General features: G+C 65.5%; 40 protein-coding genes (2 of these 40 cut by a window edge). 16 read left to right on the top strand and 24 right to left on the bottom strand.

Going from position 1 to position 57,671, the window contains the following annotated elements:
* The 12 genes from MRBLST15_RS09080 to prmB all read right to left on the bottom strand — a co-directional run.
* Positions 1-103, bottom strand: partial view of a hypothetical protein gene (locus MRBLST15_RS09080; protein ID WP_265953181.1) — the 5' portion only. It extends 605 nt beyond the left edge of the window; 103 of the gene's 708 nt are visible here — the first part of the coding sequence; its start codon is at positions 101-103; its stop codon lies beyond the left edge, outside the window.
* Entirely contained in the window at positions 100-5,472 is a 5,373-nt protein-coding gene (locus MRBLST15_RS09085) for a DNA repair ATPase (protein ID WP_367785744.1), read from the bottom strand. The genes MRBLST15_RS09080 and MRBLST15_RS09085 overlap by 4 nt, the downstream gene beginning before the upstream one ends.
* Before the next feature lie 82 nt (positions 5,473-5,554).
* On the bottom strand, positions 5,555-7,573 hold the full coding sequence (locus MRBLST15_RS09090; RefSeq protein ID WP_265953183.1) for a hypothetical protein: 2,019 nt from the start codon (positions 7,571-7,573) through the stop codon (positions 5,555-5,557).
* Positions 7,570-8,244: a hypothetical protein gene (locus tag MRBLST15_RS09095; RefSeq protein ID WP_367785745.1), complete on the bottom strand. Its 675-nt coding sequence runs from the start codon at positions 8,242-8,244 to the stop codon at positions 7,570-7,572. The genes MRBLST15_RS09090 and MRBLST15_RS09095 overlap by 4 nt, the downstream gene beginning before the upstream one ends.
* A gap of 168 nt (positions 8,245-8,412) precedes the next feature.
* Positions 8,413-9,069 (bottom strand): phosphoribosylanthranilate isomerase, encoded by a 657-nt coding sequence (locus MRBLST15_RS09100; protein WP_025876155.1) that lies wholly within the window; start codon positions 9,067-9,069, stop codon positions 8,413-8,415.
* Positions 9,066-9,836: a tRNA pseudouridine(38-40) synthase TruA gene (gene truA, locus MRBLST15_RS09105; protein ID WP_312705831.1), complete on the bottom strand. Its 771-nt coding sequence runs from the start codon at positions 9,834-9,836 to the stop codon at positions 9,066-9,068. The genes MRBLST15_RS09100 and truA overlap by 4 nt, the downstream gene beginning before the upstream one ends.
* A 32-nt stretch (positions 9,837-9,868) precedes the next feature.
* Positions 9,869-10,228 carry a VOC family protein gene (locus MRBLST15_RS09110; protein WP_265953186.1) on the bottom strand — a complete coding sequence of 120 codons (360 nt, stop codon included), beginning with the start codon at positions 10,226-10,228 and terminating at the stop codon, positions 9,869-9,871.
* Positions 10,225-12,231 (bottom strand): FimV/HubP family polar landmark protein, encoded by a 2,007-nt coding sequence (locus MRBLST15_RS09115; RefSeq protein WP_367785746.1) that lies wholly within the window; start codon positions 12,229-12,231, stop codon positions 10,225-10,227. Before MRBLST15_RS09115 ends, MRBLST15_RS09110 begins: the two co-directional genes overlap by 4 nt.
* A gap of 82 nt (positions 12,232-12,313) precedes the next feature.
* Positions 12,314-13,342 (bottom strand): aspartate-semialdehyde dehydrogenase, encoded by a 1,029-nt coding sequence (locus tag MRBLST15_RS09120; protein ID WP_265953188.1) that lies wholly within the window; start codon positions 13,340-13,342, stop codon positions 12,314-12,316.
* 92 nt (positions 13,343-13,434) lie between these two features.
* Positions 13,435-14,472: a 2-hydroxyacid dehydrogenase gene (locus tag MRBLST15_RS09125; RefSeq protein ID WP_367785747.1), complete on the bottom strand. Its 1,038-nt coding sequence runs from the start codon at positions 14,470-14,472 to the stop codon at positions 13,435-13,437.
* Positions 14,465-15,568: a chorismate synthase gene (gene aroC / locus MRBLST15_RS09130; protein WP_312705961.1), complete on the bottom strand. Its 1,104-nt coding sequence runs from the start codon at positions 15,566-15,568 to the stop codon at positions 14,465-14,467. The genes MRBLST15_RS09125 and aroC overlap by 8 nt, the downstream gene beginning before the upstream one ends.
* Positions 15,565-16,494, bottom strand: coding sequence for a 50S ribosomal protein L3 N(5)-glutamine methyltransferase (prmB, locus tag MRBLST15_RS09135; RefSeq protein ID WP_025876143.1), 930 nt, complete (start codon positions 16,492-16,494; stop codon positions 15,565-15,567). The genes aroC and prmB overlap by 4 nt, the downstream gene beginning before the upstream one ends.
* Before the next feature lie 123 nt (positions 16,495-16,617).
* Here prmB and MRBLST15_RS09140 point away from each other — a divergent pair, with 123 nt between their 5' ends.
* Positions 16,618-17,268: an SCO family protein gene (locus tag MRBLST15_RS09140; RefSeq protein WP_025876141.1), complete on the top strand. Its 651-nt coding sequence runs from the start codon at positions 16,618-16,620 to the stop codon at positions 17,266-17,268.
* The gene (asd, locus tag MRBLST15_RS09145) at positions 17,265-18,107 is read left to right on the top strand and encodes an archaetidylserine decarboxylase (protein WP_100461078.1); all 843 of its coding nucleotides are present in this window, start codon (positions 17,265-17,267) and stop codon (positions 18,105-18,107) included. Before MRBLST15_RS09140 ends, asd begins: the two co-directional genes overlap by 4 nt.
* A gap of 113 nt (positions 18,108-18,220) precedes the next feature.
* Here asd and MRBLST15_RS09150 read toward each other — a convergent pair whose 3' ends face one another.
* Positions 18,221-18,568, bottom strand: a complete 348-nt coding sequence (locus tag MRBLST15_RS09150) for a ribonuclease E inhibitor RraB (RefSeq protein WP_180166314.1) — start codon at positions 18,566-18,568, stop codon at positions 18,221-18,223.
* A 23-nt stretch (positions 18,569-18,591) separates the two neighbouring features.
* Positions 18,592-20,202, bottom strand: a complete 1,611-nt coding sequence (locus MRBLST15_RS09155) for a transglycosylase SLT domain-containing protein (RefSeq protein ID WP_265955775.1) — start codon at positions 20,200-20,202, stop codon at positions 18,592-18,594.
* Positions 20,203-20,324: 122 nt separating this feature from the next.
* On the opposite strand from MRBLST15_RS09155, the gene MRBLST15_RS09160 reads away from it, so the two are divergent.
* Positions 20,325-21,830: a helicase HerA-like domain-containing protein gene (locus MRBLST15_RS09160; protein ID WP_367785748.1), complete on the top strand. Its 1,506-nt coding sequence runs from the start codon at positions 20,325-20,327 to the stop codon at positions 21,828-21,830.
* A gap of 128 nt (positions 21,831-21,958) precedes the next feature.
* Complete coding sequence (greB, locus tag MRBLST15_RS09165; RefSeq protein ID WP_100553118.1) at positions 21,959-22,474, top strand: transcription elongation factor GreB; 516 nt, start codon at positions 21,959-21,961, stop codon at positions 22,472-22,474.
* A gap of 43 nt (positions 22,475-22,517) precedes the next feature.
* Here the strand turns inward: greB and MRBLST15_RS09170 are convergent, their stop codons facing one another.
* Both MRBLST15_RS09170 and rimO read right to left on the bottom strand, forming a co-directional pair.
* Positions 22,518-23,342 (bottom strand): DUF3025 domain-containing protein, encoded by an 825-nt coding sequence (locus MRBLST15_RS09170; RefSeq protein WP_367785749.1) that lies wholly within the window; start codon positions 23,340-23,342, stop codon positions 22,518-22,520.
* Positions 23,339-24,700 (bottom strand): 30S ribosomal protein S12 methylthiotransferase RimO, encoded by a 1,362-nt coding sequence (gene rimO, locus MRBLST15_RS09175; protein WP_025876127.1) that lies wholly within the window; start codon positions 24,698-24,700, stop codon positions 23,339-23,341. Before rimO ends, MRBLST15_RS09170 begins: the two co-directional genes overlap by 4 nt.
* 205 nt (positions 24,701-24,905) lie before the next feature.
* On the opposite strand from rimO, the gene MRBLST15_RS09180 reads away from it, so the two are divergent.
* From MRBLST15_RS09180 to MRBLST15_RS09190, 3 genes are read left to right on the top strand one after another with little or no spacing between them, the layout of a single operon-like run.
* Positions 24,906-25,577 carry a dienelactone hydrolase family protein gene (locus MRBLST15_RS09180; RefSeq protein WP_367785750.1) on the top strand — a complete coding sequence of 224 codons (672 nt, stop codon included), beginning with the start codon at positions 24,906-24,908 and terminating at the stop codon, positions 25,575-25,577.
* A complete protein-coding gene (locus tag MRBLST15_RS09185) occupies positions 25,574-25,996 on the top strand; it encodes an HIT domain-containing protein (protein ID WP_032975033.1) in 423 nt (140 codons plus the stop codon). The genes MRBLST15_RS09180 and MRBLST15_RS09185 overlap by 4 nt, the downstream gene beginning before the upstream one ends.
* A 15-nt stretch (positions 25,997-26,011) precedes the next feature.
* Positions 26,012-26,179 carry a LiaI-LiaF-like domain-containing protein gene (locus MRBLST15_RS09190; RefSeq protein ID WP_025876120.1) on the top strand — a complete coding sequence of 56 codons (168 nt, stop codon included), beginning with the start codon at positions 26,012-26,014 and terminating at the stop codon, positions 26,177-26,179.
* Positions 26,180-26,244: 65 nt separating this feature from the next.
* On the opposite strand, the gene dcd is transcribed toward MRBLST15_RS09190, so the two are convergent.
* Complete coding sequence (gene dcd, locus MRBLST15_RS09195) at positions 26,245-26,811, bottom strand: dCTP deaminase (RefSeq protein ID WP_367785751.1); 567 nt, start codon at positions 26,809-26,811, stop codon at positions 26,245-26,247.
* Positions 26,812-26,890: 79 nt separating this feature from the next.
* On the bottom strand, positions 26,891-27,745 hold the full coding sequence (gene apbC / locus MRBLST15_RS09200; protein ID WP_089236336.1) for an iron-sulfur cluster carrier protein ApbC: 855 nt from the start codon (positions 27,743-27,745) through the stop codon (positions 26,891-26,893).
* 216 nt (positions 27,746-27,961) lie between these two features.
* Here apbC and MRBLST15_RS09205 point away from each other — a divergent pair, with 216 nt between their 5' ends.
* The 7 genes from MRBLST15_RS09205 to MRBLST15_RS09235 all read left to right on the top strand — a co-directional run bounded on the left by MRBLST15_RS09205 (position 27,962) and on the right by MRBLST15_RS09235 (position 47,113).
* Positions 27,962-30,757: a TonB-dependent receptor plug domain-containing protein gene (locus MRBLST15_RS09205; RefSeq protein WP_312705506.1), complete on the top strand. Its 2,796-nt coding sequence runs from the start codon at positions 27,962-27,964 to the stop codon at positions 30,755-30,757.
* Between the two features lie 358 nt (positions 30,758-31,115).
* Positions 31,116-33,923 (top strand): TonB-dependent receptor domain-containing protein, encoded by a 2,808-nt coding sequence (locus tag MRBLST15_RS09210; protein WP_367785752.1) that lies wholly within the window; start codon positions 31,116-31,118, stop codon positions 33,921-33,923.
* Between the two features lie 157 nt (positions 33,924-34,080).
* Complete coding sequence (locus MRBLST15_RS09215; RefSeq protein WP_367785842.1) at positions 34,081-36,114, top strand: alpha/beta hydrolase family protein; 2,034 nt, start codon at positions 34,081-34,083, stop codon at positions 36,112-36,114.
* Between the two features lie 184 nt (positions 36,115-36,298).
* Positions 36,299-39,166, top strand: coding sequence for a TonB-dependent receptor domain-containing protein (locus MRBLST15_RS09220; protein WP_312705505.1), 2,868 nt, complete (start codon positions 36,299-36,301; stop codon positions 39,164-39,166).
* Between the two features lie 483 nt (positions 39,167-39,649).
* Positions 39,650-42,640, top strand: a complete 2,991-nt coding sequence (locus MRBLST15_RS09225) for a TonB-dependent receptor domain-containing protein (RefSeq protein ID WP_312705504.1) — start codon at positions 39,650-39,652, stop codon at positions 42,638-42,640.
* 188 nt (positions 42,641-42,828) lie between these two features.
* Positions 42,829-44,934: a M13 family metallopeptidase gene (locus MRBLST15_RS09230; protein WP_265952416.1), complete on the top strand. Its 2,106-nt coding sequence runs from the start codon at positions 42,829-42,831 to the stop codon at positions 44,932-44,934.
* A 172-nt stretch (positions 44,935-45,106) separates the two neighbouring features.
* Entirely contained in the window at positions 45,107-47,113 is a 2,007-nt protein-coding gene (locus tag MRBLST15_RS09235) for a M13 family metallopeptidase (protein WP_265952417.1), read from the top strand.
* A gap of 131 nt (positions 47,114-47,244) precedes the next feature.
* On the opposite strand, the gene MRBLST15_RS09240 is transcribed toward MRBLST15_RS09235, so the two are convergent.
* Together MRBLST15_RS09240 and MRBLST15_RS09245 are read right to left on the bottom strand one after the other, a co-directional pair.
* Positions 47,245-50,274: a TonB-dependent receptor domain-containing protein gene (locus MRBLST15_RS09240; RefSeq protein WP_367785753.1), complete on the bottom strand. Its 3,030-nt coding sequence runs from the start codon at positions 50,272-50,274 to the stop codon at positions 47,245-47,247.
* 320 nt (positions 50,275-50,594) lie between these two features.
* Entirely contained in the window at positions 50,595-52,250 is a 1,656-nt protein-coding gene (locus tag MRBLST15_RS09245; RefSeq protein ID WP_367785754.1) for a DUF4166 domain-containing protein, read from the bottom strand.
* A gap of 125 nt (positions 52,251-52,375) precedes the next feature.
* Between MRBLST15_RS09245 and MRBLST15_RS09250 the strand changes: the two genes are divergently transcribed.
* Both MRBLST15_RS09250 and MRBLST15_RS09255 read left to right on the top strand, forming a co-directional pair.
* A complete protein-coding gene (locus MRBLST15_RS09250; protein WP_265952419.1) occupies positions 52,376-52,858 on the top strand; it encodes a VOC family protein in 483 nt (160 codons plus the stop codon).
* Positions 52,855-54,441: a phytoene desaturase family protein gene (locus MRBLST15_RS09255; RefSeq protein WP_367785755.1), complete on the top strand. Its 1,587-nt coding sequence runs from the start codon at positions 52,855-52,857 to the stop codon at positions 54,439-54,441. The genes MRBLST15_RS09250 and MRBLST15_RS09255 overlap by 4 nt, the downstream gene beginning before the upstream one ends.
* A 142-nt stretch (positions 54,442-54,583) precedes the next feature.
* Here MRBLST15_RS09255 and MRBLST15_RS09260 read toward each other — a convergent pair whose 3' ends face one another.
* The 4 genes from MRBLST15_RS09260 to gorA all read right to left on the bottom strand — a co-directional run.
* A complete protein-coding gene (locus MRBLST15_RS09260; RefSeq protein ID WP_312705501.1) occupies positions 54,584-55,258 on the bottom strand; it encodes a rhomboid family intramembrane serine protease in 675 nt (224 codons plus the stop codon).
* 93 nt (positions 55,259-55,351) lie between these two features.
* Positions 55,352-55,780, bottom strand: coding sequence for an MGMT family protein (locus tag MRBLST15_RS09265; RefSeq protein WP_312705500.1), 429 nt, complete (start codon positions 55,778-55,780; stop codon positions 55,352-55,354).
* Positions 55,687-56,607 (bottom strand): DMT family transporter, encoded by a 921-nt coding sequence (locus tag MRBLST15_RS09270; RefSeq protein ID WP_265952423.1) that lies wholly within the window; start codon positions 56,605-56,607, stop codon positions 55,687-55,689. The genes MRBLST15_RS09265 and MRBLST15_RS09270 overlap by 94 nt, the downstream gene beginning before the upstream one ends.
* 160 nt (positions 56,608-56,767) lie before the next feature.
* Positions 56,768-57,671, bottom strand: partial view of a glutathione-disulfide reductase gene (gorA, locus tag MRBLST15_RS09275; RefSeq protein ID WP_265952424.1) — the 3' portion only. It continues 455 nt past the right edge of the window; the window shows 904 of its 1,359 coding nt (coding positions 456-1,359); its start codon lies beyond the right edge, outside the window — the gene reads right to left on this strand; the stop codon is at positions 56,768-56,770.

Below are 57,671 nucleotides of genomic sequence, written 5' to 3' on the forward strand. Positions count from 1 at the left end.
GCTCGCCCAGCACCTGCAACAAGGGACTGCCGTACGCAGCCAGCGCGGCCACATCGGCGCACGCCGGAAGCGTAGGTCCGGGCAGGGAGCGCGCGCGGGTCACGGCAGTGGCGGCGGCCGTGGGCCGTCATCAGCCATCGTTTCCGGCGGCAATGATTCGCCGTAGAAGTGGCGCATCAGTGCTTCGTCCAGCGCACGTTCTTCCGGTGTCGCTGCACGACGCACGCGCGGGCGACGACGCGTGTCGGCCGTGGCCACATCGGCAGTCACCTGCTGCCGTGCCCATCCGGCGAACGCCGCCAACGTCTGCGACAGCTGCACCTGCTGCTCCTGCGAAGCGACCAGCACCTGCAGCAGCGGTGCCAGCCCGGCCTGCAGGTCTTCAGCCAATGGCGTAGCTGCCGGCTGTGGTGCGGCGGCCGTGGGCGCACTGGCCGGACGCGCATCCGCCAGGCGCTGGAGGGCCGCCAGCAGGGCCGGCCATGGCGCAGGCTCGGGTGCGGCGGCCACCTCCGCCGGCGGTGGCGGCAGCTGCAACGCACTGGCGATGTCGGCCAGCTGCGCGACCACGCGGCCGCCAACATCACTGTCACCGGCGCCCATCGCCTTGTTGCGCAGGAAATCGCGCTTGATCTGCGCCCAACGTTGCGCGCGCTCGTCATCGAGCACGCCACGCAGCTCGGCCAGCTTCAGCAGATTCTCTTCGGCACCGGTGGTCAGCAGCTGCGCTTCGCCCAGATAGTGGTCGGAGATCAGCTGCTGCAGCTCGTCGTCATTCATCACTGGCGAAATCTTCTCCGCCAGTTTGTTCATGTTGCGGTAGCTGCCCTGCAGGCGGAACGGCGGTTCGGTACGATAGCGGTCGTCCTGCGCGGCGCTGGCGATGTACTGCTGGTTGACCCGGTAGACCACGTCGCGCACGCGCAGCATGCGCTGCAGGGTGGCGGTGATTTCGTTGACCTCGGCGCCACTGTAGGCATGGCTCAGACCATTGGTGGAGACATCCTTGCCCAGCGCGCGGTCGACCAACAGGTACAGGTCGGCCATCTCACGCGTGGCCAGCGGTGCCAGCACCGGGTTGGAGGTCAGGCTGTTCTCGATGTAGCTGAGGGTGAAGGCTGCTTCCATGCCACCGAGCACATCGCCCAGGTTGTAGATGTCGGCACGGTTGGCCAGCATGTCCGGGATCTTGAACACTTCGCCGGACTCGGTATACGGGTTGCCGGCCATGACCACGCAGAACTTCTTGCCACGCATGTCGTAGGTCCGGGTGCGCCCGCGCCAGACGCCTTCGATGCGCCGCGTGCCATCGCACAGCGAGATGAACTTCTGCAGGAACTCCGGGTGGGTGTGCTGGATGTCATCGACATACAGCATGGTGTTGTTGCCCATCTCCAGCGCCAGGTTGAGCTTCTCCAGCTCCTGCCGCGAGGTCGCGTCCGGCGCCTGCTGCGGATCCAGCGATCGCACTTCGTGGCCCAGCGCCGGGCCGTTGATCTTCATGAAGACCAGGCCGAGGCGATGCGCAACGTACTCCATCAACGTGGTTTTGCCATAGCCCGGCGGCGAGATCATCATCAGCAGGCCCATCAGGTCGCTGCGCTTGTTCTCGCCAACGGTGCCCATCTGCTTGGCCAGGTTGTCGCCGATCACGCCGAGATACACGTCGTTGATCAGCTTGTTGCGCACGAAGGACGACAGCGGCCGCGCCTTGAACTCCGACAGCCGCAGGGTTTCGCGCTCGCGGCCGATGATGCCCTGGCGCACGGCCTGATAGGCATGGAATGCCGGCACGAAGGACTGCAGGTGGTGCTGCAGGCGTGCCAGGAAATCATCCAGCGACACGGTCAGGCTGCCATTGTGGATGCGGGCATGTTCGCCCAGCAGACCGCTGACCTCCGCCTGCAGCGGTGCATCGCTGGCACGCGTGCGCAGTTGTCGCTGCACCAGCAGCAACGCAGCCGCTTCTTCGACATAGCCGGCATGCGCCGACTGTGCCGGCAGCCCGGCCAGCGCCCGCAGCCATTGCCCGGCCAACGCCCAGCGCGTTGTCAGCGGATCCTGCGTGCGCTGCAGCGCACGTTCAAGCGCATCCCGTTGGCCGGCCTGTTCCAGCTGCTGCGACAGCGCGTCCAGCAACGCCTGCGCGTGCCGGCTGGTGCTGAACACCGGCTCGCCGGCGACCAGTTCTTCGCCCAGATAGGCCGCTGCAGCATCGGCGGCGGCGGCGTCGAACGGCAGTGCCTGCGCGAGTGCATGCTCATGCAGCGCCGTCGCCATTTCCGCGCGCAGGGCCTGACGCCCCTCATCGGAACCGAACAGGCGTGCGATGGCCTCCGCACCGGCCTGCCGCCCAGGCCACTGCGCCACGGCTTCATCGCGTTGCCGCGCAGCCCAGAACAGCAGTGCCAACGCACGCACATGCGGCGAATGCCGCAGCGGTCCGGCGGCCTGCTGCAGCGGCAACAGCGCGCGCAGGATCAGGGCTGCGTCATGGTCATGGATACCGCGCTCGTAGCCCTCGCGGTAACGGGGCGCGGCAAAGGCGCGGACCCGCTGGTCCAGCGCTTCGGGTTCGGCCGCATCATGCTGCAGCTGGGCCAGGTCCAGGCCATCGAGGCCCTCCTCCGCCGCCAGCAACAGGCACCCGGCCAGGTATTCGCCGCGGTAGATCGCGTCCGATTCCGAATCCAGGGTCACCTGCCAGAACGGCTTCAGCGCATCCAGCTCCGGATCGTGCAGGGTCTCCAGGAAATCGGTGCCCGTGAGATGGATGGCCAGGGTTTCACCGCGCGGCAGCAGGGTCAGGTCCAGCGCCTGGGTGTTCACGCTGAAACGATGGCGCGGGCCAAGGCGGACGACGTTGCCTCCCGCCTCGTACAGGTCGCTGCGGTCGCGCAGCTGGCGCACGGCCTGGTCGCGCACGCCCTTCAGGCGCGCCTCGACATCGTCCGCCTTGACGTTGTCGCGCAGCGCACGCAGGCGCTCGGCCAGTTCACGCAGCTTGAGGATCAGCGGATCGCCGGCGAAGAACGCGTTCAACTCGTCGGCCGTGCCGAACCGCTCGGTACGCTTGCCCAGGCCGTCGAGGATGCGGTTGGCGGCATCGAGCACCGAGCGCGCCTTGCGCTGGCGATCATCCAGCAGGGCCTGCTTGTGCGTGTCGAAGGCCTCGACCAGCTCCTCGCGTTTGCTCAGGATGTCGCCGAGGAACTGCTCGTGCTCGCCGAACTGGCTCTCCAGTTCTTCCAGCTGTACCAGCAGGCGCGACAGCTGTTCGTCGGCACGCTCCGGGTCGCTGGCCATCGCCAGCGCGCTGGTGATCGATTGCGAGAACAGCGCGAACTGGGCGGCAAACTGGGCCACGGCTTCGGCCGAGCCCAGCGACCTGCGGCGCTGTTCGGCACGTGCGCGCGCCTGGTTCAGGCGCCCGTACAGCAGCGAGATCGATTCGACCACGCGGGTGCGTGCAGTCGCATCGTCCACCTTCAGCCCGGCCATCAGCTCGGACAGCATGTCCAGATCACCGGCCATGCCGCGCAGGCCGTCCAGCTGCTCATCCAGCTGGCGTGCACTGGCGGCCTGCTGTGCGGCGTCGTCCAGCGCCTGCATGCGAGCGGTCAAGGGCGCCAGTGCCGCATCGCCGGCGAGGAAGGTACCGGTGGCGGCGCCGACACGGTCGTGCGCCTGCACCAGCTCCGCTGCCATCGCCTCGATGCGCACGGTATCGATGTAGCGCAGTTCGCGGATGGTCAGCAGTCGACCGCGCAGCGCGGTGATCGCGTTGAGCGCTTCGACGAAGGCCTGCACCTCGTTCCAGTTTTCCGGCTGCAGCCGGCCCAGCAGCGCCTTGTGCGTGCTCTCGGCCTCGGCCATCGCCTGCGCCGACTGCTGGCGGATCGACTGCACTTTCTCGTATTCGTCCAGCACCGACTCGCCGGTGGCGCTGATCTGCCGCAGCAACGCTTCGGCACCATCACACGCCTCGTCGCCCAGCCAATGATGCGCATCGAAAAGCCGCCGGGTGTCGGCCACCAGGCGCTGGTAACGCTGCACCGATACATCCTGGCCGTCGATTTCGCGCGCCAGGTTGAACAGGTTGGAGATGCCACGCACCAGCTCGGCGTTGCCGATGCGCCCCATGAAGGTATTGCCGGGCGGACGGCTGGCGGCGAACTCATCGCTGCTGAAAGGCGTCTGCCAGACCTGCATCGGATGGATGCGGGTCGGCTCGGTGCCTTCGGCATGGAACAGCACCATGCGCCCATCCTGCATGAAGGCATAGCCGTGGCCGAACACCGGGTTCTGCAGCACGCGCTGGATGGTGTTGTAGACGAACAACGCCGAGCGCCCGCCTTCGCGCTCGTAGAAGATGTACAGCACGTCCTCGCCGTTGGGCGAACGGATGCTGCGCTTGAACTGCATGCCATCCATCGAGGCGTCGAACGCCTTGTGCTCGCCACCCTGCAGGTAATAGCCGCCGGGGAAGATGATGCCGTGGTCCTCGGGCAGCTGCACACAGGCCTGGACGATGGCATCGTTGCGCACGATGTCGCCGGTAAGCGTGTTGTAGATCAGTCCGCGCCATTCGGTTTCGCGGTAGGGCAGCACTTTCAGCAGCACCAGCGAGCCGACCCGGGCAAACTCGAACTGGGCGTCGTCGAGCGACTGCGTGCTGTCCTCCACCGGCTCGCTGTAGATGCCCTGCCCGGTTTCGGTATTGTTCTCCACCTTGATGGTCAGGTCGCCACCGGTGGTTTCCACGAACAGGGTGTCGAGGATGTTCAGATGCGAGTGGCGGCCGTTGACGGCAAGGTCGCGCGTGGCGCGGGTCCATTCGAAATCGAACGGCGGCGGCAAGGCGATGTCACGCTCGCCACGTGCATCGAGATAGGTCAGTTCACCTTCGCGTGACAGCGCCCAGCGGAACACGCGCACGTCGCTGCTGCGCTCGCCGATCTGGAACGAGGCCAGCAGCTTGTCGCCCACCACGATCAGCTGCAGCAGGCGCGCATGCTTGTAGTAGGCGTACAGCTCGTTGAAGTCATGCACGAAGCCGGGCTGGTCGAGGAAACTGCCCTTCAGCTCCAGCGCGGCGACGTCGTAGCCCTCAGTGCCCTGTACCAGCCGGTACAGACCGAACACATCTTCGATGCGGGTCTGGGTCTTGAGCCCGATGAACACGTTGTAGCCGAACAGCAGCCGGTCCGGGCCGACCTGCACGATGTCGCGGCCTACGCAGTTGTTCTCGCTGCGGATGCGGAAGCGGCCGACCACCTCCAGGCGGCTGTCGCCGAACTCGGCCAGGCGCTGTCGGTTCAGCTGCTCGGCAACGGCCTGCAGTCGCTGGCCCTGTTCGCCGAGACGGCGCCGCAGGACTTCATAGGCGCCGCCCTGGGCTACGGCCTGGTCGACGGTATCGCCGGCACCCTCTGGTGCGGCGGACTCGGTGGACGGTTTGGTTTCGGACATCAGCAGGTTTCCGGCTCACGGACGGCCGGCCGTCAATGCGACCGGCACGGGTGGGCGATGGCGGTGGCCATCGCCGGGTGGATCAGCGCGCGCTGTCGACCACAACGGTCGCCGCGACGGGCGCGGTCTCCGCGTCCTCGGCGATCTGCCGCGGTGCATTGTCGGCGACGTTGACGCCCAGGTAGCGCTGCATCAGGTCCTGCACGATCGGGCTCTTGCCGGCGAAGCCTTCGATCGACTTGCCCAGCGAAACCGCCTTGATCAGGTTTTCGAACATGCCGCCGTCGCCGCCAACCAGGTCGATGTCGGCGTTGCGCAGCGCGCTGGCGATCACGCCCGCGTTTTCGCGCGAGACTTCCTTGCCGGCTTCGATCGAAGCCAGCGCCTGCTTCAGGCTGTTGTCGAGCATCATGCGGAACTCTTCATGGCCACGTGCCTGGTCGCTCAACGAGGCGATCGCTTCAAACTTGCGGACCAGGCCTTCGGCCTCGGCCAGCAGCTTCTTCTGCACCACACCGGCTTCGGCGTTGCCCAGCGATTCGGTGGCGGTGGCGCGGGCCAGCCCCATCTTCTCCTCGCCCTGAGCCTGTGCCTGCAGCGTCTCGGCCAGTACGCGCGCCTCGTTGCTGCCCTGCTTCAGGTTCGCTTCGGCCTTGGCTTCGATCACGCGCGCCTCGGCGATGCCGACCTTCTCGATGGCCAGCGCCGACGCTTCGCGCACCTGCGCTTCGGCCAGGCCGGGGGCAGCCTGTTCGGCACGGAACGCATCGGCCAGCAGACGCTTGGCTTCGGCCTGCTTGCCGGCCGCTTCGTGCTCGGCCTGCGCCAGGGTGGTCAGCTCCACTGCACGATGCTTGGAGGCGGTCTCGCGGGCCTGCGCTTCCTTCACTTCGCGCACCAGCGATTCCTGCGCCTTGGCTTCAGCTTCCAGGATCAGCACCTGCTTCTGGCGGTCAGCCTCGGAAACTTCGCGCACTTCCTTGATGCGCTCTTCTTCCTGCGCCACGGTCTTGTCGATGGAGATGCGTTCGCGGGTGATGTTGGCCACGTCCATCTTGCCCTGCTCGACCACCTTGTCACGCTCCACGCCCTGCAGCTGTACTTCGCGGTCCGTGGTGACCTGCTCCAGCTGGCGTGCACGTTCGACGCGCTCGGCTTCGATGGCCACGGCTCGCTGGCGGTTCTGTTCGGCCACTTCAACTTCGCGCATGCGGTTCTGCTCGCGGATGTCGATCACCTGCTGCGCTTCGATGCGGGCGTTCTCGGACAGCTGGCGCTGCTCTTCCTGCACCTTGGCGGTCTCGGCTTCCTCGCGCGCACGGATGGTCTCGATCTCGCGCTTCTGCCGTGCCTCGGCCTCGGCCTGCTGGCGTTCAAGCGCCAGCAACGCTTCGCGCGCTTCCACGTTTTTCTTGGTGATGGCCAGCTTCTCGTTCTGCTCCAGTTCGTTGGTCACCACGTTCTGTGCAGCGGTCAGCTCGGTGATCTTGCGGATACCCTGCGCGTCGAGGATGTTGAACTGGTCCAGCAGCGACTTCGGGGTCTGCTCCAGGTAGTCGATGGCCACGTCTTCCAGCACATAACCATTGAGGTCATTGCCGATCACCGCGATGATCTCGTCGCGGAATTCCTGGCGCTTCTCGAACAGCTCGGTGAAGTCGAACTTCTTGCCGACCGTCTTCAGCGCTTCGGAGAACTTGGCGTTGAACAGCTCATCGACGGCATGCTTGTCCGACGCACGGTCGGCGCCGATGGCCTTGGCCACGCGCAGCACGTCGGCCTGGGTCTCGTTGACGCGCAGGTAGAACGCCACGGCGATGTCGGCGCGCATGTTGTCGCGGCAGATCAGGCCTTCCTTGCCGCGGCGGTCGATCTGCAGGGTGATCAGGCTGATCCGCATCAGCTCGGCGCGGTACAGCACGGGAATGATCAGCGCGCCGGTGAAATGCACCTTCGGGGTGGAACTCATGTCGTTGACGATCAGGGCCACGCCCTGGTCGACCTTGCGGTAGAACGCCTTGAACAGGCCCGCTACGCCGAGCAGGAGGGCGAGGACGCCGCCCACGATGATCAGGAAGGGGAGCACGGATGCCAACGTCATTGATGATTCTCCTTGTTGCCCGGAAGCAGGTTGTCCTGGAAGTCGAGGGCGACCGCGTCGGCGCGGACCACCCGGTAATGGTGTTGTGCTGGCACATGCTCGACCAGCACGATGCGCTCGCCGCGCTGCAGTTCGATGTCGCTGCGGATCTGCAGGACCAGGCCCGCACCGCCGTCATCGACGGTGGCATGGCCACTGCGTGCGTCGACCTTCGGCGAGGCGACCACGCCGACCCGGCCCAGCAGGGAGGCCTGCGGCACCGGGCGCAGGCGCAGCAGAAAGCGGCGGATGGGACGCAGCAGCAGCGCGGTGACCGGCACCGCCGGCAGTGGCGCGAGAACCGCCACGACGGTGCCCAATGACCAGCGCAGCAGGTCGGGCAACGGCAGCAGCAGGTACAGATGGATGAAGTAGGTGAGGGTCCAGGCGAACAGGCTCGCCAGCGTCACCACCACCATGAGCGGCACGCCGCCCAGGCCCCAGCGTGCCAGCAGGGCTGACAGACCGCTGAGATGGGCATCGCCTTCAAGGGCGCCATCGGCACCGGCCTCGCCGAAACCGTCATCGACCAGGCCGAAGGCGGCAATTCCCCAATACAGAACCGCCACCGCCAGCGCGACGCTGTACGGGAGGGTCGGATAACCGAGTACGACGGTGAGGAATTCCTGCATCGTTTGCCTTCCTGGGCGGGGGCGCCAGGCGCCCGTTCGAAGCTCGCCAACAGCGGCTCCGTCGATCCTCGTGCCGGCCCTCGTGGCCAGCGCGCTTGGGATCATCCTATGTGAAGAAGGTGTGCAGGCTCAAATGTGAAGACCGGACACCGTGGGAGTGACCATGTCTCAATCCAGCACGGCACAGTCGGAGCGCCGGACTTCTTCCACGAACGTACGCATCTTGTAGCCGTCCTTGATGCCCGGCTCCAGTTCAATGCCACTGGAGACATCCACGCCCCACGGCAGGGTCGCCAGCACGGCGTCATGCACGTTCTCCGGCGTCAGGCCTCCGGCCAGCAGGAACGGCCGGTGCAGGCCTGTGGGGATACGCGACCAGTCGAAGGCCACGCCGGTACCGCCGCCGCCGCCCGGCGCATGGCTGTCGAACAGGAAGCCGGCGGCGCTGGGGTAGCGCAGCTGCAGGGTGCGCGCATTGATCTCCTCGCGCCCGCCCATGGCGATCGCCTTCAGGTACGGCATGTTGAAGCTGCGGCAGAAGCTCTCGTCTTCCTCGCCATGGAACTGCAGCAGGGTCGGCCGCACGGTGCGCAGCACCTCGCGCACTTCTTCCCTGCTGTTGTTGCGGAACAGCGCCACCACGTCGACCATCGGTGCGATCGCCTGGCGCATCGCGCGCGCTTCGGCCGGTGCGACCCGGCGGCTGCTCTCGCGGGCGAAGATGAAGCCCACCGCGTCCACGCCCAGCTCGCCGGCCAGGCGCACGTCGCCGGCGCGGGTCATGCCACAGAACTTGATGCGGGTACGGTAGTAGGAGCGGCTCATAGCGTTACCTCGGCGGGCAGATGCCAGTTGTCGGGGTACAGCGGCCCCAGGAACACCAGTCCCTGCGCAGGAGCGGTGGGACCGGCTACGGTTCGGTCGCGCCCGGCCAGCAGTTCGGCGATCCACTCCACCGGTTTTTCCCCACTGCCAACCAGAATCAACGAGCCGACAATATTGCGGACCATGTGATGAAGGAATGCATTGCCGCGCACCGCCACCTCGATGACGTCGTCGTGGCGGCTGACCTGCAGCGACTGCAGCTCGCGCCGCGCATGCAGGGCCTGGCACTGGACCGAGCGGAAGGCACTGAAGTCGTTCTCGCCCAGCAGGGCCTGCCCGGCCAGGTGCATGCGCTCGGCATCGAGCGGGCGGCGCTCCCAGCTGAGGGTCTGCCGGCCCAGCGCCGGGCGCACTTCGCGGTTGAGCAAGCGGTAGCGATAGCGTCGTGCCCGCGCGGAAAAACGGGCATGGAAGTCATCGGCCACCGGCACGCACCAGCGCACCGCGATCGAGCGCGGCAAGCGGGTGGTGGTGCCGAGCATCCAGGCACGCGGATCACGCACCACGTCGGTTTCGAAGTGCACGACCTGGCACTGGCCATGCACGCCGGCATCGGTGCGGCCGGCGCAGACCACCTGCACGGGGGTATCGGCCACCGATGACAGGGCCTGTTCCAGGCTGGCCTGGACGCTGGGTCCGCCCTCGCCCAGGTTCTGCCATCCCCTGAAATCGCTGCCGTCGTACTCGACGCCGAGCGCGTAACGCATGTGCTACCTCGATGTTGCGGATGGGGCGGCGCTCAGGCCGGGTCGCGCTCGGACCATACCGCCAGTTCGTTGCCACCGGGCTCGACGAACTGGAAACGGCTGCCGCCCGGGAAAGAAAACACGGTTCGCGAGATCTGGCCGCCGGCCGCGCGCACCGCTGCTTCCATCGGCGCCAGCTGGTCGGCATACAGCACCAGCAGTGGCGCACCTTCGCTGGCACGTTGCGGTTGACCGCGGAAAAAGCCTCCCTGCAGGCGGCCATCATCGAACGCGGTGTAGTCGCTGCCGTAATCGACGAACGACCAGCCGAACACGGCCTCGAAGAACGCGCGGCTGGCAGCCGGGTCGCTCGAGGCGAATTCAACGTAGTCCAGGCGGCGTTCGCGGGTCATGGCAGACGGGCCAGCAGTTCGCGGGCCTGCGCCTGGCAATGCAGATCGCCACCTTCGGCAACCTCCTGCAGCAGGGTGCGCGCAGTCTGCGCGTCGCCCAGGTCCAGATAGGCGATGGCCAGTTCCAGCCGCTCCTGGCCGACGCGCGGCGCCCAGTCATGGCCACTGTCTGCCTGGGATCCGACGGCGTCTTCGTCGGCAGCATGGACGTCGTGCAGGTCGACCGGTGCAGCCGTCCCATGCTCATGCGGTTCGGCCGGCAGATCGAACACGCCGCGGAACTGCGGCTCCTGTTCGGCCTGCAGCGCGTAGTCGGGCACGGCCACCTCGGCCGGTCCGGGCGGCGCGACCGGGGTAGCGGCAGCGGCATCGTCCCAGCGCGGCAGGTCGTTCACCGCAGCAGGCAGTTCAGCCAGTTCGTCGTCATCAAGCTCACCCGCCCGCCACTCGGCCGGCGCGGCATCCGCACGGATGTCCGCATCCGGCGCGTCATGGTCGGCAGTGCTGGCCCAGGCCGGCATCGCCGGTTCCTGACGCCCGCCTTCGGTTGCGAAGCCCGCCCCGGCGTCGTGCTCGGCCAGGGTATCCAGCGCGGCACCTGCCGGCAGCGCTGCGGCCAGGCCGGCGGCATCGTGTTCTTCGCGCAGCGGCGGCAGCGGCGAGGGCTTGCGACGACGCAGCAACCAGGCGCCCAGCGCGACCAGCACGAGCAGCGGCAGGCCCAGCCAGTACCACGGCGTGCCGGCACCCGGCGCACCCGGCGCCTGCGCCAAGCGCTGCTGCGCGGCGGCCAGGTCATTGTCCTTCATCGCGATCAGTGACTGCTGCTGCTCCTTGAGCTTTTCGAGCTCCGCCACGCGCTGCTTCAGATCGCCGATCTCGGCATCGCGGGTGGCGATGTCCTCCTTGGCCTGGCGCAGTTGTTCGTTGCCCAGCATGTCACCCTCGCTGCCGGCAGTGGTGCCGGTGGTTGTGCCCGCGTGCGCGGCGTCGGACGCCAGCGCCGGAGCGATTTCAAGTCGTGCCCCTGTGGCCGCAGCCGGGGAAGAAGCGGCGCCATCGGCCTTGGCCACTGGCATCGGAGCGCCGGCCGGCTGCGGCACGGTGCGTGCCTGCCGCCACTGCGCGGCATGTTCGCGAACCAGCGCGGCGGCCTCGGCCGAATCCACCGCGGCCAGTGCGGTATCGCCCGGCATGCGCAGCACCGCGCCCTGCTTGAGCAGGTTGACGTTGCCTCGGATGAAGGCTTCGGGGTTGGCCCGCAACAGCGCGATCATCGCCCGGTCGCGACTGATCTGATTGCCACGCGCCAGCGAACCGGCAATCTGCGAAAGGGTCTGCCCGCGCTGCACGGTCACGCTGCCGTCTGCGGCCAGTGCTGGTGCTGGTGCTGGTGCTGGTGCTGGTGCTGCTGGTGCTGGCGCAGGCGCCGCAGCACGCGGACGCGGTGCAGCCGGCGCGGCTGCCGCCTTGGCAGGTGCCGGCCCGGGTACGGCTGCCGCGGCGGGCGGCGCATCGCGGACGATGGTGTCCGACAGCACGCCGGCCGGCGCGACGATCTCCGGTTCGGCCACAGCCAATGCGCTGGCCGGTGCATCGACCAGGGCCGAGTACTCACGCACCAGCCGACCCTGGCCCCAGTCGGCCTCGACCAGGAAGCTCAGCGACGGTGTTTCCACAGGCGTCTGCGAGGTGACCCGCACCACCGCCCTGCCCTGTGCGTTGCGGGTCAACTCGAACTGCAGTTCGCTGACCAGGCCTGCCGGACGCTGCAGGCCAACGCGCTCGAAGGTGACCGGCGAGGCGAGCGCGACACGCAGGTTCTCAAGTTCGGACGGATCGGCCGAGATCACCGGGATCTCGGCCAGCAACGGCTGTCCCGGCTTGGACAGGACCCGGATGTCGCCCAGGCCCAGGGCCATGGCCGAACTGCTGACCAGGGCCAGCAGCGCGGCGGAGAGACAGGTGAGCGGACGCCGTGCGCCCTTGGCTCGTTTATTCATGGGCGACACTATAAAGCGTGCTGACCAAGGTCCGCACCCACCGCAGGCACAGCCGGGCGCGGGCCCGGCCGTACAGGCGGGATCAGCGCTTCTCGGCGGCGACCAGCTCGGCCAGCTGCACCGCGTTGAGGGCAGCACCCTTGCGCACGTTGTCCGACACGATCCACAGGTTCAGGCCGCGCGGATGCGACAGGTCCTCGCGGATGCGGCCGACATACACCGCGTCCGTGCCCGAGGCATGGGTGACCGGCGTCGGGTAACCACCGGCTTCGTGACGATCCACCACTTCGATGCCCGGCGACTGTTCCAGCAGCGCGCGCGCTTCGGCCACGGTCACCTTGTCACGGGTTTCGATCGCCACCGATTCGGAGTGACCGTAGAACACCGGCACACGCACCGCGGTCGGGTTCACCAGGATGCTGTCGTCGCCCAGGATCTTGCGGGTCTCCCAGACCAGCTTCATCTCTTCCTTGGTGAAGCCGTTGTCCAGGAAGTCGTCGATGTGCGGAATCAGGTTGAAGGCGATCTGCACCGGGAAACGCTGCGGATCGATTTCCTGGAAGCTCAACAGCTGGCCGGTCTGCTTGCCCAGTTCTTCCAGCGCCGAACGGCCACCGCCGGACACCGACTGGTAGGTGGACACATTGATGCGCTCGATGCCGTACTTGCGGTGCAGCGGTGCCAACGCGACCAGCATCTGCATGGTCGAGCAGTTCGGGTTGGCGATGATGCCGCGCGGACGGTTGCCGATCTGGTCCGGATTGACCTCCGACACCACCAGCGGCACGTCATCGTCGTAACGGAAGGCCGAGGAGTTGTCGATCACCACCGCGCCAGCGGCGGCGAACTTCGGTGCGTATTCCTTGGACACGCTGCCGCCGGCCGAGAACAGGGCGATATCCACGCCACTCGGGTCGAAGGTGGCCAGGTCCTGGATCTTGACCTTGCTGCCATTGAATTCGACTTCGCCGCCGGCCGAGCGCTCGGAAGCGAGCAGGCTCAGGGTGCCGACCGGGAAATCGCGCTCGGCCAGGATCGCCAGCATGGTCTCGCCGACCGCACCGGTGGCGCCGACGATGGCGACGTGGAAGCTGCGTTGTGCATTGCTCATGGGGGGAACTCTCACGAAAACGGGAATGGGGGAAAACTCACGCACGACAGCTGGGTTCGGGGAGCCTCCTCGGATGGATGCGCGGAGGTTCCCTATCGTTTCCCGCTTTTTTCATCCATCGAGGCGCGCGCGGCAAGGGCCGCGTCGGCATTGATCGCGCTCGGCATGTGCGACGGGCTGCCGTCCAGGCCAAGCCCGGCCAGCAGATTGTCCACGGCCATCTGCACCATGGCGGTACGCGTGGCCAGCGAGGCGCTGCCGATGTGCGGGGTCAGCACGATGTTGCGCAGGGCCAGCAGCTCCGGCCGCACGTTTGGTTCGCCTTCGTAGACATCCAGGCCGGCCGCCGCCAGGCGACCGTTGGCCAGTGCATCGGCCAGCGCCAGTTCGTCGACGATGCCGCCGCGGGCGATGTTCACCAGCGTGGCAGACGGCTTCATCTTGGCCAGCGCGGCGGCGTCGATGATGTGGTGCGAAGCGGCGCTGTACGGAAGTACGGTCAGCAGATGGTCGGATTGTGCCAGCAGCGTATCCAGGTCCACGTAGGTCGCGCCGAGCGCGGCTTCGACGTCGGCCGGCAACCGCGAACGGTTGTGGTACAGCACCTTCATGCCGAAGCCGTGCGCGCCGCGACGGGCGATGCCCTGGCCGATGCGGCCCATGCCGAGGATGCCCAGCGTGCTGCCATGGATGTCGGCACCCAGCATCGTCTGGAACGACCACTGCCCCCATTGCCCCTCGCGCAGCCAGCGCTCGGATTCGGTGATCCGGCGCGCGGTGGCCATCAGCAGGGCGAAGCCGAGATCGGCGGTGGTCTCGGTGAGAACGTCCGGGGTGTTGCTGGCGAGAATGCCGGCGGCGCTGAGCGCGTCGACGTCCAGATTGTTGTAGCCGACGCCGACATTGGCGATCACCTGCAGCTGCGCGGCATCGGCGACCTGGGCCGCACCGATGCGCTCGTTGAGGGTGATGATCGCCCCGTCAACGTCAGCCAGCTGCGCGGCGATCTGCTGCGGCGACCAGGCGGTGACGGCATCGGTGGTGCGCAGCTGCACGTGATCACGCAGCGGCGCGATGGCCGCGTCGATCAGCGGCTGGCTCACCCATACCGTCGGCCGCGCATCAGCCATCAAGCTGGCCGGGAATGCGTGGGGTGATGGTGCCGACGTCGCCGCACTGCGCGCGGTGGCGCAGCGCCTGGTCCATCAGCACCAGTGCCATCATCGCCTCGGCGATGGGGGTAGCGCGGATGCCGACGCAGGGATCATGGCGGCCGGTGGTGACCACTTCCACCACATTGCCGGCCGTATCCAGCGATTCACCCGGCAGGCGCAGGCTGGAGGTCGGCTTGAGCACCATCGAAGCGACCACCGGCTGGCCGGTGGAGATGCCGCCGAGAATGCCGCCGGCGTGGTTGCTGGCAAAACCCTGCGGGGTCAGCAGGTCACGGTGTTCGGTGCCCTTCTGCATGGCGCTGGCGAAGCCGTCGCCGATCTCCACGCCCTTCACCGCGTTGATGCTCATCAGTGCGGCTGCGAGCTCGCCATCAAGCTTGCCGTAGATCGGCTCACCCCAGCCCGGCGGCACATTGTCGGCGACCACGTCCACGCAGGCGCCGACAGAATCACCGGACTTGCGCAGCGCATCCATGTAGGTCTCCAGCTCGGGCACCTGTGCAGCGTGCGGCCAGAAGAACGGATTGTCTTCGACCACCGACCAGTCGAAACCGGCCGGGGTGATCTCGCCCAGCTGCGACAGGTAGCCGCGCACGGTGATGCCGAAGCGTTCGGCCAGCCATTTCTTGGCGACCACGCCAGCGGCCACGCGCATGGTGGTCTCGCGCGCCGAAGAACGGCCGCCGCCACGCGGGTCGCGGATGCCGTACTTGTGCCAGTAGCTGTAGTCGGCATGTCCCGGACGGAACTGCTGGCCGATGTTGCTGTAGTCCTTGCTGCGCTGGTCGGTGTTGCGGATCAGCAGCGCGATCGGGGTGCCGGTGGTCAGGCCCTCGTACACCCCGGACAGGATCTCGATTTCGTCGGCCTCGCGCCGCGCCGAGGTGTGCCGGCTCTTGCCGGTGGCGCGACGCTGCAGGTCGTGGCTGAATTCGGCCGCGTCCAGCGCCAGCCCCGGCGGGCAGCCATCGATCACGCAGCCGATGGCCGGCCCGTGCGATTCGCCGAACGTGGTGACGGTGAACAGCTTGCCGAACGAATTGGAGCTCACGGGCGCTGTGCCGCCAGTTCGGTGATGCGTGCACTGTGGGCGATCAGCTCGCGGCACTCGACCGCGAAGATGCCCATCTGGCCGACCTTGAACTCGACCCACGCGAAATCGACTTCCGGCAGCAGCTTGATCAGGTGCTGTTCGGATTCGCCCACTTCACAGATCAGCAGGCCGTCCTCACTCAGGTGCAGCGGCGCGTCGCGCAGGATCTTCAGCACCAGGTCCAGGCCATCGTCGCCGGCACGCAGGCCCATCTCCGGCTCGTAGGAGTATTCCTGCGGCAGGGCATCGGTCTCGTCATTGGTGACGTACGGCGGGTTGGTGACGATCAGGTCGTAGTGGCGACCGGTCAGGCCGTTGAACAGGTCCGACTTCAGCAGGGTCACGTTGTGCGCCTGCAGGCGTTCCTTGTTCTCTTCGGCCAGCGACAGCGCCTCATCGCTGAGGTCCACGCCGTCCACTTCCCAGTTCGGGTAGTAGTGGCCCATGGCGATGGCGATGCAGCCCGAACCGGTGCACAGGTCCAGCGCGCGGTTGACATCGCGGCCGGCCAGCCACGGCTCGAAGCCGCACTCGATGAGTTCGGCGATCGGCGAACGCGGCACCAGGGCCCGCGTGTCGCTCTTGAAGCTGAGGCCGGCGAACCACGCTTCACCGGTCAGGTAGGCCGCCGGGATGCGCTCGTCGATACGGCGCTGGAACAGCTCCAGCACCGCCAGCTTCTCTTCCCGCAGCAGGCGCGCCTGGCCGTAGGCCGGGCCGAGGTCGTGCGGCAGGTGCAGGCCGTGCAGCACCAGCTGGGTGGCCTCGTCCAGGGCATTGTCGTAGCTGTGCCCGAAGGTCAGGCCCGCAGCGTTGAAACGGCTGGTGCCGTAGCGGATCAGATCGATGATCGTATGGAGTTCGGCGGCCGTTTCAGCGGTCATGGCGGTACTGCGGGCAAAGTGGCCCCCGATTATAGGGGTTGCCGCCTGCGCCGGCATCCGTTGCGGCAGAAACGATCCAGTCGCAGCCGGTATGATGGTGGCCACTTCCTGCGGCGGAATCCCATGTTCAATCGCAACGTCGGCATCATCCTGCTGATCGCTCTGGCAGCGGGCCTTGGCCTGCTGGCCGCCCAGCAGGTGTTCGCGCCGAAGCCGCCGGCCGGGCAGCCGGCCACCGAAGCGATCACCCTGTACCCGCAGCCGCGCGCCCTGCCCGACTACAACCTGGCCCAGTCCGACGGCACGCGCCTGATTCCCGGCGAGCTGAAGGGCCACTGGACCCTGGTGTTCCTCGGCTTCACGTTCTGCCCGGACGTCTGCCCGACCACCCTGGCCGAGCTGGCCGGCGCGCAGAACCAGTGGGAAGCCCTGCCCGATGGCCTGCGCCCGCGCGTGCTGTTCGTCTCGGTCGACCCGGAGCGCGACACCGCCACGCGCCTGGGCGAGTACGCCCATGGCTTCCACAAGGACACCCTGGCGGCGACCGCTGACATCCCCTCGCTGGAGCGCTTTGCCACCTCGCTGGGCTTCGTGTTCCAGAAGGTGCCGGGCAAGCACTTCGACGAGAATCCAGAGGATTACACCCTCGAGCACTCCGCCAGCCTGGCCGTGCTCGATCCGCAGGGCCGGCTTGCCGGCCTGGTGCGGCCCCCGTTCAACGCGCCGGCGATCGCCCGCGACCTGCAGAAGCTGACCGAGAAATCCGCCCCATGAGTCTGACCACCGCCCTGACGTACGTCCTGCCCCACCGCCTGCTGTCCTCGATGGCGCGTTCGCTGGCGTACTCGGACAACCCGCGCGTATCGCGCTGGCTGATCGACACGGTCACCCGCAAGTTCAACGTCAACCTGGATGAAGCGGCCAACCCGGACCCGCGCAGCTACCCGACCTTCAACCAGTTCTTCACCCGCGCGCTGAAACCCGGCGCGCGCGTGGCCGATGCCGATCCGCGCAGCCTGGTGATGCCGGCCGACGGCCGCATCAGCCAGCTCGGAAGGATCGACGCCGGCCGCATCTTCCAGGCCAAGGGCCAGTCCTTCACTGCCGCCGAGCTGCTGGGCAGCGCCGAGGACGCCAAGCCGTTCAACGAGGGCCTGTATGCCACGGTGTACCTGTCGCCGCGCGACTACCACCGCGTGCACATGCCGTGGACCGGCACCCTGCGCGAAACCGTGCACGTGCCCGGCCGCCTGTTCAGCGTTGGCCCGGCCGCGGTGAACAACGTGCCCGGCCTGTTCGCACGCAACGAACGCCTGGTCTGCCACTTCGATACCAGCTTCGGCCCGATGGTCAGCGTGATGGTCGGTGCGCTGCTGGTGTCGGGCGTGGAAACGGTGTGGAGCGGCGAAGAGATTCCGCACTACGGCGACCGCATCACCCGCAAGGATTACCGGGGCCGCGGCATCACGCTGCAACGCTTCGAAGAGATGGCGCGCTTCAATTACGGATCGACCGTGATCGTGCTGCTGCCGCCGGGTGTGGCCGAGTTCGCCCCGCATCTGGATGCGGAGCATCCGGTGCAGCTGGGCCAGGCACTGGCGAAGCTGCGCTGAGGTTCATGTAGAGCCGAGCCGTGCTGGGCTCACGCTTGGCCAGTAGATCCACGCCATGCGTGGATGGCTTCAACGGAATGCCGGCCAGCGGCCGGCACTACCGGATGCGGGCGTTACTGCAGGGTCGGCGCCGGGCCGACGTCCATGCCGTCGTAGTCTTCCACGCCCATCTGCGTGGCCAGCGCGCTCAGTTCCTGGTTGCGCTTGTCCAGCGAGGTTTCGTCGTGGACTTCCACGCGCTCCACGTGCAGCACGTGGAAGGCAGCGTCACCGTCCTCCGGCTCCTGCTCGAACATCTCCACAAGCACATAGCCCTGCGCCTGCAGGTGGGTGGCCAGCGCCTGCAGCGGCTCGGCGGTGGAGTGCACGAAGAAGTACCCCCACAGCAGCGGGGCGTCCAGGTTCCAGTCGGTGTTCTCGCGGAGGTTGGTGAACAGGTTGCGGGTGTCTTCGAGGTCCATGCGATATCCAGAGTGCGGAGAGATTATTTGTCGCAGCCCTGCAGCTTCAGCACCTGGCCGTGGCGCAGGCTGTAGCCGGGGGCCTTGAGGCCATTGGCGCGGGCCAGCACCGGCACATCGCACTGGAACTTCGCGGCGATCCGCCCCAGGGTGTCGCCCTTGCCGACCTTGTAGCTGCGGGCCGGCTTGGCGCGCGGTGCCGGCGCTGGGCGCGGCGCAGCCACGGGCGCGGCGGGCGTGGTCGGCACGCTGCTGGCGGCATTGGGATCGACCACCGGCACCACGCCGCCCACGGCTACGCTGCCGGTGTAGCTGGTGGCGCTGGGGCGCATGATTGCAGCGTTGAGGTCGGCGGTGATCAGGGTGCGGGCCAGATCCGCACGCGGGCCGCTGACGCAGTTGCGCGCGTACAGACCGGCGATGCGGTTGGTGGCGTTGATGAGGGTGCCGGCCGGAATCCAGCCATCGGCCTCATAGCGCGGATTGAGGTTGCGCAGTGCGCGCATGTAGCCATCGCGGGTGCCATGGCTGCCCAGGCAGATGGTCAGCTCGTAGATCGTGGTCGAGCGGGCCAGGCGGATGGTGGCCGGCTGTGCGTTGATCTTCGGGAACTCCACGCCGTACTGCTGCGGGTGCAGGAAGATCCAGGACGCGGCGATCACCATCGGCACGTAGTCCTTGGTCTCGCCCGGGAACTGGTTGTAGACGCTGTCCACCCAGAAGCTCTGGCCCGGGTACTGCTTGTAGACGCGCGCCGCGCGGCCTTCGCCACCGTTGTAGCCGGCCAACGACAGTTCGACGTTGTTGTTGAGCTCGCGCATGCGCTCGTTGAGGTAGGTCGCGCTGGCTTCGGCGGCGCTGCGCGCGTCGAAGCGGGTATCGAAACCGGTACCGTCCGGGCCCAGGCCGAAGCGGCGGCCGGTGGCCGGCATGAACTGCATCAGGCCCGCGGCGCCAGCACGTGAGGATGCATGTACGCGGCCGTTGGATTCCTTGGCCATGATGCCGAACAGCAGCGCCTCGGGCAGGCCACGCTTCTCCCATTCCGGCCACATCACCGCGCGCAGGTTCTGGTAGTTCTCGTAGGTGGTCATCAACGCCGGGCGCATGTCGGTCAGCCAGCGGCGGATGCCGGCCTGCACGGCCGGGTTGTACTCGACCATGTTGTCGAAGGCATGGCGCTTGTCGTTGAGCAGCGCCGCCGCGCGAGCCGCCTCGGGCACGTCGGCCGCCAGCGGGCCGACATGGTCCGGGTCGGCTTCCAGGCGGTCGCCGGCCTCATCGGCCACGTCATCATCGGCGGCGGCATCGGCATCGTGCTTGAGCAGCCGCTTGTAGGTCGCCAGCATGTTGCTCATCTGGCAGCCCTTCTGCTTCACGCACTCGCTGATGACATCTTCCATGTCCTCCAGCGCGGCGTCGGCCTCGTTGCGCCCCTTCGGATCGGCGTTGGCCACCAGCAGCACGGCATCGCTGTAGCGCTTCTCGGCAGTCGTCATGCGCTGCTGCAGCGCATCCACCTTCACCTTGTCCTTGGCCGAAACCCGCTGTGCGTGGGCCTCCGGTGCCAGGGAAACCAGGCCAGCCAGGGCCAGCAGCGGCCAGGTGCGGGAAATCAGGACAGGAACGGGCATTGGTGGCACTGTGTATGAAACAGGCAGGCAGAGTAGCGGCGCGGCCAAGGTCGGGGCAAGCCGACCTTCGGCCCGTCACGGTCGGCGGTTAACATTGGCACATTCATCACAAGGGCTGGACCATGGATCCGATTCTGCTCGGCAAAGGCATCACCGACGATGTGGCTGTCACCCTGCTGCCGAAACTCGGCAACCGTCATGGGCTGGTGGCCGGCGCTACCGGCACCGGCAAGACCGTGACCCTGATGACCCTGGCCGAGGGTTTCTCGCGGATCGGGGTACCGGTGTTCCTGGCGGATGTGAAGGGCGATGTGTCTGGTCTGGCGGTGCCGGGTACCGGCGCTGAGAACCTGCTCAAGCGCGCGGCCGAGATCGGCGTGAGCGACTACGCCCCGGCGGCAAGCCCCACCGTGTTCTGGGACCTGTATGGCAAGCTCGGCCACCCGGTGCGCACCACCGTGAGCGAGATGGGCCCGACCCTGCTGGCCCGCATCCTGGAATTGAACGACACCCAGGCCGGCGTGCTCGACATCGTGTTCAAGCTGGCCGATGACCGCGGCCTGCTGCTGCTGGACATGGACGACCTGCGCGCCCTGCTCGGCCTGGTGGCCGAGGAGCGCAAGGATATCTCCACCGAGTACGGCCTGGTCAGCGCGCAGTCGGTGGCGGCCATCCAGCGCGCCCTGCTGCGCCTGGCGCAGGATGGCGGCGAGCATTTCTTCGGCGAACCGGCGCTGGAACTGGCCGACATCATGCGGGTCAACCATGATGGCCGCGGTGTCATCGGCATCCTTGCCGCCGACCAGCTGGTGCTCAAGCCCAAGCTTTACTCGACCTTCCTGCTGTGGCTGTTGTCGGAGCTGTTCGAGCAACTGCCGGAAGTGGGCGATCTCGACAAGCCGAAGCTGGTCTTCATTTTCGACGAAGCGCACCTGCTGTTCGACGATGCGCCGCCCGCACTGGTACAGCGCATCGAACAAGTGGTGCGGCTGATCCGCTCCAAGGGCGTGGGCGTGTACTTCTGCTCGCAGTTCCCGGACGACGTGCCGGCCAACATCCTCGGCCAGCTCGGCAACCGCGTGCAGCACGCGTTGCGCGCATTCACCCCGCGCGACCAGAAGGCGGTGAAGACCGCCGCCGAGACCTTCGTGCCGAACCCCAAGCTGGATGTGGTGAAGGTGCTCAGCCAGCTCGGTACCGGCGAAGCGCTGGTGTCCACGCTGCAGGACAAGGGTGTGCCGATGCCGGTACAGCAGACGATGATCGCGCCGCCGCGCTGCCGCATGGGACCGGTCACCGACACCGAACGTACGCAGGTGCGTGCCGGCAGCCCGGTCGGCACGCGCTACGACACCGCCATCAACCGCGAATCGGCCGCCGAACTGCTGGCGCAGCGCGCGCAGAAGGCCATCGAGAAAACCGATGCGCCGGCCGCGCGCAGCCGTGAACAGGACGAGGCGCAGGAAGGTGGCTTCGGGCAATCGATCAAGGATGCGATTTTCGGCACCAAACGCCGCCAGGGCATGATCGAGACGATGGCCAAGCAGACCACGCGTACGGTTGGCACCAAGCTGGGCAACCAGATCGTGCGCGGCATCCTCGGTGGCATCTTCGGCGGCAAGCGTTGAGAGCCCCGTCTCTGGGGTCAGAGCCCTTCCTGCGGTAGGGATCTGACCCCACTGCATGTCCCGGGATCGGATCCCTTCCGCAGGAAGGGCTCCGACCCCATCGTTCCCCTGAAAAGAAGTCTTACCGCATGTCGCGTTGGCGTCCCCCTGCAGAAAAAAGCACCGCACTGATTACCGCCGCCGGCCATGCACGCTTGAAAGCCGAGCTTGATGAGCTGTGGCGTGTGCGTCGACCCGAGGTGGTCAAGGCGCTTGCCGCCGCCGCGGCCGAAGGCGACCGCTCGGAGAATGCCGAATACACCTACCGCAAAAAGCAGCTGGGCGAGATCGATCGTCGCGTGCGCTACCTGACCAAGCGCCTGGAATCACTGCGCGTGGTCGACACCACGCCGACCGATCCGCAAGCGGTGTTCTTCGGCGCGTGGGTGGAGCTGGAGAACGTGGACAGCGGGCAGACCAGCCGCTACCGCATCGTCGGGCCGGATGAGACCGATGCAGGGCTGGGCTGGATCAGCATCGATTCGCCGTTGGCACGGGCCTTGTTGAAGAAGCGCCTGGATGATGAGTTTTCGGTGGAACTGCCCAGTGGTCATCACACCTTTGCGGTGATCGATGTCGAGTACGAGACTGCGGCCAAGGGCTGAGCCTCTGGCGGGCAGCGACGCTCAGCCTCGCATGGGCCCGGTTCTACGGCAGCGGTAGCGGCGGCGGGTAACGACGCCCTTCGCGCAGTGGGCGGAAGTAATGGTCGTTCGCGTAGAAGGCTGGCGTCTGACCGGTGTGCCAGCCCGGAATGCCCGCCAATGGCAGCGGGCGCAGCTGCAAGGGGTCGAGCAGCACCCTCCCCTCGTCGATGGCCTGCGCGATCGCGTCGATGCAGCCCGCATCGTCATCGCCTTGCAGCACGATGCATTTACCCACCAGCAGCCGGCCCGGCAGCAGCGCCTGCTCCATCAAGGCGTGACCAAATACAGCGGCAATGCCGATCCGCCCTGACTGCCAGTGGATCGGTTCGAACAACGCGCGCCAATCGTGAGCATCCCAGGCTGCCAGCAACGCCGGGTCACGCACCCGCACCACCACGCCGGTTTCATCGAACTGGGTCAGCGCGGCCTGCGCGCGGTTGCGCTGTCCGGCGGCCATGCGCTCGATGTGCCGGCATTGCTGCGTGTTGAGTGCACGCTTGATCGGCAGGTAGCACGCCCAGGCCAGGGCATTGAACAGGTCGTGCCAGTTGCCCGCGCGGGTTGCGATGCGCCCTTCGGCGATGCGCGTTTCGTAGTGCAGGCCATCGGCCAGCAGCGCCGTATCCTGTTCAACAAGGCGCTTGCCCGGCAGCGCCAGGCGCTCGTCCAGGTCGACCACGCGTGGCCAGTCCGCTGCGGTCAGCAGATCAGCAAATTCGGCGATACCGGCAAACAGCGGATGATCGAATGCAGACCGATCCACCGCCGCCCGCAGCGGTGGCACGAAGCGGCGGGAGCCGCCATCAGCAGCCTGCGCCCCGGTCACAGCACCTTGAGGTCGAAGGCCGGGCGCGTGGTCGGCGGCAGTGCATCACCGTAGAGGTCGTGCTCGTCGCTCTCGGTGATTTCCACGTCGACGAACTCACCCACGCGCAGCGCCACCTGGTCGGCGTTCTGGATATGCACCAGTCCATCGATCTCCGGCGCGTCCGCCTTGGAACGGGCCACGGCGATATCGCCTTCGATGGCATCGACCAGGCACTGCTGCACCGTGCCGATCTTGGCTTCCAGGCGCGAGGCCGAAATCTGCGCCTGCTTTTCCATGAAGCGCGCCAGTCGTTCCTGCTTCACTTCTTCCGGCACCGGGTCCGGCAGGTTGTTGGCCGTAGCGCCCTCGACGGGCGAGTAGGCGAACGCACCCACGCGGTCCAGCTGCGCTTCGTCGAGGAAGGAAAGCAGTTCTTCGAACTCGGCCTCGGTCTCGCCCGGGAAACCGACGATGAAGGTGGAACGCACGGTGATGTCCGGCGCGATGCGGCGCCAGTTCTGCACGCGTTCCAGGGTCTTCTCGACCGCGCCGGGGCGCTTCATCAGGCGCAGGATGCGCGGGCTGGCGTGCTGGAACGGAATGTCCAGGTACGGCAGGATGCGGTTCTCGGCCATCAGCGGCACCACGTCATCGACGTGCGGATACGGATAGACGTAGTGCATGCGCACCCACGCATCCAGCTCGGACAAACCTTCGCACAGTGCCTTCAGGCGGGTCTGGTAGGCCTTGTCGCGCCACATCTTCTCGGCGTACTTCACATCCACGCCGTAGGCCGAGGTGTCCTGCGAAACCACCAGCAGTTCGCGCACGCCGCCACGCACCAGGCGCTCGGCTTCGCGCAGCACCTCGTCCACTGGACGCGAGACCAGCTTGCCGCGCATCGACGGGATGATGCAGAAGCTGCAATGGTGGTTGCAGCCTTCGGAAATCTTCAGGTAGGCGTAGTGACGCGGGGTCAGCTTGATGCCGTAGTCCGGCACCAGATCCACGAACGGGTCGTGCTTGGGCGGCAGCGCCGCGTGCACGGCTTCCATCACGCTCTGGTAATCCTGCGGCCCGGACACCGCCAGCACGTTCGGATACGCCTCACGGATCTGCTCCGGGCGCTTGCCCAGGCAGCCGGTGACGATGACCTTGCCGTTCTGGTTCATCGCCTCGCCGATGGCATCCAGCGATTCGGTCACAGCCGAATCGATGAAGCCACAGGTGTTGACCACCACCACGTCGGCTGAATCGTAGGACGGGACGATGTCGTAGCCTTCCGACCGCAGCTGGGTGAGGATGCGCTCGGAATCGACAAGGGCCTTCGGGCAGCCAAGGCTGACGAAGCCGACTTTGGGGTTCAGCTGGGACATGGAATCGCGGGACTCTGGGGGCCTGGGCCCCTGCCGGCATGGCAGGGGGACCTGGGGGCCGGGGCCTGAAAGGGCGCCAGTATACCGGGGTTGGGGGGCGGCCTCTGAATCGTGTGAGCCGCCCGATCCCGCACAGCCGCTGACATCGCGCTAACCCGCCCAGCACCGACAATGCGGGCCTGTCCCCTGCAACGAGGTACCCCCGATGTCCGAATGGATCACCCTGGATACGCATCATGGCCCGGTCCGCGCCTGGCAGGCCCTGCCCGAAGGCACCCCGCGTGGTGGCCTGGTGGTGGTGCAGGAGATCTTCGGCGCCAACCCGCACATCCGCAGCGTGGCCGAACGTTTCGCGGCCGAGGGCTACGCGGTGCTGGCACCGTCATTCTTCGACCTGGTGGACGGCCCCGAGGCCGATCCGGATGCGCTGCCCTATACCCCTGAAGGCGTGAAGGATGGCCTGCAACGGGTCACCGCGCTGGGCATGGAAAAGGCGCTGGAAGTGGTCCGCGCCGCCGCCACCCGGCTCGCCCCGCACGGCAAGGTGGGCACGGTCGGCTACTGCTGGGGCGGCAGCGTCGCCCTGCTGTCGGCGCTGCGCCTGGGCCTGCCCTCGGTGAGCTACTACGGCGCGCGCAACGTGCAGTTCCTGGATGAAACACCGAAGGCCGCGGTGATGTTCCACTTCGGCGCGCAGGACAAGAGCATCCCGCCGGAGGCGATCCAGGCCCACCGCGAGAAGCTGCCGCAGATGGCGACCTACGTCTATCCGGCCGACCATGCCTTCAACCGCGAGGTCGGACATGCGTATGATCCAGACAGCGCCGCCCTGGCGCTGCAACGCACCCTGGACTTCTTCTCGGAGCATCTTGGATGAGCGATTTCGAACTCGATTCACGCCTGGCCACCGATAGCGTGCTGGTGGCCGAAGGCCCGTTGTCGCAAGTGCGACTGATGAACGACGAACGATTCCCTTGGCTGGTCCTGGTGCCGCGCCTGGCCGGGGTGACCGAGTGGATCGAGCTGGACGGCGAGCAGCAGGACAAGCTGCGCACCGAGCTCAACCGCGCCTGCAAGGCGCTGCACGGTTCGGACGGAGTGGAGAAGATCAACATCGGCGCGCTGGGCAACATCGTGCGCCAGCTGCATTTCCACGTGATCGGCCGCCACGACGGCGATCCGGCATGGCCGGGACCGGTCTGGGGCAGCGGCCCGGCGCACCGTTATGAACCGGCTGCACTGGACCAGCATGTCGCCTACTGGAAGGAACGGCTAGGATATCCGGCCCATTCCTGAGTCAGTGCCGACCCGATGCGATTCAATATCGTCGCCGCCATCCTGCTGATCCTGATCGGCCTGTTCATGCTGGCCAGCAACCTGGGCTGGACCAACCTGAACCTGTCGCGCCTGCTGCTGACCTGGTGGCCGCTGGGCCTGGTGGCCGTGGGCATCGCGATCCTGTTCGGTCGCGGCAAATAAGCAAAGGCGGCGCATGCGCCGCCTTCGTGATCACGCAGACCGCCGGGCATCGCCCGGCGCCACCATCAGGTGCGCGGCAGGGTCACGCCGGTCTGGCCCTGGTACTTGCCGCCGCGGTCCTTGTACGAGGTCTCGCACACTTCATCGGACTGGAAGAACAGCATCTGCGCCACGCCTTCGTTGGCGTAGATGCGCGCCGGCAGCGGCGTGGTGTTGCTGAATTCCAGGGTCACGTGGCCTTCCCACTCCGGTTCCAGCGGGGTCACGTTGACGATGATGCCGCAGCGCGCATAGGTGCTCTTGCCCAGGCACACCACCAGGGTGTCGCGCGGAATGCGGAAATACTCGACCGTGCGCGCCAGTGCGAAGCTGTTCGGCGGAATGATGCACTCGTCACCGACGATGTCGACGAAGCTGCCCGGATCGAAATGCTTGGGGTCGACGATCGTCGAGTTGATGTTGGTGAACACCTTGAACTCGCGCGAGCAGCGCACGTCGTAGCCGTAGCTGGAGGTGCCGTAGCTGACGATGCGCTCGCCGTTGACCTGCTTGACCTGCCCGGCCTCGTACGGCTCGATCATGCCGTGCTGTTGGGACATCTGGCGGATCCAACGGTCACTCTTGATGCTCATGCTCTGTCCTGGGTGCAAGGGGGCGCGAGGATTCTAACAGGGGGCCGGGCGTCGCCGCCGCAGCCCCGCCAGCGGGCCCTTACAGCAGCGAGGACAGGATCGGGATCGAGGCGCGCGGGCGCTTGCCCACCTCCTCGACCAGACGCTGGGCAGCACGATGGTAGGCCTGGGCCGCCGCCGAATCCGGCTGCGCGGCGGTGATCGGGGTGCCGGCATCGCCCTGCTCGCGGATGCCGATCTGCAGCGGCAACGACCCCAGCAGCGGGACGCCGTACTGCGCGGCCATGCGCTCGCCCCCACCCTCGCCGAACAGATGCTCCACGTGCCCGCAGTTGCTGCAGGTATGCACGGCCATGTTCTCGACCACGCCCAGCACCGGCACCTCGACCTTCTCGAACATCTTCAGCGCCTTCTTCGCATCCAGCGTGGCGATGTCCTGCGGCGTGGTGACGATCACCGCACCGGCCAGCGGAATCTTCTGCACCAGCGTCAGCTGGATGTCGCCGGTACCCGGCGGCAGGTCGATCAGCAGGTAGTCCAGGTCGTCCCACAGCGTGTCTTCGAACAGCTGGGTCAGCGCCGCCGTCGCGCGCGGTGCGCGCATGATCAGCGGTGTTTCGTCCTCGACCAGATAGCCGATCGACATGGTGTCCACGCCGAAGGCACGCATCGGCTCGATGCTCTTGTTGTCCGGGCTTTCCGGGCGACCGGACAGGCCGAGCATCGCCGGCACGCTGGGGCCATAGATATCCGCGTCAAGCACACCGACGCGCGCGCCCAGCTGCTGCAGGGCGACGGCAAGATTGACTGCCGTGGTCGACTTGCCCACCCCACCCTTTCCCGAGCCCACCGCGATCACGTTGCGGATGCGCGCATGCGGCGCCAGTCCCTTCTGCACCTGGCTGGCATGCGGACGACGGGAAGAACTGTTCACTGCGGACTCCGGGTGAATCGATAAGAAGAACCCAACATCATACTAGCTGGACGTACGCTGACTGAAATTCAGGATTGCTACAGATTCGTGCACAGATTGTTAAGTTCATGTTACGTTCGCTGAGCACTGGTTTTGGGCTCCGCGGCTGGTTGTTGCAGCACGCACGATGGCGCATGCGCAGTGCCGTACTCGTATTTGCTCTTTGAACGGAACTACATGAAAGACCTTCGCAATTCCGCACGTCGCAACACCCTCGCTGTCGCCTTGATCTCCGCCCTGGTTGCCGCCTCGCCGGCAATGGCCCAGGACAAGGCCACCAACCTGGACAAGATCACCGTCACCGGTTCGCTGATCCCGCAGACCCAGGTTGAAACCCAGACCCCGGTGATGTCGATCTCCGCCGAAGACATCCAGACCCGCGGCTTCAGCAGCGTTGCTGAAGTGCTGCAGCAGTCCTCGCTGACCACCGGCGGCCTGCAGGGCGGCCAGACCTCGGGCGCCTTCACCCAGGGTGCCGAAGCGGCCGGCATGTTCGGCCTGAACCCGGGCTACACCAAGTACCTGATCAACGGCCGCCCGATGCTTTCGTATCCGGCGCTGTACAACGGTAGCGAAACCTTCAACAACATCAGCGGCATTCCGATCGACATCGTCGAGCGCATCGAAGTGCTGCCGGGCGGCCAGTCCTCGCTGTACGGCTCGGACGCGATCGCCGGCGTGGTCAACATCATCCTGAAGGAGCGCATGGACGGCGGCACCGTGACCGTCCGTGGCGGCACCTACACCGAGGGTGGCGGCAACAACATCCGCTTCAGCGCCGCCAAGGGCTTCAACGCCTTCGATGACCGCTTCCATGCCCTGGTCAACGTGCAGCTGGAAAACAGCAGCCCGATCTGGGGTTTCCAGCGCGACATCACCAAGCAGACCAATCCGGTTGGCTACACCGCGCAGCTGCCGTCCAACGACTTTGCCGTGATCGGCAACTCGGACAACAAGCTGTACATGATGGACCCGACCCGCTGCGGCAACGTGGCTGGCCTGTATGACGGCACCACCACCGTCGGCAAGCGCGCCTCCGGCGAGTCCTGCGGTTCGGTGTACAGCGCCGGCTACAAGACCCTGAAGAACGGCAAGGACAGCGGCCAGTTCTACTCGTCGATGACCTTCGACGTGAACGACAACTTCCAGCTGTTCGCCGACGTGCTGTACAGCAAGGAAAAGACCGAGTTCACCTCCGGCTCCAGCGCCCTGTGGTGGGGCACCAAGTCGGTCATGGGCGGTTTCTACGACCAGGGCCTGGGCAAGGTCGTCAACCTGCAGCGTGCGTTCGCACCGGAAGAAATCGGCCCGGGCCACTACGACAACATCCTGAACTCCGATGAGAGCCGTTCCTACCAGGTCACCCTGGGCGGCAAGGGCATGGTCGGCGACTGGGACTACAGCGCCAGCTTCACCCGCGGTGAGTACCGTCTGGACCAGAACCGCTTCGTGCGCTGGAAGGACAAGATCGAGAACTTCTTCGGCGAGACCGTGCTGGGCCCGCGCCTGGGCACCAGCGCTGGTGGCTTCGGCATCTACAACCCGAACTACGCCGCGTTCTACTCGCCGATCACCCCGGACCAGTTCGCCAGCTTCACCGGCTACGGTACCCACCGCAGCAAGACCTGGCAGAACCTGGCCCGTGCACAGGTGACCAACGGTTCGCTGTTCCAGCTGCCGGGCGGCGACGCCGGCCTGGCCGTCGTCATCGAGGGCGGCAGCGAAGGTTGGGATTACTCGCCGGACCAGGCGTTCATCGATGGCAACGTGTGGGGCACCACGGCCGTGGCCGGCGCAGGCCATCGCAGCAATTACGCGGTGACCAGCGAACTGCGCATGCCGGTGCTGGAAACCCTGACCGTCAGCGCCTCGGGCCGTTATGACGCGTTCAAGATCGGCGACGGCACCGTCGACAAGGCTACCTACAGCATCGGTCTGGAATTCCGTCCGATCGAAAGCCTGCTGTTCCGCGGCAAGTACGGCACCGCCTTCCGCGCGCCGACCCTGTCCGATGCCTACCAGGGCATGAGCGGTTCCTACGCTTCGGGCCAGAACGACTACTACCGCTGCAGCCAGATGGGCTACGCCCTGCGCGACGAAGCCTGCTCGTTCTACAAGACCACCTCGGTGTACAGCGAAAAGTCCGGCAACCCGGAACTGAAGCCGATCACCGCCGACGTGTGGAGCGCAGGCGTGGTGTGGGCGCCGATCAGCAACTTCTCGCTGTCGGCCGACTACTACAACTGGAAGATCAAGAACGAGGTCAAGACCCTCAGCACCGACCAGCTGCTGCTGGCCGAGTACCAGTGCCACAACGGTCTGCCGAACAACACCTCGGCCAGCTGCCAGAACGTGACCGACTGGGTGACCCGCGATGCCGGCGGCAACCTGACCCGCGTGTACACGCCCAAGCTCAACGTTGCCAGCCAGAACCTGGAAGCGGTGACGGTCAGCGCCAAGTACCTGCAGGACATGGGCCGCTTCGGTTCGCTGCAGTTCTCGGGCAACTACACCAACATGCTGAAGCGTGAAGTGACCCCGCTGCCGGGTGCACAGAAGCTGGATCTGCTGAGCGATCCGTACAACATGTGGTACTACGACAACTTCGCCAAGGTCCGCGGCGATCTGTCGGTAGGCTGGAACATCGGCAAGTTCACCACCACCGTGTATGCCAACTACGTCGGCAGCACCCCGAACTACCTGGCCTACACCGGCCGCAGCTATGACTACGTCCACTCCTCTGGCGCCAAGGCCGGCAAGTGGGGCTCGTACACCACGTACAACATGAGCCTGAACTACCAGGCGCAGGATGATCTGACCCTGTCGCTGATGGTCAACAACGTGTTCAACAAGCTGCCGGAAGGCCAGCGCTACAACTACCCGGGCAACGAGGCAGCACCGTTCAACGATGGCTTCTACAGCGTCTACGGCCGCCAGATCTCGGCCCAGGTCAAGTACGACTTCGGCAAGTAATCCCGTCGTTTTCCGGGTTTGATTCCGGACCAGGCCCCGCTTCGGCGGGGCCTTTTTTTTTGGCCTGGATACGCCGCGCCGAACGCAGCAATGCCCCAATTGTTAATCAATGAATATTTATACAACATTCATTCCGCCAAACTCGGCAAAGCCACAAAAGTTCAGCAACACATTGTTTTCAAAGACATTCTGATTAACCTCAAATTCCGCATCAAGAAGACGTTACAAGGCCGCGCAAATCAGGTTAAGCGTGTGTTACGTTCGAAAAACGCCGCCTTTCTTCGTCTACAGGCTGCTGAACAATCCATGAGTTCCCAGGAAAGGGAAACGCGTCTCTCACGACCACACGGAGTACCGCATGTCTCGCAATGGCTTCCCGCGTCACCCGCTCACCCGCGCCGTCCTCAGCGGCCTGATCCTGGCCAGCAGCAGCGCGATCGCGCTCGCCCAGGACAACACGCCCACCGATCTCGGACGCGTGACCGTCACCGGCTCGCTGATCCCGCAGACGCAGATCGAAAACCACACGCCGGTCCTGACCGTCACCGCCGAGGACATCCAGACCCGCGGCTTCACCAGCGTGGCCGAGGTGCTGCAGCAGAATTCGCTGACCACCGGCGGCCTGCAGGGTGGCCAGACCTCGGCATCTTTCACCCAGGGCGCTGAAGCCTCGGGCATGTTCGGCCTCAGCCCGAGCTACACCAAGTACCTGATCAACGGACGGCCGATGCTGTCCTACCCTGCCCTCTACAACGGCAGCGACACCTTCAACAATCTCAGCGGCATCCCGATCGACATCGTCGAGCGCATCGAGATCCTGCCCGGCGGCCAGTCGTCGCTGTACGGCTCGGACGCGATTGCCGGTGTGGTCAACATCATCCTGAAGGACCGCATGGATGGCGGCGTGCTGAACGTGCGCGGCGGCGGTTACACCGAGGGCGGCGGCAACGATTTCCGCGTCAGTGGCGCGCATGGTTTCAACGCCTTCGATGACCGCTTCCACGCGCTGGTCAACGTGCAGTACGAGAAGAGCAGCCCGATCTGGGGCTACCAGCGCGACCTGACCAAGCAGAACAACACCCGGGGCTATACGCCGCAGGTTCCGACCAACGACTTCCTGGTCTACCTGCCGGACCAGCAGAATGCTTACGTGATGATGGACCCGAGCCGCTGCGCCAACGTGGCTGGCCAGTTCGGCGGCACCACCGTACTGGGCACGCGTGCGGTCGGTGAATCCTGCGGCTCGCCCTTCAGTGCTGGCTACAAGACGCTGAAGAACGGCAAGGAAAGCAGCCAGATCTATTCGTCGATGTCCTTCGACGTCAACGACAACTTCCAGCTGTTCGCCGACGCGCTCTACAGCCTGGAAGAGGTCCAGTACAACGCCGGTTCGGGCTATGCCTTCTGGGGCAGTGATGTCGGCTTCGGTGCGTTCGTCGACCAGGCCAGTGGCGAATACATGAACCTGCAGCGCGCGTTCGCGCCAGAGGACATCAGCGCCGCCGGCTACCGCGACATCATGAGCACCGATCGCAACAAGGCCTACCAGGTCACCCTCGGCGGTCGCGGCAACGTCGGCAACTGGGACTACAGCGCCAGCTTCAGCCGCGGCGAGTACAAGCTGACCGAACGCAGTTTCGCGCGCTGGGCCAACGAGATCGACAGCTACTTCGAAGATCGTGTGCTGGGTCCGGTACTGGGCGTCACCGACGACGGTTACAACATCTACAACCCGAACTGGGGCGCGTTCTACTCGCCGCTGCCGGCGGGTGATTTCCAGACCTTCACCGGTTTCACCTACAACAAGAGCCGCACCTGGCAGAACCTGGGCCGCGCGCAGATCACCAATGGCTCGCTGTTCAAGCTGCCCGGTGGCGATGCGGGCCTGGCCGTGGTGGCCGAAGCCGGCAGCGAAGGCTGGTCGTACGCCCCCGACCAGCGGTTGCTGGACGGTAGCGTGTGGGGCACCACCTCGGTGGCCGGTGCCGGCCATCGCAGCAACTACGCGCTGACCAGCGAGCTGCGCATGCCGCTGCTGGAGTCGCTGACCGTGACCGCCTCGGGCCGCTACGACGCGTTCAAGATCGCCGACAAGACCGTCGACAAATCGACCTACAGCATCGGCGTGGAATTCCGCCCGATCGAAAGCCTGCTGTTCCGCGGCAAGTACGGCACCGCCTTCCGTGCGCCCAGCCTGTCCGACGCCTTCCAGGGCCGCAGCGGCTACTACGCCAACAGTTCGGTCGACTACTACCGCTGTGGCCAGCTTGGCTTCAACCCCAGCGACACGGTTGGCTGCCCGTATGCCAACGAGTCGGTGTTCGGTGAACAGTCCGGCAACCCCGATCTGGAAGCGATCACCGCCGACGTCTGGAACGCCGGTATCGTGTGGGCGCCCATCAACAACCTGTCGGTGTCGGTGGACTACTACAACTGGAAGATCAAGAACGAGGTCAACACCCTCAGCTCCGACCAGTTGCTGCTGGCCGAGTACTACTGCCGCAACGGCCAGACCAACAACACCTCGGCCAGCTGCCAGAACGTGAGCGACTGGATCACCCGTGACGGCACCGGCAAGCTGGAGCAGATCTACACGCCGAAGATGAACATCGCCAGCCAGAACCTGCAGGCGGTGACGGCCAGCTTCAAGTACGTGCAAGACATCGGCCGCTTCGGTGCGCTGCAGTTCTCCAGCAACTACACCAACATGATCAAGCGCGAACTGCAGCCGCAGCCGGGCGACGATTACCTGGACCTGCTGCGTGACCCGTACGCGATGTGGAATTACGACCAGTACGCCAAGGTGCGTGCCGATGGTGCGGTGGGCTGGGCGAAGGACAAGTGGACCACCACCCTGTACTTCAACTACATCGGCAAGACGCCCAACCGCATGGCGTACCTGGGCAAGGGCTATGACTACGTGCATCCGTCTGGGTATGAGGCCGGCAAGTGGGGCTCGTACACCACCTACAACCTGAGCGTGAATTACCAGGCGATGGACAACCTGACGCTGTCGATGATGGTCAACAACGTGTTCAACAAGATGCCCGACGGCCAGGCCCACAGCTACGCCGGCAACATCGGCGCGCCGTACAACAGCAGCATCTACAACCCGTACGGCCGTGCGGTCTACGTGCAGGCCAAGTACGAGTTCGGCAAGAAGTAAGCGCCGGCCCCGTGCATGCCAGGAGACCCCGCTTCGGCGGGGTCTCTTCGTCTGGGGTGCCACCGGCGATGGCCTTTTCACGCCGAGTTGACGGAATGCCGGGCTTCGTTCATCTTCAGGTCATGTTGCCGTGCTTTGCCACAAGGAACCCCTGATGATGCAACCCCGTTACAAGTCCGCCCGTCTGGGTACCGCCGCCACGCTGCTGCTGGGACTGTGCATCGGCAACGCCGCTGCCGCGCCACTGCCCGCAGAGGATTTCGCCAGGATTCCCGCACTGCAGTCGGTCACGATGAGTGCCGACGGCAAGCAGCTGGTCGCCATCATCGCCGCCCCCGGCAGCAACAATGCCGATACCGCACTGGCCAACTGGAACCTGGACAACCTCGCCGCCGGCCCGGTGGCCATCACGCCGTCCGGCGATCGAATGAAGTTCATCGCTGCCAGCGCCCTCAAGGCCGGGCGCAACCTGGTCATCAGCCGCCAGGAGTGGACCGGCAAGCTGGGCGGCTGCGGCGAAGGCAACAGTACCGGCGCCACCAAGACCTTCCTGACCAAGGCCTACCTGACCGATGCCAGCCAGGCGAAGTTCGACGAGGCCTTTGCCAGCAATACGCGAACCCTGGGCGTCAGCGCCGATACCCTGCGCTGCCTGGAACTGGCCGGTACCGCGTCGCTGGTGCACCTGCTGCCGCTGGACCCGGACCGGGTCATCATCAGCCAGCTCAATGAAGCCACCCTGCAGGCCAACTACTACCGCTTCAACCTACGCACCGGCCAGACCGAACTGCTGTTCAAGGGCAGCTCGCGCACAACCCCGGGCCTGTTCCACCCGCGCACCGGCGAAGTGGTGACCCAGACCCAGATCGAATCCAGCGGCTCGGACGATTTCGAACAGCGCGTGCTGATCAAGAACAGCGCCGGCCAGTTCGAGGTACATGCGCCGCTGACCACCAAGCTGAGCGAACGCTTCACGGTGGACGTGGTCGGCATCGATGATGACAGCGGCAAACTATATGTACTGACCGACCAGTTTTCCGATCTGGTACAGGCCCGCCTGTATGACCCGATCAGGAAGGAGTTCGACAAGGAGCCGCTGGCGGCCCACCCGACCTTCTCCATCAGCTCGCTGATCCTCGGCACGCGCAAGAGCAACTTCAACCAGGTGCTGGGCTTCTACATCGACGGTCCGCAGCGCCAGGCGATCTATGTCGATCCGCAGATGAAGGGCCTTCAGGAAGGCCTGCAGAAGGCCTATCCGGGCCTGACCGTCTACATCACCGGCTACAACGACGACCTGTCGCGGGTGTTGTTCACCACGGAAAGCAACCGCAACCCGAAGAGCTATTACATCCTGGCCGACCGCAAGGACGTGATGCCGCTGGGCAGCGAACGCCCCTGGGTGGATAGCAAGCAGATCGGCGAGCAGCGCTGGGTGACCTACACCGCTCGCGATGGCCAGCAGATCCCGGCGATCCTCGACCTGCCGGCCGGTTGGAAGCAGGGCGACGGCCCACTGCCGGCGCTGGTGCATCCGCATGGCGGGCCGTGGGCGCGCGACTACGCAGGCTGGGACGTGTCCGGCTGGGTGCCCTTCTTCACCTCGCGCGGTTATGCCGTGCTGCGACCGCAGTATCGCGGCAGCTCCGGCCTGGGCCGCAAGCTGTGGCTGGCCGGCGATGGCGAGTGGGGCCAGAAGATGCAGGATGACAAGGACGATGGTGCTGCCTGGCTGGTGTCGCAGGGCATCGCGGCGAAGGATCGCATCGCAATCTTCGGCTACTCCTACGGCGGCTTTGCCGCGGCGGCAGCCACCGTACGCAGCCCATCGCCGTACCAGTGCGCCATCGCCGGTGCACCGGTCACCGACCTGGGCCGGCTGGGCACGTCCTGGAGCCAGAACCGCCTGCAGCGCATCCTGCAGGGCCGCACGGTGAAGGGCATGGACCCGATGCAGAACACGGCCAAGGCCACCATCCCGCTGCTGACCTTCGTCGGCGACCGCGATGTACGCACGCCGGCGTTCCACGCCCGCAATTTCTACTCCGCCGTGCAGGGCAAGGTGCCGGCCAGGTTCGAACTGATCCCGGACATGCCTCACAGCATGCCGTGGTACCCGCGCCACTTCCAGACGACCCTCACCCTGATGGCCGACTACCTGGCAAAGGACTGCGGGCCGGGCGGCCTGTAACCCCAGCAGAGGGGCCCCGATCAACAACCCTGCCGGCTTAACCGGCGGGGTTTTTTAATGCCCGGATTCCTGAATTTCCCCTTAGCAACAACAAGTTACGGAATCGATCCATTCATGTTGCATTTACTTTACGCGGCACATACACTCCATTAACCGAAGCATAACAAGTGGGGATCACAACGAAATGCGCAACGCCAACCGCCACATCAAGCCAAGCCGCGTACCGCTGACTCTCGCTGTGCTGGCCTGTCTCCAGGTCGCACCGGCAATGGCCCAGGAGACCACCCAGCAGGAAGCAAAGGCGTCAAGCGCTTCTTCCTCCACCCAGCGTGCAACCGACCTTGACAAGATCACCGTCACCGGCTCCCTGATCCGCCGCGCGGACTATGAGACCACCTCGCCGGTGTTCACCATCAACGCCGAGACCAACGCCAAGCAGGGCCAGGTCAACGTCGCCGAGTTCCTGCAGAAGTCGGCCATCGGTTCGGCTGAAACGCAGATCACCCACCAGTTCGGCGGCTTCGTCGTCGACGGCGGCACCGGCGTGCAGACCGTGTCGCTGCGCGGCCTGGGCGCCAACCGCACCCTGGTGCTGCTGGACGGCCAGCGTCCGGGCCCGGCCGGTACCCGTGGTGCCGTCGGCGCCTTCGACCTGAACGTCATTCCGACCGCCATCCTGCAGCGCGCCGAGATCGTGAAGGACGGCTCGTCCTCCATCTACGGCTCCGACGCAGTCGCTGGCGTGGTCAACCTGATCACCAAGAAGAACATCGAGCGTCCGGAGCTGACCGTCACCGGCCGCGTACCGACCGAGGGCGGTGGCGAGGTATTTGCTGCATCGCTGGCCAACGGCTGGAACTTCGACAACGGCAGCATCGTGGCCGCCGCCGAGTGGTATCGCCACAATGCGCTGACCCGCAATGACCGCGACTACCTGAACTGCAGCAACGACCTCATCAAGGATGCCGACGGCAACCGCATCGACCGTCAGGATCGTTCGATCACTGCCGGCACGGATCTGGCGAACTGCAACAACCTGCTGCACAACGTCGTCGACGTCGGTGCCATCCGTTATGTGCCTTCGCCGGAAGGCAATACCATCGGCCCGCTGCCCGGCTATCGTCCGCGTACCACCCGCACCTATGCCGGTGGCCGCGATGCGATCTACGATGAACCGCTGAACTTCGCCCGCTTCGGCGAAGAGCAGATCATCAACCAGCAGGAACGCAAGAGCGTTTACGTCGCCACCGACTTCGCGTTCGACTCGATCAACTGGAAGACCCAGTTCCTGTTCAACCGTCGTGAAACCGAAACCTTCCGCTGGCGCCAGTTCTTCCCGCGCATCCAGGCACCGGCGGGTTCCGGCTTCACCGGCGTCATCCGTCCGATCATGCCGTTCAAGTCGCAGCAGGACGTGACCGTCGACTACTTCTACGGCGCCACCAAGCTGGACGGCCTGTTCAAGGGGACCGACACCTGGGCGTGGGAAGTCAATGCGAACTTCAGCCACTCCAAGGGCAAGTACGGCAACCTGGGCATCCAGGCCTCCAAGACCGGTGACGTCGACTACACCGACAACGCACCGACCCTGAACTACCTTGATCCGGGTTACCTCAGCGGGGCGAAGGTCGATGAACTGACCAATCTGCTCGGCGTGTGGGACTGGGGCAAGACCATCTACAAGCAGGCCACGATCAATGCGATCGTCAGCGGCGATCTGTTCGAGCTGCCGGCAGGCGCCGTCGGCGTGGCCGCCGGCCTGGAATACCGCTACTACTCGATCAACGATCAGCCGGGTGAACTGTCCAAGGCACAGGACCTGTGGGGTTCAAGCTCGGCGAACGTCACCAAGGGCGATGACCGCGTGAAGGAAGCGTTCGTCGAGTTCGACGTGCCGCTGCTGAAGGGTCTGCCGGCGATCGAATCGCTCAGCCTGAATGCTTCGGGCCGTGCGTTCCAGTATGACTCGGTGGATGGCACCGACGAGGTCTGGAAGGTGGGTCTGAACTGGCAGGTCATTCCGTCGCTGCGCCTGCGCGGCTCGATCGGCACCTCCTACCGCGCCCCGGGCCTGTACGAGCTGTACCTGGGCAACCAGACCGGCTTCCTCGGCCAGACCGGCATCGACCCATGCATCCGCTGGGGTGAAAGCTCCAACACCAACTACCAGACCAACTGCGCCGCCGCTGGCATCCCGGCCGACTACGCCGGCAACGGCAGCAGCGCCACGGTCTACTCTGGTGGCGGCGCTGGCCAGCTGATTCCGGAAACCTCGCGTGCCAAGACCGCCGGTATCGTGTTCACCCCGACCTTCGCCAACCTGAGCGTGGCAATCGATTACTTCGATTACCAGGTGAAGAACGAAATCGGCCAGATCACCACCGCCGACATCGTCAAGGGCTGCTACGGCGCTGCCGTGTTCCCGAACGCATTCTGCGGCCTGCTCGTGCGCAACCCGGGTACCGGTGACGAGGCATGGAACATCACCGACGTCTTCAACCAGTACGTCAACATCAACAAGCAGCGTACGCGCGGCTACGATCTGACCGCCAACTTCGACCATGACTTCTCGTTCGGCAAGTTCTCCGCCGAAACGCAGGTCACCTACACCATCGAAGATACGCAGCAGGTCTTCTCCAGCGCAGAGGAAAGCGGCCTGTCCTCGAACGAACTGCTGGGCGACATCGGCCGTCCGAAGGTCGTGGGCAACCTGGCGCTGAGCCTGACCCGCGGCGATTGGACCTTCAACTGGCTGACCACCTACATCCACAAGACCAAGGACATCGACCTGGATCCGGTGTTCATCTACCAGGGCCGTGCGAACTCCTACCGTGACATCACGGTCGATTCGCGCACCTACCACACCGCGTCGGTCAGCTACTCGCAGGCCGATTGGGAAATCCTGGTGGGCGTCAGCAACATCTTCGACAAGACCCCGCCGCTGATCTCCACCGGCGTGAGCGATGCGCGCTACGGCAACATCGCCGCATTCGCCACCCAGTACGACCTGTACGGCCGCACCCCGTTCGTGCGTCTGAAGTACAAGTTCTGATCAGGCAGTAACCGCAGTACCCGGGAAAGGGCGGCGCAAGCCGCCCTTTCCTTTTGCGGGGCTGCACCACTCCTCTCCTGCCTTGATCACCGGCCCGACAGCCGCCCGGCTTTGCAGTGGCCGCCAGAAGGATCAAGACAGGCAGGAAGAAAGGCATGGATGACGCTGCCTGGCATCCTCGCCGCGGCTGCTCCTGGACGCATCCGCCCTCGCCCCAGCCGCCAGATTGCGCAAAGCCGACCTTAACACCCCATTCATAAATCGAACGCAGCACGCGATCCATTCATCACAACTGAGACTAAGGCACTGTAATTGTTGCAATTTAATGATCGAAGCGCCCTTATTCCGCAAAGAAATGTGATGGAATCATGATTTTCGCGTTAAGCGCATGTTAGGTTCGATGAAGGTCAGGACGACATATGAACATCCACATAACAAACACAGGGAGGTGGTCGATCTCTTTCCACTAGGGGGATTCACCTGATGACGCATTACCGCATGCCCGGTCGCCACCCGCTGACCAACGCTCTGCTGGCCGGCCTGATGATGGCCGCCGCGGCCCCGGCCCTGGCCCAGGAGGCCAGCTCCGGCAACAACCCGATCGACCTGGACCGCGTCAGCGTGACCGGCTCGCGCATCGCGCGTACCGGCTTCGTGACCCCCTCGCCGGTCACCGCCATCACCGCCGAAGAAATCCGTGCCACCGGCGCCAACAACATCGGCGACCTGATGGCGCGCCTGCCGGCGCTGAGCCCGACCTATACGCTGGGCAACTCCACCCGCTTCATCGGCACCGCCGGCGTGGGCCTGATGGACCTGCGCGGCATGGGCACCTCGCGTACGCTGGTACTGGTCAATGGTCGCCGCCATGTCGGCGCGACCTCCGGCTCCTCGGCAGTGGACGTCAACACGATCCCGGTCGAGTGGATCGAGCGCGTTGAAGTCATCACCGGTGGCGCCTCGGCCGTGTACGGCGCCGATGCCGTGGCCGGCGTCGTCAACTTCATCATGAAGAAGTCGTTCGATGGCGCCGAAGTGCGCGCCCAGACCGGCATGGCCAGCGAAGGCGGCTTCAACCGGTCCTTCATCAGTGCCTCGGCCGGCACCGATTTCGCCAACGGCCGCGGCAACGCCGCGATCGCACTGGAATACAGCAAGCAGGACCGCTTCGTCCGCAGCGACCGCGCGATCGGCAATGAGTTCCTGGTGTCGGTGCCGAACCCCAACTACGACCCGACCAAGCCCTCCAGCGAAAGCAATCCGCAGACCGTCCTCAGCGGCCCCGGTGGCAACCACTCGATCTCCTTCGGCGGCACCTTCACGCTGGGTGCGTTCTCGCCCACCAACAAGGCGACCTGGGGCAACCGCTACCAGTTCAATCCGGACGGCACCTACCGCCCGCAGCGCTATGACGGCGTGATGCCGAGCACCACCAGCTGCGTCAACTGCGACTTCGCCGACCTTAATTCGGTTGCCGATCTGCAGCCCGGCTTCGACCGCAAGAGCGTCAACGCGGTCGTCAACTTCGACCTGACCGACAATCATCGCCTGTACTTCGAAGGCAAGTACACCGAGACCGTGTCGGACTTCCTGGCCCAGCCGTCGTTCGACCAGACCCTGCGCATCCAGCGCGACAATGCCTACGTTTCGCCGCAGCTGCGCGCCCTGATGGCCGCCAACGGCGCCAGCCAGTTGACCCTGAGCCGCTTCAACGTCGATGCCGGCCAGCGTGGCGAGCACGTGGAGCGCAACACCCAGCGCTTCGTGCTCGGCGTCGAGGGCAACCTGACCGAGAACTGGACCTACGACGTGTACGGCAACTGGGGCCAGAGCGAAGTCAAGCGCTGGAACCTCAACAACCGCATCAATGAGCGTTGGCAGGCCGGCCTGGACACCGTGGTCGATCCGTCCACCGGCCAGATCGTCTGCCGCACCACGCTGAACCCGAACGCGACCAACCCCAACAATGCCAACCGCGTGTACTCGCAGTTCGCCCGCGAAGGCTGCGTGCCGTTCTCGGTATTCGGCAATGGCGCGGTGACCCAGGCCGCACGCGACTGGATGAACGTCGATTCGTTCAACTATTCGCGCCTGCAGCAATCGGTGTTCAGCGCCTCGCTGGCCAACGCCTCGCTGTTCAGCCTGCCGGCCGGCGACGTCGGCGTGGCCGGTGGTGTGGAATATCGCCGCGAGAAGAGCCGTGAAATCACCGATCCGCTGGCAGCGCAGGGCCTGACCTTCCTCAACGCGATCCCCAACCGGATGGGCAAGTACGACGTGCGCGAAGCATTCGTCGAAGCCACCGTGCCGTTGCTGGCCGACATCCCGGGCATCTACAACCTGACCATGGACGCTGCCGGTCGCTGGTCCGATTACAGCAGCATCGGCAAGACCACTACCTGGAAGGTCGGCCTGGACTGGACCATCATCCCGTCCCTGCGTGCCCGCGGCACCCTGTCGCAGGCGGTGCGTGCGCCGAGCATCGGCGAACTGTACAACCCGCAGAGCGAGAACTTCGCCACCGTCAACGATCCCTGCAACTACCTGGCCACCAATTCCAACCGCCCCAACACCGCAGCTGATCCGGTCCTGCGCCAGGCCAACTGCTCGGCGCTGGGCGTGCCGGTGGGCTGGGTCGATACCTACACCGCAACCCGCCCGGGCGTGAGCGGCGGCAACCCGAACCTGAAGCCGGAACGCGCGCGCAGCTTCACCTATGGCCTGGTCTGGCAGCCCGATTTCCTGCAGGGCTTCGGCATGTCCGTGGACTACTGGTGGATCAGCCTGAAGGACGCCATCGGTGCCGTCTCGGCGCAGACCAACGCCACGCGTTGCGTGGACTCGCCGGGAGGCATCAACAACAGCTTCTGCGGCTTCATCGAGCGCGCACCGGTCGGTGGCAAGACCGATGCGGGCGGCCGTACCTTCCCGGAGCATTCGATCAGCCGCTGGGTTGCGCTGAACGAGAACCTGGCCCGCTCGCGCCGCGTCGGCGTCGATCTGGAAATGGACTACCGCTTCAAGCTGGCCGAGGGCGACACGGTGATCCGCCTGGTCGGTACCCGCCTGCTGCAGTCGCGTGAGTGGGCCTTCCAGGACTTCCCGAACGAGTACGACGAGAACGTCACCTGGGTGACCGACCCGCGCTGGCGCGGTTCGCTGCAGACCAAGTACTCGCTGGGTCAGTGGCGCGCGTCGTGGGACCTGAATTACGTCAGCAGCAACCTGCGCGTGCAGCCGAAGAGCTACCAGGCCAACCCGGGCCAGACCAGCCCGATCCGCAACGGCTCGTACGTCTACCACAACTTCCAGTTCGGCTACCGCTTCCCGGGCGACAAGATCGACGTCTACCTGGGCGTGGACAACGCCTTCGACAAGGATCCGCCGGTGAACTACTTCGGCTCCGACGTCGGTTCGGCGATGTACGACAACATCGGCCGCTACATGTACATGGGCGCTACCTACAAGTTCTGATCCAGCAACACATGCAGCACCCCGACAGACCCGGCTTTTGCCGGGTCTGTCTTTTTCCGGCACCGGCAAGGCCCTTGCGCCCGGCCATGACCTTCGACACCCTTGCAGTGCGGGCCGGCGGCGTATCGTTCGGCCCACGGCCGTCACCACGGCCCTTCCCTGACTCACTCGGCCTGGAGGCCATTCAAGTGACCCGTACTCCCAAGATCGTGCTGCTGACCCTGGCCGTTTCGGCCGCGCTGGTCGGCTGCGGCAAGAACGAAACCCCGGCAAAGGATGCCACCGCCTCCACGCCGGCCGCGGCCGACGCCGCCACTACCTACAAGCTCGACGAGAGCAAGCTGCCGGCCTACAACGCCTTCCAGGCCAGCGACCTGGACAGCAATCTGGACGCCTGCACCGCCTTCGGCGACTACGTCAACGGCAAGTGGCTGGCGGCCAACGAGATTCCGGGCGACCGCACCAGCTGGGGCGCCTTCACCATCCTCGACGAGCGCTCGGTGGCCGTGCAGCACCAGCTGGCCGAGCAGGTCGCGCAGGTCAAGAACCCGGCCGGCATCGAGAAGATCGTCGGCGATCTGTGGGCCACCGGCATGGACGAAGCCAAGGTCAACGCGCAGGGCATCGAACCGCTGAAGGCCGACCTGGCCGCGATCGATGGCCTGCAGGACAAGGCTGCCATCGCCAACTACCTGCGCACCAGCGCCGCCAAGGGCGAGAACGTGCTGTTCGGCTTCGGCGCCGAAGCCGACTTCAAGAACTCGGCCGTGAACATGGCCTACGCCAGCCAGGGCGGCCTGGGCCTGCCGGACAAGACCTTCTATACCGATGCGTCCAAGGCAGACAAGCTGAAGGCCTACCAGGCCCACGTGGCCAAGGTGCTGGAGCTGTCCGGCGTCGCCGCTGCCGATGCCGCCAAGCAGGCTGAAGAAGTCGTCAAGTTCGAGACGCGCTTGGCCAAGGCATCCAAGTCCAGCGTCGAGCTGTCGCGCGATGTCTCGCTGTACTACCACCCGGTCAGCCTGGCCGAGGCCGATGCGCTGACCCCGAACTTCAGCTGGACCGAGTTCTTCAAGTCGCAGAATGTCGCCGCGCCGGAGAAGTTCTCGCTGGCCATTCCGGCCTTCCATCAGGAAGTGAGCAAGGCGCTGGGCGACACCGATCCGTCGGTGTGGCGCGCCTACCTGCGCTTCCACACCGTGGACGGCGCCTCGCCGTACCTGGCTGATGCCTTCGTGCAGGAGAACTACGAGTTCTACGGCAAGACCCTCAATGGCCAGAAGGAACAGAAGCCGCGCTGGAAGCGCGTACTGGGCACCATCGAGAGCGACGCCGGCGAAGCCTTCGGCCAGCTGTACGTGAAGGTCGCCTTCTCGCCGGAAGCCAAGGCGAAGATGGAAGAGCTGGTGAAGAACCTGGCCGCCTCGCTGAAGGAACGCATCCAGGGCCTGTCCTGGATGAGCGAAGAGACCAAGGCCAAGGCCATCGCGAAGTGGGAAACCTTCACTCCGAAGATCGGTTACCCGGACAAGTGGCGTGACTGGTCGGGCCTGCAGACCAACCGTGACAGCTACCTGGGCAACGTGCGCGCGGCCACCGCGTTCAACTACCAGTACAACCTGGCCAAGATCGGCAAGCCGGTGGACAAGACCGAGTGGGGCATGACTCCGCAGACGGTCAACGCCTACTACAACCCGCTGCAGAACGAGATCGTGTTCCCGGCCGCCATCCTGCAGCCGCCGTTCTTCGATGCCAAGGCCGACGACGCGCTGAACTACGGCGGCATCGGTGCAGTCATCGGCCACGAAATGACCCACGGTTACGACGACCAGGGCAGCCGCTTCGGGCCGACCGGCAACTTCGAGAACTGGTGGACCGAAGCCGATTCGAAGAACTTCGCTGGCCTGACCGGCAAGCTGGTCAAGCAGTTCGACCAGTACAAGGTCGACGGCCAGGCGGTGAATGGCCATCTGACCCTGGGCGAGAACATCGCCGACCTGGGTGGCCTGGCCACTGCCTACGACGCGCTGCAGAAGGCGTCGGCCGGCAAGGAAGACGCGAAGATCGATGGCTTCACCCGTGATCAGCGCTTCTTCTTCAACTGGGCCACCGTGTGGCGCACCAAGTACACCCCGGAAAACGCCAAGGTCCGCCTGGCGACCGACCCGCATGCGCCGGCGCAGTTCCGTGCCATCGGTGCGCCGTCGAACCTGCCGACCTTCACCGCGGCCTTCCAGTGCAAGCCGGGTACGCCGATGTCGCGCACCGGCGACTCGCAGGTGGTGATCTGGTAAGCCACGGCTGAGGCCACGGTTTGCCTGCAGAGGCCCGGGATTTCCCGGGCCTTTGTGTTTCCGCGCGGTGGAGATCATCTGCGTCGCTGCAGACGTCACAACGCATGCATCTCCCACCCTGCCCGGCTTGCTATAGTTCGCCCGCCCTCAATCCATCACGGATTCGTTCTACATGCCCAACTTCCGTCCGCTTGCCATCGCCCTGGGCATCAGCCTGGCGACCCTGGTTCCGACCCACGATGCGTTCGCCGCCAAGAAGAAGGCCGCACGCGCTCCGGCCGTCAGTGCGCAGTGCAGCGATTTCTACGATGCCACCAACGCGGGCTGGCTGAAGGCCAACCCGGTGCCGCAGACCGGTGCCGCCACCGCGTTGGGCCAGCTGGTCGACCGCAGCCGGCAGCAGCAGCGTGAACTGCTGGACGCCTCGATGAAGGCGCCGCAGGGCAACGTGCAGAAGCTGCTGGGCGACTTCTGGGCCAGCGGCCTGGACGAAGCGGCCGTGGAGGCCGATGGTTCCAACCCGATCGCGCCGCTGCTGACCCGCATCAACGCCATCAAGAAGGCCAAGGACATTCCGGCCTCGATCGCCGCGCTGCACCAGGTCGGCATCCCGGTGGCCTTCAACTTCGGTCCGGACGTGGACCTGAAGGCACTGGACCGCCACATCGGCTACTTCATGCAGGGCGGCATGGGCCTGCCTGATCCGGCCTTCTATACCCGCACCGACGCCGACACCGTCGCGCTGATGGGCCGCTACCGCAACTACGTCAAGCAGATCCTGGCACTGACCGGCACCCCGGCGGCCAAGCTGGACGCCGAGTCGCAGGCGGTGATCGCGCTGGAAACCGAACTGGCCCGCAACGCGCAGTCGCTGGCGGGCATCAACAATCCGTTCAACAACTACGCGCCGATCTCCACCAAGGATCTCAACAGCCGCTACCGCAACCTGCAGCTGGATGCGTTCCTGAAGGCGCAGGGCGTCAACGACGACCTGGTCTCGCTGGCCGACCCGGCGCTGTTCAAGCAGCTCGACGGCATGGTCACCAAGCTCAAGCCGGACCAGTGGAAGGCCTACCTGCGCTGGCGCGTGGGCGACTCGATGGCGCCGTACCTGTCCAAGGCGTACCGCGATGCGGAATTCGAGTTCCGTGGCCGCGTGCTGCGTGGTGAGACCCTGCCGCCGCAGCGCTGGGAAAGCGTGCTGGACGCAATCAACGTGGCCGCTGGCCCGATGGTCGGCCGCGAATACGCCGCGCGTTACCTGTCCGCCGAAGACCGTCGCCAGGCGGCATGGATCGTCGACAAGGTGCGCGAAGTGCAGATCGAGGCGGTCAAAAACAACAGCTGGATGAGCGCCGAGGCCAAGACCGAAGCGCAGGCCAAGCTGGCCGCGCTGAAGATCGAGATCGGCACCCCGCTGCGTGACCTGGACTACAGCGTGCAGCCGATGGGCCGTGGTTCGTTCGGCGGCAACATGCTGATCGCATCCACCTGGCGCCACCGCGAGGAAATGAAGCGCATCGGCAAGGGCAACGCCGACCGTCGCTGGGACGTGCTGCCGCAGCAGCCGTCGCTGGCCTATGACCTGGCGCAGAACCGGCTGATCGTCACCGCTGCGATCCTGCAGGGTCCGGTGTTCAATGCCAAGGCTGACGCCGCAGACAAGTTCGGCAGCTTCGGCGGCCTGGTCGGCCACGAGCTGACCCGCGCGATCGACGCCAAGGGTGCGCTGGTCGATGCCAAGGGCGAACTGCGCAGCTGGTGGACCCCGGCCGACAAGACCGCCTGGACCCTGCTCGGCAGCCGTGTCGCCACGCAGTACGGCGGCTACGAGTTCCCCGGCGTGAAGGGGGCCAAGGTCAACGGCACGTTGACCCAGGAAGAGAACCTCGCCGACATCGCTGGCCTGGAACTGGCCTGGGCCGCCTACACCGCGCAGGAGCCGAAGGCCAAGCCGGCACAGCAGCAGGGCTTCTTCCGCGCCTGGGCCGCGCTGTGGCCGCAGCAGCTGTCGCCGAACGAAGCCGCACGCCGCCTGACCGCCGACATCCGTGCACCGGGCCGCTGGCGCACCAACGGCCCGCTGTCGAACCTGCCGGCGTTCGGCGCCAGCTTCAGCTGCAAGCCGGGCCAGCCGATGCAGCGTACCGACGCCGAGCAGATCAAGATCTGGCGCTGAGGTTGATGCGATAGCGGTAACGGAAAGGGCGCCTTCGGGCGCCCTTTCCTGTTGAGTGCGCATTGGAAAAAGGCCCTGAAGGATCAGGGCCAAGCCAACCCATGCGGAGAGTGAGCCGCTATGCGCGCAGGTCAGAAATCGTACGAGGCGGTCAGGCGAACCGTACGCGGCGGCGTGAAGTGGGTTCCCATACCGTAGAGATTGGAAACCGTATCCGGACCTGTCTGGTACGTCGCCGTCGACTGCAGCTGACGGCGCTGGTTGAGTACGTTGAAGACGTTCAACCCCAGGCCAAGGCGGTTGTCGGCAAACGCTGGCCGGTACATCACCCCCATGTCCAGCAGCGCCGTCCACGGCTGTCGGCCTGCATCGCCGGGTCGTGACGGTTCGCCGTTGCAGTAGTGGTATGCCGAGCCATAGCCATGGGCCGGATCGCTCTGGTCGCTTCCGTAGTAGCCCAGGCAGTTCTTGGGCATGCCGGACATCAAGCGCACGGTCGCCGAGGCGGTCCACTCGTCATTGATCTGATACGCACCGAATGCCTTCAACTGGTGCCGACGATCATTGGCAAGGTAGCCACCGGCATAATCCATCAGCGATACCGCATCCCAATCCTGGGTTTTGGAAACGTCATCCTGACCGATATCGGACCTCACCTGGCCTTCGGTGTTGCCGAAGCTGCGCGACCAGGTGTAGTCCAGGCGTGCGTACCAGTGTTCGGACATCGGGTGTTCGATGAACAGATCGACCGCGACGTATTCGCGCTTGGCCTTCTTGCCGTCGTAGCCCCAATCGGACGCACTCATGCTGATCGGCGTATAGCCGGACCCATCACGATGGCGCACTTGGAATGTATTGGTCTGCCCCGGATTGAAGATTACGCAGCCGGGAAGCTCGTACGCATCGGCATCCAGGCCCATGCCAGCGAGCCGGTCGGCGAAGCGCCCGGAATCACAGGTATCGTCGATGGCCGACTGCAGCCGGCGGAAGGTCAGTTTTGCGCCACTGTTCCACGTAGTGCCCAAGGTTTTTTCGAAGCCCAGGATCAGCTCATCCTGGTACTGGGAACGCAGGTCTGTGGGCGCCACAGAACGCGGATCCGGGGCTTGGCCATACTCGTTGTTGGTCGATACCGGACCATCGCCCAAAGGCGTCAGGCCCGTGGGATTGCCGTCGGCGTCAATGCCGGTATAGGTGAAGTACTCACGGGTGTAGGTCGATGCAGACGCGCCACGGATGGCTACGCTGTTGGGCAATGCCAGGTAGTAGCGGCCAAGGTTGGCGAAGACCTTCAACGACGCGTCACCGAACACATCCCAACTGGCGCCCAACCGCGGCGCCCACTGGTCGCCGCTTTCCACATACGCGCGTCCATCGCTGTTGTAGTTGGTGAAACGATCATTGCGCAGGCCCAGCGTCAGCAACCACTCGGGCGTCAGCTGCCAGCGGTCTTCCAGGTAGTAGGCCTTCTGCTTTACCGACATGCTGGTTGTAGTGGAGAAGATGTATTTCTGCACGAAATAGCCATTGTCGCCCGGCGGTGCGATGCCGAAGCCAGGGTTGGGCGACGCCCCCGGATTGCCGCGGGAGTAGATCCAGGCATGACCCGGCCCGGTCATGGACTGCCCTTCGTTGTGCGCCCGGTAGCTCATATTGTCGACGCCGGCGGTCAGTTCGTGGTTGCCGAGGTGGTACTGGAGGTCCATGCGTAGCCCCTGCGTCTTGCTGCCCGCATCGGAAGCCTTGGTGTACAGGCCAGCCTGGTCATTGCGGACCGGCGTTCCACCAGTGAGGGATGGATCCTGGTTCCCGGCACCACTGATGTAGGGGTTACCCGAATCCAATGGATTGAATTCCAGGTTGCCGACGCGCGTGCGCCCCCACACTGCGCTGAAGGTCAGGTCGTCGTTGAGGTACCCGGTGTACTTGAAGATGTCGACGTCTGTCGTGGCCTTGGTCGTATTGGGGAACGTGCCTGTGCGATCCCCCTCGGTCAGGGTGTCGTAGTCGAACCCGGTGTAGTAGCCACCGGTGCGATCGGTATCCTGGAAACGGGTGTACTCCAGGATGTTGCTGTCATTGATGTTCCAGTCGATCTTGCCGTAGAACTTCGGTGTATCCACGCGATAGTGGTTGCGGGCCTGCTGCGCAGATGCCTCGCTGCCGGTCGAAACACCTTCGCGCCGATTGGACTCGGCTGCCAGGTGGATGAACAGGCGATCCTCGATCAACGGTCCGCTGACATAGCCGCTGTAGCTGGTGGTGGTCGCCTTGTCTCCCCGTCGGTAACGGTACAACGTGCCGGGCTTGGACCCGTTCTCGTAGGCATACCCATCCGGCAGGGCCAGGTCAGGGTAGTTGACCGATGCCGGCGACTCGGCAAACTCCGCCGGTGTCCACGTCACCTGCGCCCCGAACCGCCACCGGTTGGTGCCGCGCTTTCCCAACTGGTTGATGACACCGCCGGTGGAGCGGCCATAGCCGGCGCCGTACCCGCCGGTGAAGGTCTCCTGCTGATCGATGGAACCATAGGGCAGGCTGATGCCGCCGAGGTTGCTCAACGGATTGGTGACGTTGAAGCCGTTGAGGTAGTAGGCGTTCTCGGTGACGCTTGCGCCGCCGAACGACAGCACGGATCGCGAACCGTTGGAGAATTCGCCGCTGCCGGCGACCACCCCCGGGGCCAACAGAGCGATGGACTCGGCACTTCGGCCCAACGGCAGCACATCCAGTTGTTCAGAGGTGATGACCGACTTGGAGACCGTGTGGGTCACATCGATCTTCGGCTGGTTGATTGCGGTGACGTTGACCGCGTCCAGCGTCGTGGCCGGGCCATGTGCGGCGAAGCTCACTTCGGTACCACTACCCACGCGCAGCTGGACGTTGTCCTGCTGCTGGATGACGCGGCCGTCGCGCTGCACGCTGACGCTGTAGCGGCCCACCGGCAACGCGCCGAAGCTGTAGCGCCCCTGTGCATCAATGGGCGCCGTTCGCCGCAGACCGCTATCGCTCTGGGCGATAACGGTAGCGCCTTCGCCACCGGCTGCTGTGCCGTACAACGTGCCCGTCGTGCTTTGTGCAGCAACGGCACCAACGATGGAAAACAACACTGCCGAAAGCGCGCTGCGCTTCAACACACGACGTGTGGATGCAAATGCCATGAAGCTCTCTCCCGTGATGAAACTGACGGGGATTTATAGGCACGGGTGTGCCCTGTGAGGCAGTACTGCAACGCGCGATGAATCAGGGAAGAAACGTCAGTGAGCGGGAGTCGACAGCGCTCTCGAATCGACCCATATAACTGAAAACATGGGAGTTTCAGCAAACCAACGAGACAATGGCAACAACCTCCGCAGCAGAACAACAGAGGTCACATGCGTCACACGAACGCGGTCGATACGTTGCGTTAAGCGCTCGAAACGACAGCCCCACGTTCCGGTTCCGACACCTGTTGTGTATTCCAGCGACACGACGATATCCATCACACCGCCGTCAGCGTCCCCCGGTAATGCACGATCCGCCCCACCACTGGCGCGCCAATTTCCACGTCAAACACGAATCGCCCGTCCACTTCACTCTCGAAACTGTTCTCCCCCGGCAGCAGCCATTGCGGCAACGGCATGCCCAACAGCGACCAGCGTCGTGGCACCAGTTGCAGCCGCCCGTTGTCGACCAGCAGCGCCAACGCTACCGAGATCACGCCGAAGCGCTCGACCAGCAGCGCTTCGTTGCGCCCCTGCCCCTGCGTCTGCAACGAAGAGAAACGACGGCCGGCAAAGGTCCGCGTCCAACGCTCACCACCCGCCTCCGGGGTGAATTCCACAGTGACCGGCACACTCTCGCCCGCCGCGGGAAAGCCGAACACCTTCCCCAGCAACTGCGACAGCAGTCCACGACCACGTTCGACCGATGCAGTGCCGCTCCAGCGCTTGGCTGCAGACGGTGCGTGCAACGCCTGTACGCTGGCCGGCAGTTGCGCGTATGCGCTGCCAAGCAGGCGCTGGTACAGGCTGGCACCCGGCATGTCCCTGCGGAAACCGGTATGGATCGTGCGCCCTTCGAACAGGCGGTCGTAGTCGCTCAACTCCAATGCATGCGTGGCCGCACGCGCACCCGGCGCCGGCCGATCACCGGCCAGCTGCTTGCGGATCACCGCCTCGATCGCCATCGACGGAATGTACGGACCGTCATCGGCCTCGGCCAGCAGGTGCCAGCTCTGTTCGACGCGCGCACCGTCGCGGGTGCCCACCGCGCGTACGATCATGCCACCGCGATGTTCGCCGAACTTCATCAGGTTCAACACGGTGTAGAACAACCGCGAGCACGGCTCCAGCGACGGCAGTTTCAGGTGCAGCCGCGCCTTGGCCAGCAGGTTCAACACGCGATGCAGGATTTCCGGCACCGGGCCAGCTCCCATCCAGATGTCGGTCATGGTCGGATGTTCGGGTGGCAGCACCTGCAGATCGGGCACATCCACCAGCGAGAAATGCAGGTTGCGCAGCGGCAGCCGCCCCGGCACCGCGACGGTGAAGCGCCGACTCTCGGCCAGGCCGATGCCGTGCCCGTCGCGACCGTTGCGGCGCAGCTTCACCGGCGAACCGGCATAGCCGACAACCGCACGCATCACATTCAGACCAATGCCGGCATAGGGTGATGGCGCGATGCCACCTTCCACGCTGACGATGTCCATGTGCGAGGCCATCTCGCGCAGCACCGCCGCAGTCAATACCGGGAAGCTGCTGACGCCGGACAGCACGTAGATGCCGGCGGCCCTGGCCTGCGCGTCGTACTGCGAAACACCGAATACGAAGTCCGCCGCGTCGGCGAAGTCCAGATAGTCGATGCCGGCGGCGATGCAGGCTTCGATCGCCGCGTAGCGATGTTCGCCGTAGTCCTGGAAAGGACCGGAGGCATCCACCACCAGGTCTGGTCGCTCGGCCTGCAAAGCCGTAGCCAGCTGTTGCCGGTCGACCTGCAGGGGGCGCAGTGTCGATTGCCCCATGTAGCTTGCGCAGAAGGCCTGTGCCGCCGCCAGGTTGCGGCCACCGATCAGCAGTTCCAGCATCGTCTGGTCCGCCAGCAAGCGGACCAGACGTCCCCCGAACACCCCATATCCACCCAGAATCAGGATCTTCACGCATCGTCCCTGTCGTGTCGTCCAGCCATGGTAGCGCGACGCCGCCAGCTCCCGCAGTGCAGCACGATCCGGCATTAACACGACCCATGCTATCGCTGCGCCTTCGTCCACTGCGGAGCCCCGCCATGGCTCACAAGAACACGATCTGCGTCTGGTACGACAGCGGTGCGCTCGAGGCCGCCTCGTTCTACGCAAAGACCTTTCCCGACAGCGAAGTAACCGACGTGCATCACGCACCCGGCGACTTCCCCGACGGCAAGCAGGGTGACGTCCTCACCGTCGAGTTCACGGTCTGCGGCATTCCCTGTGTCGGCCTCAATGGCGGCCCGACCTTCAAGCACAGCGAAGCGTTCTCGTTCCAGATTTCCACCGAGGACCAGGCCGAGACCGATCGCCTGTGGAATGCCATCGTTGGCAATGGTGGCCAGGAGAGCCAATGCGGCTGGTGCAAGGATCGCTGGGGCATCTCCTGGCAGATCAGTCCACGCATGCTGATCGAAGCGGTGACCAGCAAGGACAAGGCCCTGGCCAAGCGCGCCTTCAACGCGATGATGCCGATGAAGAAGATCGACATCGCGACCATCGAAGCAGCGATCCGCAACGCATGACGACGTGGGACACGATCATCGTTGGCGGCGGCCACAACGGGCTGGTGTGTGCGGCGTACCTGGCGCGCGCGGGGCAACGGGTGCTGGTGCTGGAGCGCCGCGGGGTACTCGGCGGTGCGGCGGTCACCGAGGAGTTCCATCCCGGCTTCCGCAACTCGGTGGCCTCGTACACGGTGTCGCTGCTGCAGCCGAAGGTGATCGAGGAGCTGCAGCTGCATGCCCACGGGCTGCGCATCGTCGCGCGGCCGGCCAACAACTTCCTGCCGTTGCCCGATGGGCGCTACCTGCTGTCTGCACCGGGCCGCACCCAGGCGGAAGTGGCGAAATTTTCCGAGCGCGATGCGCAGGCGCTGCCCTCCTATGAAGCGCGCCTGGAAGTATTTGCCGACGTGCTGCGCGACTGGGCGCTGCGTCCACCGCCCGACCTCGGGGTGACAGCTGGCTGGCGCGCGCTGCCCGCGCTGTGGCAGATGGGCCGGCTGGGGCGCGAGCTGGCCGCACTTGATCCTGCATTGCGGCAGGAACTGCTGGATCTGTTCACGCTGTCGGCCGCCGAATACCTGGACCGTTGGTTCGAGAGCGAGCCGATCAAGGCCCTGTTCGGTTTCGATGGCATTGTTGGCAACTACGCCAGCCCCTACACGCCCGGCAGCGCCTACGTGCTGCTGCATCACGTATTCGGCCAGTGCAACGGGGTCAAGGGCGCCTGGGGCCACGCCATCGGTGGCATGGGTGCGATCAGCCAGGCCATCGCCGCATCCGCACGCGCGGCCGGTGCAGAGCTGCGCGTCGATGCCGGCGTGCAGCGCCTGATGGTTGAAGACGGACGCGTGGTCGGCGTCGCGTTGTCCGGCGGTGAGAGCCTGCGCGCACGTGCGGTGGTGGCCAACGTCAATCCGAAGCTGCTGTACGAACAGCTGCTGCAGCCTGCGCAGGTTCCCGCCACCACCCGCGAACGCATGGCGAACTGGCGCTGCGGCTCGGGCACGTTCCGGATGAACGTGGCGCTGTCGCGGCTGCCGGATTTCCGCGCCCGGCCCGGCCCCGGCGACCACCTCAGTGCCGGCATCATCATGGCGCCCAGCCTGGATTACATGGACCGTGCCTGGCTGGATGCGCGCCGCGATGGCTGGTCGCGCGAGCCGATCGTGGAGATGCTGATTCCGAGCACGCTGGACGACTCACTGGCGCCACCCGGCCAGCATGTGGCCAGCCTGTTCTGCCAGCACGTGGCGCCGGAGCTGCCCGATGGCCGTCACTGGGATGACCACCGGGATACCGTCGCCGACCTGATGATCGCTACCGTCGATCACTACGCCCCCGGCTTCGCCGACAGCGTGCTCGGTCGGCAGGCGCTTTCACCGTTGGATCTGGAACGGACGTTCGGGCTGATCGGCGGCGACATCTTCCACGGCGCGCTCAGTGCCAACCAGCTGTTTTCGGCACGGCCGATGGTCGGCCAGGCCGGCTATCGCGGCGCCCTGCCCGGCCTGTACCTCTGCGGTGCGGGTACGCATCCGGGTGGCGGGGTGACCGGTGCGCCCGGGCACAATGCGGCGCAGGTAGTGCTGCAGGACCAGTAGATCCACGCCATGCGTGGACGTGGGTGTAACCCGCTGCCTGCATGACCTGCTGTTGGCAGCCAACCTTGGTTGGCACAACGTGGCAGAGGTGATTGCCAACCAAGGTTGGCACCTACCCGCGTGAAACGAGGCGCTTAGCGCCTCACTTCACGCTGCGCAGATGGTTCGGGCGCTTCGGCGGGCCGGGGGTACGACGCTTGTTGAACGGCGGTTGGCCGCGCCAGTAGCGGATCAGCAGCCAGCCGAACAGCATGCCGCCCAGGTGCGCGAAATGGGCCACGCCCGGCTGCCAGCCGGTCATGCCCAGCACCAGCTCGCCCACGCCGAACAGGATCACGAACGTACGCGCCTTCATTGGAATCGGCGGGAACAGCAGCATCACCCGCTGGTTGGGGAACAGCATGCCGTAGGCCAGCAGCAGACCGAACACACCACCGGAAGCGCCCAGCACCGTGGCCGGATTCTCCAGCATCGTGCCGACCAGCAACTGGCACAGGCCGGCACCGACAACGCACACCAGGTAGTAGATCAGGAAGCGCTTCTCGCCCCAGGTCTGCTCCAGCGGTGCGCCGAACATGAAGACGGCCAGCATGTTGAAGAACAGATGGAAGAAGCTGCCATGCAGGAAGCCATAGGTCAGCAGCTGCCACGGCTGGAAGTTGCCACCCGGCGAGAACGCATCGAAGCCTTGCTGCAGCGGCTGCAGCATGAACGGTTCGAAGGTCTGCATGCCGAGCAGGAACGGCTGCTGCAGCAGGAACAGGATCGCGTTGGCGATCAACAGGGCCTTGGTAACGGTTGGCAGTCGCGGGAACATGGGGACACCGGCATGGAACGGCCTCCATCATAGCCGCAGCACCGGCCCATTTTGACCAGAGCGTACGGTCGCCCGTTCAGTCGCAGGCAGCGATCAGCCCGGCCCCCATACGGCCGCATCCAGCGCCGCCGCCGAGTCGACCGCGGGCATCCGCACCCGGCCGTTTTCCACGACGACACCCTCCGCACGCAGCCGCTGCGATTGTTCGCGCCAACCGGCCGAACCTTCGGCCATGGCAATGCGCCCATCCGAGCGCAGCACCCGGTGCCAGGGCAGCGAGGGATCGTCATTCTGGCCGAGGATGCGCGCGGTCAGCCGGGCACGTCCGGGGAGGCCCGCGTGCATCGCGACCTGGCCGTAGCCCATCACCTGTCCCGGGGGAATGGCATGGATCACCGCCAGGATGCGCGCACGCGCCTGCTCCGGCGTCAGCGCCGCAGCCGCGTCACCAGCAGTACGCCGAGCAGGACCAGCACGGTGCCGGCGATCTGCGCCGGCCCCATCGGTTCGTCGAGCAGCCATAGGCTCATCACGATGGTGGAAACCGGTCCCAGCATACCCACCTGCGCGGCCAGCGACGAGCCGACGCGCTGCACTGCCAGCATGATCGCCAGCACCGGCAGCACGGTGCAGACCGTCGCATTGATCAGCGACAGCCACTGCACCGCAGCGGGGGCCTGCCACAGCAACGGCAGTGGATGGGTGATGGTGAAATGCAGCAGCACCAGCACACTGGCCACGCAGCTGGCGTAGGCGGTCAGACGCACGGCGCCGATACGGGCGACCACCTGGCCGCTGCCGAACAGATAGAGCGCGTAGCTGAGCGCACTGCCCAGCACCAGCAGGCTGCCGAGAATGATCTGCCCACCTTCGCGCTGCAGGTCATGACCGAACGCGATCAGCACGCCGAGATAGCTGAGCACCAGCGCACCGATCTGCCAGCGACCCGGCCGCTGCCGGGCCAGCAGCACGTTGATCAGCAGCACCAGGGTCGGGTTCAAGTACAGGATCAACCGTTCCAGCGTCACGCTGATGTACTGCAGGCCCTGGAAATCCAGCAGGCTGGACAGGTAGTAACCAGTGAAGCCGAGCCACAGCACGCGTGCGCGGTCAGCCCAGGACAATCGCTCCGCACGGCGCGACGCCCACACCGCCATCAGCGCGAACAGGGGCAGCGCCATCAGCATGCGCAGCGCCAGCAGCGTGGTGGCATCCACGCCATGGCGCAGCCCCAGCTTGACGATGATGGCCTTGCCCGAAGCGGCAATGGCGCCGATCGCAGCCAGGCCGATGCCGCCCAGAGCGATACGCGGGGATTGGGTGGCGATGCGAGAAGCGGGGCTGGACATCAGGACGACGGCGGGCCGCGCGGGGCGGCCCGGAAAGGCGTGGGGGCCATCATTGTCGCATGGAGGCGCCTGCTGACCTGTAGAGCCGAGCCCGCACTCGGCTGCACTCTGTCTGCGCGGAACGCAGCCGAGCGTGGGCTCGGCTCTACCACCGCCCGGCTCAGCGCATCAACACCACTTCTTCAGCAGACGTCGGGTGAATCGCCACCGTGTCGTCGAACTGGGCCTTGGTCGCACCCATCTTCACCGCCACCGCGAAACCCTGCAGGATCTCATCGGCCGCTTCGCCCAGCAGATGTACACCCACCACACGCTCTTCCGGCCCGGCACAGACCATCTTGAACAGGCTGCGCTGGGTGCCGTTGGCCAGTGCCTGCAGCATCGGCCGGAACCGGCTGTGGTACACCGTCACCTGCTCGAAGCGCGCACGTGCGTCTTCCTCGCTCATGCCCACTGCACCCAGCGGCGGGTGCGAGAACACCACGCTGGCCACGTTGTCGTAGTCCATCTTCGCCTCCGGGCGACCGCCGAACAGACGATCCATCAGACGTCGCGATGCAGCCACGGCAACCGGCGTCAGGCCGACCTTGCCAGCGATGTCACCAACCGCATGCACGCTCGGCACCGCCGTGGTCTGCCACTCGTCCACCTCCACCTGCTGGTGTTCGCCGATGCCGATACCCAGCGCCTCCAGGCCCAGATCCCTGCTGTTGCCGCGCCGGCCGGTCGCGAAGAACACGGCGTCGAACACGCTATCGATCGGGCCGTCATGGCCGAAAGCGCGCACGCGCTCGCCGTCGCGCTTCAACTCACGCAGGCGGTAATCGAAGTGGATGCGGACACCCTGCTGGCGCAGGTTCTCGGCCAGCTGCGCGGTCAGCTCGTAGTCGAAGCGCTCCAGCAGGCGACTGCCACGCACCAGCAGGCTCACCTTGCTGCCCAGCGCCTGCAACAACCCTGCCAGTTCCACCGCGATATAGCCGCCGCCGATGATGGCGACCTCGGCAGGTGCCGCACGCAGGTCGAAGAAATCGTCGGACACCAGGCCCAGTTCGGCGCCGGGA

Source organism: Stenotrophomonas sp. LST15-1-1.1, from assembly GCF_040815575.1.
Lineage (GTDB): Bacteria > Pseudomonadota > Gammaproteobacteria > Xanthomonadales > Xanthomonadaceae > Stenotrophomonas > Stenotrophomonas lactitubi_B.

Excerpts from the sequence above, each read along its gene's own strand:
- MRBLST15_RS09085 (WP_367785744.1), bottom strand. The coding sequence starts at position 5,472 with ATGTCCGAAACCAAACCGTCCACCGAGTCCGCCGCACCAGAGGGTGCC.
- MRBLST15_RS09090 (WP_265953183.1), bottom strand. The coding sequence starts at position 7,573 with ATGACGTTGGCATCCGTGCTCCCCTTCCTGATCATCGTGGGCGGCGTC.
- MRBLST15_RS09095 (WP_367785745.1), bottom strand. The coding sequence starts at position 8,244 with ATGCAGGAATTCCTCACCGTCGTACTCGGTTATCCGACCCTCCCGTAC.
- MRBLST15_RS09100 (WP_025876155.1), bottom strand. The coding sequence starts at position 9,069 with ATGAGCCGCTCCTACTACCGTACCCGCATCAAGTTCTGTGGCATGACC.
- truA (WP_312705831.1), bottom strand. The coding sequence starts at position 9,836 with ATGCGTTACGCGCTCGGCGTCGAGTACGACGGCAGCGATTTCAGGGGA.
- MRBLST15_RS09110 (WP_265953186.1), bottom strand. The coding sequence starts at position 10,228 with ATGACCCGCGAACGCCGCCTGGACTACGTTGAATTCGCCTCGAGCGAC.
- MRBLST15_RS09115 (WP_367785746.1), bottom strand. The coding sequence starts at position 12,231 with ATGAATAAACGAGCCAAGGGCGCACGGCGTCCGCTCACCTGTCTCTCC.
- MRBLST15_RS09120 (WP_265953188.1), bottom strand. The coding sequence starts at position 13,342 with ATGAGCAATGCACAACGCAGCTTCCACGTCGCCATCGTCGGCGCCACC.
- MRBLST15_RS09125 (WP_367785747.1), bottom strand. The coding sequence starts at position 14,472 with ATGGCTGATGCGCGGCCGACGGTATGGGTGAGCCAGCCGCTGATCGAC.
- prmB (WP_025876143.1), bottom strand. The coding sequence starts at position 16,494 with ATGACCGCTGAAACGGCCGCCGAACTCCATACGATCATCGATCTGATC.
- MRBLST15_RS09140 (WP_025876141.1), top strand. The coding sequence starts at position 16,618 with ATGTTCAATCGCAACGTCGGCATCATCCTGCTGATCGCTCTGGCAGCG.
- asd (WP_100461078.1), top strand. The coding sequence starts at position 17,265 with ATGAGTCTGACCACCGCCCTGACGTACGTCCTGCCCCACCGCCTGCTG.
- MRBLST15_RS09150 (WP_180166314.1), bottom strand. The coding sequence starts at position 18,568 with ATGGACCTCGAAGACACCCGCAACCTGTTCACCAACCTCCGCGAGAAC.
- MRBLST15_RS09155 (WP_265955775.1), bottom strand. The coding sequence starts at position 20,202 with ATGCCCGTTCCTGTCCTGATTTCCCGCACCTGGCCGCTGCTGGCCCTG.
- MRBLST15_RS09160 (WP_367785748.1), top strand. The coding sequence starts at position 20,325 with ATGGATCCGATTCTGCTCGGCAAAGGCATCACCGACGATGTGGCTGTC.
- greB (WP_100553118.1), top strand. The coding sequence starts at position 21,959 with ATGTCGCGTTGGCGTCCCCCTGCAGAAAAAAGCACCGCACTGATTACC.
- rimO (WP_025876127.1), bottom strand. The coding sequence starts at position 24,700 with ATGTCCCAGCTGAACCCCAAAGTCGGCTTCGTCAGCCTTGGCTGCCCG.
- MRBLST15_RS09180 (WP_367785750.1), top strand. The coding sequence starts at position 24,906 with ATGTCCGAATGGATCACCCTGGATACGCATCATGGCCCGGTCCGCGCC.
- MRBLST15_RS09185 (WP_032975033.1), top strand. The coding sequence starts at position 25,574 with ATGAGCGATTTCGAACTCGATTCACGCCTGGCCACCGATAGCGTGCTG.
- MRBLST15_RS09190 (WP_025876120.1), top strand. The coding sequence starts at position 26,012 with ATGCGATTCAATATCGTCGCCGCCATCCTGCTGATCCTGATCGGCCTG.
- dcd (WP_367785751.1), bottom strand. The coding sequence starts at position 26,811 with ATGAGCATCAAGAGTGACCGTTGGATCCGCCAGATGTCCCAACAGCAC.
- MRBLST15_RS09205 (WP_312705506.1), top strand. The coding sequence starts at position 27,962 with ATGAAAGACCTTCGCAATTCCGCACGTCGCAACACCCTCGCTGTCGCC.
- MRBLST15_RS09210 (WP_367785752.1), top strand. The coding sequence starts at position 31,116 with ATGTCTCGCAATGGCTTCCCGCGTCACCCGCTCACCCGCGCCGTCCTC.
- MRBLST15_RS09215 (WP_367785842.1), top strand. The coding sequence starts at position 34,081 with ATGCAACCCCGTTACAAGTCCGCCCGTCTGGGTACCGCCGCCACGCTG.
- MRBLST15_RS09220 (WP_312705505.1), top strand. The coding sequence starts at position 36,299 with ATGCGCAACGCCAACCGCCACATCAAGCCAAGCCGCGTACCGCTGACT.
- MRBLST15_RS09225 (WP_312705504.1), top strand. The coding sequence starts at position 39,650 with ATGACGCATTACCGCATGCCCGGTCGCCACCCGCTGACCAACGCTCTG.
- MRBLST15_RS09235 (WP_265952417.1), top strand. The coding sequence starts at position 45,107 with ATGCCCAACTTCCGTCCGCTTGCCATCGCCCTGGGCATCAGCCTGGCG.
- MRBLST15_RS09240 (WP_367785753.1), bottom strand. The coding sequence starts at position 50,274 with ATGGCATTTGCATCCACACGTCGTGTGTTGAAGCGCAGCGCGCTTTCG.
- MRBLST15_RS09250 (WP_265952419.1), top strand. The coding sequence starts at position 52,376 with ATGGCTCACAAGAACACGATCTGCGTCTGGTACGACAGCGGTGCGCTC.
- MRBLST15_RS09255 (WP_367785755.1), top strand. The coding sequence starts at position 52,855 with ATGACGACGTGGGACACGATCATCGTTGGCGGCGGCCACAACGGGCTG.
- MRBLST15_RS09260 (WP_312705501.1), bottom strand. The coding sequence starts at position 55,258 with ATGTTCCCGCGACTGCCAACCGTTACCAAGGCCCTGTTGATCGCCAAC.
- MRBLST15_RS09265 (WP_312705500.1), bottom strand. The coding sequence starts at position 55,780 with ATGGCTGCTCGACGAACCGATGGGGCCGGCGCAGATCGCCGGCACCGT.
- MRBLST15_RS09270 (WP_265952423.1), bottom strand. The coding sequence starts at position 56,607 with ATGTCCAGCCCCGCTTCTCGCATCGCCACCCAATCCCCGCGTATCGCT.